Origin of the sequence: Thiohalorhabdus sp. (genome assembly GCF_036628635.1) — a bacterium.
Taxonomy (GTDB): domain Bacteria; phylum Pseudomonadota; class Gammaproteobacteria; order Thiohalorhabdales; family Thiohalorhabdaceae; genus Thiohalorhabdus.
The window spans coordinates 1-47280 of the sequence record NZ_JAZKRM010000020.1; the positions used below are offsets into that span (position 1 = coordinate 1).

The following is a 47280-nucleotide window of genomic DNA, read 5'->3' on the forward strand; positions in this document are numbered from 1 at the left end:
TTGAACACCTCTACTACCTACTGAAAGCTGGTCCGGACTGATGGTCCGATCCCAACTAAAAAAACCGCCCTCGGAGCCCGGGGCGGTTGCGTTGCCGGCGAGCGGCAGCGGCTTACTGCTGACGGGGCATGGACTGGCCACCGCCTTGCTGCTGGCTGCCCTGACCCTTGAAGCGGTCCTGAAGTTTGGTCTGGAACTCCTTCTGGGCCTGTTCCAGGTCCTGGATGAGCTGCTCCGCCTGAGGATCCTCTTGCTTCATAGCGGCTCTCAGGTCCTGCTGGAACTGCTTCCGGTTTCCCTGGATCTCGGGATCCTGCATAGCCTGCTGCTGAGCCTTTTGGAAGCCCTGCGCCGTCTGCTGGAACTCCTGCATCATCTTTTGGCGCTTTTCCTTGGGCATGTCCTTGTTGCCCTGGAGCTTTTGACGGAGCTCCTTGAGCCGCTCCATCTTCTGGTCGGCGTTTTCCACCCGGCCCTTAACCTTTTTCTCCATCATGGCCTGCAGATCATCCCGCTGCTGCTTGAGCTCGGGATTGTTCTTCAGGGTCTTCTCCTGGAGGTTGCCGAGCTCTTGGCGCAGGTCGCGGACCTTCTGCTGGGCCTGGCGCAGCTCGGGATTCGCCTTCTGCTGGGCCATGCCCTGGCCTTGGCCGCCGCCCTGCGCGGGCTGAGCAGCGACGGGCATGGTCACCAGTGCGGATAGCGCCACGCCTGCCACAAGGACGTTTTTCAAGTAATTCGTTTTCAATCGCACTGCCATGAAGCTTCCCTCTTCAGCGGCAGGCCGTCGGAGCCTGCGGTCAAAGATAAGATCGCACCCTACCAGGGTTCGATGCGCGTCTGTCAATCAAAACGGTTCAATCGGGAACCGGTGAGGGCTGTGGGGGAATGTAATCCCCCGCATGATAGGAAGACCGCACAAGTGGCCCTGCGTTCACCGATAAAAAGCCCAGGGTCAGTGCCTCCTCCCGAAGGGCGTTGAAGGTGTCCGGGTGGATGTAGGCCCGTACCGGGTGGTGGTGGCCGCTGGGGGCCAGATACTGGCCCAGCGTTAGGATATCCACACCGTGGTCGCGCAGGTCGCGCATGACCCGCCGGACCTGGTCCAGCTCCTCGCCCAGGCCGAGCATGAGACCGGACTTGGTGGGCACATCGGGGACCACGTCCCGGAAGCGCCGCAGCAGGCCCAGGGAACGGTCGTAATCGGCACTCGGCCGGACCGAGTGGTAGAGCTCGGGGACCGTCTCCACATTGTGGTTGAACACGTCCGGAGGGTCGTTCGCCAACGTCGTCAGAGCGTACTGCTCGCAGCCCCGAAAATCGGGAGTGAGGATCTCGATGCCGGTTTCCGGGCGCCGGGCGCGCAGCTCTCGGATGGCCTCGGCGAACTGGCCAGCGCCGCCGTCGGCGAGGTCATCGCGGTCCACGGAGGTGATCACCGTGAAGACCAGGCCCATTTCGGCCACCGCCGTGGCCAGATGGGCGGGCTCCAGCGGGTCCGGGGGGGCCGGGCGGCCGGTGGCCACGTCGCAGAAGGAGCAGCGGCGGGTGCAGGTGTCGCCCAGGATCATGAAGGTGGCCGTGCCGCCGCCGAAGCACTCACCCAGATTGGGGCAGGAGGCCTCCTCGCAGACCGTGTTCAGGCTGTGCTGGCGCAGGATGCCCTTGATCTCGTTGACGCGCGGCCCCGACGGCGATTTCACCCGCAGCCACTGCGGCTTGCGCCCGGCGGCGTCCTCTGGGCGGCGGTCGAAGCGGGCCTTGCGCATCTTGTAGACGGCACGGTCGGTGTGGCCGCCCGTGGCGGTGGGATCGGCATCAGACATGGGAGAGCTCCTCGCCTCCGGGCAAGGCCCGGGCCAGGGCGGCGGTGAAGGACCCCTTGACAGCCGCCAGGTCGGCTTCGGGAATGCGGTCGGCCAGCCGGGCCACCGGCATTCCGGCATAGCCGCAGGGGTTGATCATGGCGTAGGGGGCCAGATTGTTGCTGACGTTCAGGCTCACCCCGTGATAGGCGCGGCCCGCGCGCACGCGCAAGCCGATGGCGGCGATCTTGGGCTGGCCCGGCTCGTCCAGGTAGACCCCGGGGGCGTCCGCCTTGCGCGCGCCGGACAAGCCGTAGCCGGCGAGCAGATCGATTACCGACTGCTCCAGGGCGTGGACGTGGTGGCGCACTCCCCGTCCCGCCCGCCGCAGGTCCACCAGGGGATAGGCCACCAGCTGGCCCGGGCCATGATAGGTAACCTGCCCGCCGCGGTCGGTCTCTACCACCGGGACGCCGGAGATGTTGACCAGGTGTTCAGGCCGGCCGTTGCGGCCCTGGGTGAATACCGGTGGGTGCTCCACCAGCCACAGCTCGTCCGGGGTGGTGGTCTTCCGGGACTCGGTGAACGACCGCATGGCCGCCCAGACCTCCTGATACGGCCGCAAGCCGAGATCGTGGACGGTCAACCCGGATTGATCCCCAGCAGTCTCAGAGGGCGGCGAGGACGTCGGGGTCGGCCTGGAGATCGGCGTATATGGCATCCAGCTGCTCGCGGCTGTCGGCTTGAAAGGTGCAGGAGACGCTCAGGTAACGGCCGTTGCGGCTTTTGCGGGTATGCACCGCGTGCTCGGACAGGGCGGTATGGCGCTCCACCATCTGGCGCACCCGTTCGGTGAACTCGGGCCGATTGGGCCCGAAGGCCTTGACGGTGTAGGGGATGGGATATTCGACCTGGAGTCCCCCAAAGGGCCCTTGCTCGCTCAAGACGGCCCCTCCTCGCCGTGCTCACGGATGGCCTGGATGCGGGCCCGGTAGGCGTCCAGGACGGTGCGGAACAGGGGACCCGGACGACCGCTGCCCACGGGCTGCTGGTCCAGTCGGGTCACCGGCAGGATCTCCTTGGTGGAGGAGGTTACCCAGACCTCCTCGGCCGCGGCCAGCTCATCGGCCGTGATCTCCCCGGTGCGAACCGGCAGGGCCTCGTCGGCGGCCAGCTCCAATACCACATCGCGGGTGATGCCGGGCAGGACGCGGGGACCGTCCGGAGGCGTACGGGCCTCGCCGTCGAAAACCGCGAACAGGTTGGAGGCGGCCCCTTCGACGGCCCGGCCCTCGTGCATCCAGATGGCTTCGTAGGCCCCCTGCTCCGCGGCTTTCTGACGCATCATGACATTGGGTAGCAGGGAGATGGCCTTGATGTCGCATCGGGCCCAGCGGATGTCCTCGACACTGATGGCGGCGACCCCGTCGCGCACCCATTCCCCCGGTACGGGGGTAACCGGGGTGCAGGTCATCACCACAGTCGGATGGACAGCCTCGGGAAAGGAATGGTTCCGGGGAGCCTCGCCGCGGGTGACCTGGATGTAGGCCTGGCAATCGCCCCCCTCATTGCGCTTGATCAGCTCGTACACGGCTTCGGCGAATGCCGCGGTGGCCATGGGCAGATCCATCCCGATATCGCCCAGTGAGCGTGCCAGACGCCGAATATGGGCTCCCAGCCGGAAGGGAGATCCGGCATAGACCGGAATCACCTCGTAAACGCCGTCGGCGAACTGGAAGCCCCGGTCCAGGATGGACACCTTGGCCTCGGAGAGAGGCAAAAAGGTGCCGTTAACATAGGCAAGGGGCTCGCCTTCGGCCAAGGCCTTACTCCGTAAGCCAGATGCGGATGGAGTCGATCATCCGCCCCAGGAAGCCGCCTTCCGGAACCTGGTTGAGGGTGGTCAGCGGCCGGGTCGCCAGCGCCCGGTCGCCCAGTTTGGCAGTTAGATGCCCTACCTCGGCGCCCTCGGCTACCGGGGCGGTAAGCGGTTCGCTAAAGTCCAGGGTAACCTCCACCTGGTCCCGCTCACCTCGAGGAATGGTCATATAGAGGTCGTTTTGCAAGCTCACGGCCACTTGATCCTGGGCGCCTTTCCAAACCTGGACCTGGTGCAGGGACTCGCCGGCCTCGTACAGCTTGTAGGTGCGGTAGAAGCGGAAGCCGTGGTTGAGGAGGCTCTGGGATTCCTCGGCGCGGGCCCGCTCGCTGTTGGTGCCCATGACCACGGAGACCAGCCGCATGCCGTCGCGCTCGGCGGAGGCCGCCAAGTGGTAGCCGGCTTCCTCGGTATGGCCGGTCTTGAGCCCGTCGACGCTGTCGTCCCACCACATCAGCCGGTTGCGGTTGTACTGGGTGATATCGTTGTACGTCATCTCGCGGATGGCAAACATGCCGTAGCGCTCCGGGAATTCCCGGATCAGTCCGGCCGACAGGCGGGCCATATCGCGCGCTGTAGTCTTCTGCCCATCGGCGGGCAGCCCGGTGGCGTTGGCGAAGTGGCTATTCTCAAGCCCCAGCTCGCGGGCATGGTTGTTCATGAGCTGAACGAAGGCCTTTTCGGTGCCGGCGACATGCTCGGCCAAGGCGACGCAGGCGTCGTTGCCGCTTTCCACCACCACGCCCTTGATAATGCGCTCGAGGGGGACCTCGTCACCCACCTCCAGGAACATGCGTGAGCCCTTGGTCTGCCAGGCCTTCTCGCTCACCTTCACGGTGTCGTCCATGGCCACACTGCCGTCAGCGACGGCCCGGAAGGCGGTGTAGAGGGTCATCATCTTGGCGAGACTGGCGGGGGGACGGGGCTCGGTCGCATCCTGGGCGGCCAAGACGCGTTTTGAGTGGTAATCCATGAGGAAGGCGGAGTCAGCGCTTACCTCGGGCGGGGAAGGGACTTTCTCGGCCTGGGCGGTAGCGATCAGGAAGACGGCAAGGGTTAGACCGGTCAGGCGCTGCCAGACAGGGATGTTGGTTTCGCGCACCGTGGACTCCACTCCTTGAGCATAAGGGCTCGGGCCGATTCGGCACCGATCCCGGATTAGTCGCGCACCAGTTGACCGCTAGGCAGGCCAGCTCCGCGCAATTGCTGGGCCAGGCTGTCGGCGCGTGCCACGTCGGCAAGGGGGCCGATGCGCACGCGGTAAACGGGGTCTCCCCCGAGATAGCCCGTGGTCACTACCACTCGCTTCATGTCCAGGCCTCGCAGGCGCCGCCTTAGTCGGGCGGCGTTGCCTTCCTCATGGAACGCACCCACCTGCAGGTAGAGTGTGGCATCTTCCCCGTTTGCCGCTGCCGGAACCTGGTTGCGGGGCTTATCCGCACCCGCGCCATCCCCCGTGGCCTGTGGCCCTTTTACGGCCACCACTCGAACCCTCGCGAGCCCAGTCTCGTCGATGCCCAGGCGTTTGGCGGCACCGTAGGAGAGGTCGATAATGCGCTCGTGGGTGTCCACGAACGGGCCGCGATCGTTGATCCGGACGCGGGTGTTGCGACCGTTATCCAGGTTGGTGACCCGGGCTACCGTGGGAAGAGGGAGCGTCCGGTGAGCAGCGGTGGGGAGATGCATGTTGTAGGTCTCCCCCGAGGCCGTCTTGCGGCCGTGGAACTTGCGCCCGTACCAGGAGGCTTTGCCCACTTCCCGGTAGCCGAGGGCGGTAGCCCTGGGATGATACCATTCCCCAGCCACCTGGTAGGCTTGGCCCTTACGGGCCGCCGTGCCGGAGCGGCCCGGGCTATCAGGAAGCGAAGTGGCGCAGGCGCTTACCAGCAGGGGCAGAGCCAGGTAAGCTGCCCCCTTAAGCTGTTGACCGAGCGACGACAGGAATCCAGGACGGAGTGGATCGGGGCTGTACATGCCGTTCGCTGGGCTCCTGCGCACTGATTGAAACAGGGCAAGCATGGTACCACGCCGGACGAGGCGCACCATGGTCGTTTCACCGGAAACGCGATCTGGGCCGGGACACTCCCTTCAACGGCCACGACGCATGGCGATGCCCATGACAAATCCCAGGCCCGTGAGCAGGGCCATCAGGGAAGAGCCGCCGAAGCTCACCAGAGGTAAGGGAACACCCACAACCGGCAATAGGCCAGTGGTCATACTGATATTGATCACCACGTAGAAGAAAAACACCGACGAAAGCCCGCCAGCCACCAGCCGCGGGTACATTTCTCGGCTGCGCGAGGCGATGGTCATGCCGCGAAACACCAGGATCAGGTACAGCCCCAGAAGGACCATGGCCCCGAGCAGGCCGAATTCCTCTGACATCACGGCGAAGATGAAGTCCGTATGGCGCTCGGGCAGGAACTCCAGCTGGGATTGAGTACCTTCCAGCCAGCCTTTTCCGGTGAATCCTCCGGAGCCGATGGCGATCTGACTCTGGGTAATGTGGTAGCCGGCTCCCTGGGGGTCCGCGGAGGGATTGAAGAAGCCTATTAACCGCCGCCGCTGATAGTCGTGGAGCATGAACCAGAGGGTCGGCAGGGAGGCTGCGGCGAGGGTGCCCAGGGTAACGAAGAGCCGCATGGGGGCACCCGCCAGGAAAAGGATGATCCCCCCTGAAGCGCCTATCAGGACGGCGGTACCCAGGTCCGGTTGGTTAGCGACCAGCGCCATGGGGACGGCGATCAGTATTAGGGCCGTGATTTGGACGGTCGCTCTGGGGGGATAGTCCTGATGGCTCAGGAAAGCCGCCAGGGTCAGGGGCAGGACCAGCTTCATGATCTCCGAGGGCTGGATGCTCCATGGACCGAGCTCCAGCCAGCGCTGAGCCCCCATGCTTTCTGAGCCTACTAGGGGCACCAAGCCGAGCATGCCGAGGGTGACGGCGTAAGCGTAGGGTGCCAACAAGCCCAGCACCCGGGGGGGGATGGCCGCCGCCATGAAGAAGGCCCCTAGACCGATGCCGAAGCGGGCGGCCTGCCCCAGGACCAATCCGGGGTCTTGTTCTCCCGCGCTGTAGAGCACGATGAAGCTGACGGCCGCCAGGCCCAAGATGGGCAGGAAGAAAGGCCAGTCGAAGCGCCGCCAAGGGCTGTCGGGATGAAGCATGCGGTCAATCCCTGCCGTGGAAGTAGCCGTCGATTATCTGCCGGGCCGCCTGGCCGCCGGCCCGGCCGCCGCTAATACCGTGCTCCACCACCACAGCGACCGCGATGCGGGGTTTTGCCACGGGCGCAAAAGCCACGAACAGCGCGTGGTCCCGCAAACGCCTCTCCTTTTCCTTTGGATCGAGCTGCTCCTCCCGGTCGCGGTCGATTCGCACCACCTGCGCCGTCCCTGTCTTCCCGGCCATGGGGATAGCGCCCGCCGAAGCCCCGTGGGCCGTCCCGTGGATGGAGCTGACCACCCGCCGCATGGCGTCTTGGACCAGGTCCAGGTTCTCTGTTTGGCTTATGGTGACCTCGTTACGCTCATGCTTGCGGTAGTGCAGATCCCCGGATACGGGGTCCTGGAAGGCTCGGACCAGGTGGGGTTTGACCCGGAAACCGCCGTTGGCCAGGGCTGCCGCCATTACCCCCAGCTGTAGGGGGGTGGCTTCCATGTACCCCTGGCCGATAGCGGTCATGACGGTTTCCCCGGGATACCAGATGTCGTCGTGGGTACGTCGCTTCCAATCCGGTCCCGGGTTAAGGCCCCCGCGCTCGCCGGGCAAGTCGATTCCGGTGGGCCGGCCCAGCCCGAATTGCTGGTAGGCATCGTGGATGGTCTCGATGCCCAGGCGCTCGGCCAGCTTGTAGAAAAACACGTCGCAAGACTCCACCACCGCCTGGTCCAGCGCAAGGGATCCGTGGCCCTCGTCCCGCCAGCAATGGAAGGTATGGCGGTCCTTGCCGACACGGTAGGAGCCGTTACAGGTAAGCTCCGTTTTGGGATCCACTTCGTCTTCCGCTAGGCCGGCTAACGCCAGGGCCGGTTTGACGGTAGAAGCGGGCGGGTAGAGGCCCTGGATGGCGCGGTTAACCAATGGCTCATCGGGATCGTCGAGTAGATCGGACCAGGTCTGGCTGGTCAGCCGCCCGATGAAATCGTTGGGGTCGAAAGTGGGCCGGCTCGCCATGGCCAGGACGCCACCGGTCTGAGGATTGAGGGCCACCGCGGAGGCCTCCGGGTAAGGTGCCAGGGCCTCGTGGGTAATCTCCTGGAGGTGCTCGTCCAGGGTCAGAACCAGGTTGCGCCCCGGCTCGGGCTGATCTTTGGAGATTTCGCGAACAACCCGACCGAAGGCGTCGGTTTCCACTTCGCGCTGCCCGGGAGTGCCGTGAAGGGCCTGCTCGTATTCCCGTTCCAGGCCCATCTTGCCGATCCGGCTGCCGGGTGGGTAAAGATCGGGATCGAACCGGCGAAAATCGCTTTTGTCCGGCTGGGCCAGGTAGCCCAGCACATGCGAGGTGATCGGGCCTTGACGGTAATGGCGCCTTGAACGTGCCCGGATCCGGATACTAGGGAACTGATGCTGCCGCGCTGCGAAAAGCGCCACCTGCTGCGTATTTAGCCCTTGGATAAGGGTAGCCGGCAGATAGGGTGGGGTTTCCCGGATCCGCCTTTGCATGGCCGAGCGCTTTCCCTTAGCGGCCGGTAACAGGGCCACTAGCCGGTCCAGGAGCCGGTCGGTGCTCTCCACCTTGTCGGGATAGAGCTGGAGAGTGAACGAGGGCTCGTTCTCGACCAGCAGCTTCCCCCGCCGGTCGTAGATGAGCCCCCGCGGCGGCGCGATCGGCCGTACCGCGATGCGGTTCTGGTCCGACAGGGTGCGGTAATGAAGGAACTGCTCGATTTGCAGGTAGAACAGGCGTCCCGCCAGGATTACCGAAAGGACCGCAAGGCCCAGTCCCACCATGCGAAGACGGGATTCATAATGGCTGACTTGGTTGCGCCGGGAGGAAAGGCTCCCGGAGGCGGGATCGGTCTTGCCCAGGCTTTGCTTGCGGCGGCGTCGAGCCATGATTCAGGCGATGGCGAAGTGCTGACGCAGACTGCGTAGCAGAAGGAATACTGGGGACCAGAACAAAGCCGTGGTCATGGCCGGAACCAGTGCCCACAGGTTGACCATCAGATCCTGATTGGGCCCCTCTACCCACAGCTGCAGGAGGAGGCTAACCAAGGCCAGAACCAGAATTACCAGGGTCTGGGCGCCGAGATGGAGCATGCGGATGCGCAGGTGATTGGCGATCAGGACGTACACGATCAGGACATAGATTAGGGCGTGCAGTCCGAGCAGGGTACCGATGGCAACATCCTGTAGGATTCCGGTGAGGAAAGCGACTCCCACCCCGTAGCGCTGGGGCGCCGCGAGGCTCCAGTAGGCAAGGGTGAGCAGTACCCAATCAGGCCAGAGGTAACTAGCCGGTTCCGCTAGCGGTATGCTTCCCAGGCCCAGGGCGATGAGCACACTGAGGGCGACCACGACATGCCCGGTCCAACTCACGGCGCGCTCCTGCCGGCTTGGCGGGCCTGTTCGCCGGGTTCCGTTTTATCTTCGCGTTCCAGGAGCAGCACATCCTCTAGGCGGGACAGGGGTACGGCTGGCCGGGCCTTGACCTTGGCGAAAGGCGAACGGGGATCACGCACCACTTCCACCACCCGGGCGGCCTTCAGGCCCTTGGGAAAGACACCGCCCAGCCCGGAGGTGACCAGCTGATCGCCCGACTCGACGTTGGCGCTGGTGGGCACGTAGCGCAACTCGAGGAGGTCCTTGTTGCCGGTTCCGGCCAGAATGCCGCGAACCCGGGAGCTGCTGACCAGAACCGGGGTGGCGCTATTAGGGTCGGTTAGCAAGATGATCTGGGCGGTAAGGGGAGCGATGGTACTGACCTGGCCCACCGCGCCCTGGGAACTAATGACCGGCTGGCCCGCAAAGGCGCCATGACGCTCGCCGCGGCTGATGGTCAGGGTATGATGGAAGGGGTCGGGGCTTTCGGCCACGATCTGGGCAGCGGATACCTGGCGTTCCAGCCGCTGGGCTTCGTTGAGCAGCCGCCGCAGGCGGTCGTTTTCCCGCCGCATCGCCTCCAGCTCTTGCTTGGCCACCCGCAGCTGACGGATCTCGCGCTCCAAATCCTCATTGCGCTCATGGACCTGGAAGTACTCCCAGGCCTCCTGACCAAAGGTGTGGGTAAGCAGCACCGGGGCGCTCACCGCCCGTTGCACCGGGTAGAGGGCGGTCAGGAGGGCGCTGCGGATGTGCTGGGTCCAGCCGAAGTGACTATCCGCCCCCATAAGCAGGAGCGCACAAACCGCCAGAACCAGGGTGCTTATTCCGGTCCGCGATTGGCGGGTGGCGGCATGGAAGCCCATCGGCTGGGAGCCCTAAGCCGTGTGTCGAAAGCTGTGGCGGGCCGCTGACCGCGGCAGCCCCGGTATCATTCGCGGGCGAACATATCGCGGAAGCTATCGATCTCCTCAAGGGCTCGGCCCCCACCCAGGGCAACGCAGTTAAGCGGGTTTTCGGCCACCACTACGGGCAGGTCGGCTTCATCTATGAGCCGCTTGTCGAGAGCATGGATGAGGCCGCCACCACCGGTTAGGACCAGGCCGCGTTCCGCGATATCGCCGGCGAGCTCTGGCGGTGCCTGTTCCAGGGCAACCTTGACCCCCTCGACGATGGTATTGAGGGGTTCTTCCAACGCCTCGAGGATCTCGTTGGTGGTTAGGCTTAGGGTGGTCGGGATGCCCCGGGCGAGATCCCGGCCCTTGATATCCATGGCCTGGTTCTCGGACTCGGCCAACCGAGCCCCCGAGCCGATCTGGATCTTGATGCGCTCGGCGGTGCTGTCACCGATGATGACGTTGTACTTGCGGCGAATGTAGCCGACGATCGCTTCATCCATCTTGTCGCCGCCCATGCGCACGCTTTCCGAATAGACAATGCCGCCTAGGGAGATGATGGCCACCTCGGTGGTGCCGCCGCCGATGTCCACCACCATGGAGCCGCGTGCCTCGCCGATGGCCAGGCCCGCGCCGATGGCCGCAGCCATGGGCTCTTCGATCAGGAAGACCTGGCGGGCCCCTGCGCTCTCCGCCGATTCCCGGATGGCGCGGCGCTCCACCGGCGTGGAGCCGTAGGGCACCGACACGATGATGCGCGGGCTCGGGCGGAGAATCTTGTTGTTGTGGGCTTTGCGGATGAAATGCTTGAGCATCGCCTCGGTGATCTGAAAGTCGGCGATGACGCCGTCCCGCATGGGCCGAATGGCCGTGATGTTGCCGGGAGTGCGCCCTAGCATCTCCTTGGCCTCTTCGCCCACGGCCTGAATGCGCTTCATGCCCCGTTCGCCCTCGCGGATGGCTACTACGGAAGGCTCCGACAGGGCGATGCCCTTGCCGCGCACGAAGATCAAGGTATTGGCCGTGCCCAGGTCCACGGCGAGGTCGCTGGAGAAGGCCCCCATCAAGCGGTCGAGAAACATCCGCGTCCTGTCCTCCCGGTGCGCGGTCCCCCCCAATAAGGAACCGGTAGGTGGCGAAAGTGAAGACTTACTTAGGTTAGCATCGGCCGAAGGGGGCGACAATTTCCTCCGGCCCTCCGATTGGTGTTTATCCTATCACCCCCTGTGGGCGGGTTCGAGGTTACGTCGAGTTCCTTGCTCGGTGGAGAGAGGGGCCCTGCGTGCTGTTATCGAGGGAGACCGAAGGCCATCACCCTGGCCCGTTGAGGGTGGTTAGGGGCTATGGTAGCTTCAACTCCTTTCATTCGGACCCAATTCCGCGGAGGAGGCGTCCCATGGCCCTGGATCGGGAAACCGCCGAGCAGGTCGCCCACCTTGCCCGCCTTCGCCTTGAGCCGGGGCAGGCGGCGGATGTTGCCGAAGACCTTTCAAGGGTCCTGGACCTGATCGACCAGATCGAGCAGGTGGACACGGCCGGAGTGACGCCGCTAGCGCACCCGCTCGACCTGTCCCAGGCCCTGCGGGCGGACGAAGTGACCAACCAACCGGACCGGGAGCGCCTGCAGGGCAGCGCCCCCGACGTCATGGAGGGCTACTACCGGGTGCCGCGCTCGGTGGAATAAGCCGGTATCCGCCGCTGCCCGCCCCGACTACCCAAGCCGAACAGACAGCCGAGGACGTAAAGTGGTTCGCGATCTGTCCCTGAGCCGCATCCGGCAGGGCCTGCGGGACAAGGAGTTCTCCAGCCGGGAGATCACCCAGGCCTACCTCGACCGTATCGAGCAGCTGGATCCGGGCCTTAACAGCTTCACCCAGGCCTTTCGGGAGGCCGCCCTGGCTGCCGCCGATGCCGCCGACCAGCGCCTGGCCTCGGGCGACGCCCGGCCCCTCGAGGGCGTTCCCATCGCCCATAAGGACATCCTGGCCACCACCGAGGGCCAGACCACGTGTGGCTCCAAAATGCTGGCGGGGTACCGCTCGCCCTTCGATGCCACGGTGGTGGATCGGCTGGCCGACGCCGGTGCCGTGGTGGTGGGCAAGACCAACATGGACGAGTTCGCCATGGGCTCGTCCAACGAGACCAGCTATTTCGGGCCGGTGACCAACCCCTGGGGCACCAATGCCGTCCCCGGCGGCTCCAGCGGCGGCTCGGCGGCGGCGGTGGCGGCGCGGTTGGCGGCCGGTGCCACCGGCACCGATACCGGCGGCTCCATCCGCCAGCCCGCCGCCCTTTGCGGCATAACCGGCCTCAAGCCCACTTACGGCCGCTGTTCCCGCTACGGCCTGGTTGCCTTCGCCTCCAGCCTCGACCAGCCCGGGCCCATGGCCCAGACCGCCGAGGACTGCGCCCACATGCTGGGCGCCATGGCCGGTCACGACGAGCGCGACTCCACCAGCGTCGCCCGGCCGGTGGACGACTATACCGGCGGGCTGGAGGGCAAGCTTGCCGGCAAGGTCATCGGCGTCCCCGCCGAGTTCTTTACCCAGGGTCTGGCCCCGGACGTCCAACGCGCCGTAGAGGCGGCCCTGGACCAGTACCGCGATCTGGGCGCCGAGGTCCGTGAGATCCAGCTTCCGCACTACCCCTACGCCATTCCCACCTACCAAGTAATTGCGGCGGCCGAGGCCTCCAGCAATCTGGCCCGGTTCGACGGCGTGCGCTATACCCACCGCGCCGAGAATCCGGAGAGCCTGATCGACATGTACGAATCCACCCGCGCCGAGGGCTTCGGGTCGGAAGTGCAGCGCCGCGTCATGGTGGGCACCTTTGTGCTGTCGGCGGGCTATTACGACGCCTATTACCTCAAGGCCCAAAAGGTGCGCACCCGCATCCGCGACGACTTCGCCGCCGCCTTCGAGGAGGTGGACCTGATCGCCGGGCCCACCAGCCCCACCGCCGCCTTCGGCATCGGCGAGAAGGCGACCGATCCGGTGGCCATGTACCTGTCCGACCTGTACACCACCGCCGCCAACCTGGCCGGGGTGCCGGGCATCTCGTTCCCGTGCGGGTTCTCCGAGAACGGGCTTCCGGTGGGGATGCATCTGATGGCCAACTTCTTCCGGGAAGACCTGCTGCTGAACGCCGCGCATCGGTACCAGCAGGTCACCGACTGGCACGCGCGGGTTCCGGAAGGCGTTTAGGGCGGTTTTGAGCGGGAGTCGGGGCGGAGCCAGGGGGCTCCGGGGAACCCTGCCCTGCGGGCATCCCCCAGTCTCCCCTGACCCCACCCCGACTCCTTCGGCCAATTTCGGCCAGGGATTTCCATTCGGCAGCCCCGCCCAGCCAGGCTGCCGGGTCCAGCGGAGACGGCAGAATTATGGAATTCGAACCGGTCATCGGACTCGAGGTCCACGCCCAGCTTTCCACCCGGTCCAAGCTGTTCTGCGGGTGCCCCGCCGAGTACGGGGCCGAGGCCAACACCCACACCTGTCCCGTCTGCCTGGGGCTGCCCGGCTCACTGCCGGTGCTCAACCGCGAGGCGGTGCGCATGGCGGTGATGATGGGGCTGGCGGTGGAGGCCGAGGTGCGGCCGCGCTCGGTGTTCGCCCGCAAGAACTACTTCTACCCGGACCTTCCCAAGGGCTATCAGACCTCGCAGTACGAGCTGCCCATCATCGAGCATGGCCGCCTACGCACCGAGCCCGAGGACGGCGACCCCAAGACGGTGGGCATTACCCGCATCCACATGGAGGAGGACGCCGGCAAGTCCCTGCACGAAGGCTTCGGCGAGGGTATCACCGCCATCGACCTCAACCGCACCGGCACCCCCCTGATCGAGCTCGTCTCCGAGCCCGACATGCGTACCCCGGCCGAGGCCGTGGCCTACCTCAAGAAGCTGCACTCCATCGTGCGCTACCTGGATATCTGCGACGGCAACATGCAGGAGGGTTCCTTCCGCTGCGACGCCAACGTCTCCCTGCGGCCCAAGGGCACCGAGGCCTTCGGCACCCGCGCCGAGCTGAAGAACCTCAACTCCTTCCGCAACGTGGAGCGGGCCATCAGTTACGAGATGGCCCGCCAGCAGGAAATGATCGAGGACGGCGGCCACGTGGTGCAGGAGACCCGGCTGTGGGATGCCGATGCCGGCCAGAGCCGGTCCATGCGTTCCAAGGAGGAGGCCAACGACTACCGCTACTTCCCGTGCCCGGACCTGCTCCCCCTCGACGTCCCCCAGATCCTGGTGGAGGAGGCCCGTGACTCGCTGCCGGAGCTGCCCGACGCCAAGCGCGAGCGCTTCATGAGCGAGTACGGGCTCAAGGATTACGACGCCTCGGTGCTGACCACCAGCCGCGAGCTGGCCGACTACTACGAGCGGGTGGCGGCCACCGGGGCCGACCCCAAGCTGGCCGCCAACTGGACCATGGTGGAGCTGCTCGGGGCGCTGAATAAGGAAGGTGCCGACATCACCGAATCGCCCATACCGGCCGAGAACCTGGGACTGCTCGTCCAGCGCATCGAGGACGAGACCATCTCCGGCAAGATCGCCAAGCAGGTCTTCGAGCCCATGTACGCCGAGGGCCTCGACCCCGACACCGTGATCGAGCGCGAGGGCCTCAAGCAGATCACCGACACCTCCGCCATCGAGGCCACGGTGGACGAGGTCATCGCCGAGAACGCCGATCAGGTCCAGCAGTACCTCGACGGCAAGGACAAGCTGCTCGGCTTCTTCGTCGGCCAGGTCATGAAGAAGACCGGCGGCAAGGCCAATCCCCAGCAGGTTAACCAGATCGTCAAGGACAAGCTAAACGCCAAAAAGGGGTGAATGGACCGGCAGGCCATGGTTTAGCGAACCCCTGGCTAGAAGCCGGGGGTTTCTTTTGGGGGAGGGGGGATCCCTTCGGTTAGACCGATGGCTCCACTCGGTCCGGATCACGCAGTCAGCGGATCTCCTTGCTCCAGACGGCCTCGCCGTCAGGGGTCTACAGGAACTTGGGGCGGCCGTGGTGCGGGGGTCGAAAACCAGGCGCCGGAAGCCCTCGAGGCTAATATTGCTCTCGCCGAGGTTGGCGTGGCGGTCCTTGCGCGACCGGAAGGGGTCGGCGGAGTCTTTAAAGTGCCAGGCGGCTAGCCTTCCACCCCCAGCTACCCCGTCGAACGGCGCCCCGGTGGCCTTCTGGGAGTGGGCGACGTGGAATGGCGGGGTTCCTGCTGACTTGGCTGGGATTCTGCTATCCTTGCCCGTTTCAGGAAATTCCAGGGGGCGCCCTCGCGGCCCCTGACCGCGCTTCAACCGGGTACAGGAGGCCGCCGTGCGTATCGCCCACACCATGCTGCGGGTAACGTCCATGGATGAGTCCATCGATTTCTACACCAACAAGCTGGGCCTGGAGCTGCGCTCCCACCAGGACCTACCCGGGGCCGACGCCACCCTGGCCTTCATCCGCGACCCCAAATCCGGCCACGAGATCGAGCTGACCTACAACCACGACGGCCGCGACTACGATCTGGGCGACGCCTTCGGGCACATCGCCTTCTACGTGGACAGTGTCGATGACGCCGCCGAAGCTTGGAAGGCCCGGGGGGTGGAGTTCAGCCTGGAGCCCAAACCATGGCCAACGGCACCCGCATCGCCTTCGCCGTGGATCCTACCGGCTACAAGCTCGAGTTGATCGAGGCGCCGGACAAGGCTTGAATTGGGGTAACCGCCAAGGTCGCCAAGGGCGCCAAGAAGGCGAAAACCATTGTTAATGATTGGCTTGTAAGGTGCATGGCTTTCTTGGCGGGCTTGGCGTCCTTGGCGGTTTCACCCAGACGGAGATAGGACTTTGAGCGACAAGCCCTGGAGCGGGCGCTTCAGCGAGCCCACCGACGCCTTCGTGGAGGCGTTCACCGCCTCCATCGACTTCGACCAGCGCCTGGCCCAACAGGACATCGCCGGGTCCAAGGCGCACGCACGCATGCTGGGGCGTCAGGGCATCCTGTCCGACGACGACGTGAGCGCCATCCTGTCGGGCCTGGACGCCGTCGCCGCCGAGATCGAGGCCGGCAAGTTCCCGTACTCGGTGGCCCTCGAGGACATCCACATGAACATCGAGGCCCGACTCACCGAGCGCATCGGCGACGCCGGCAAGCGGCTGCACACCGGCCGCTCGCGCAACGATCAGGTGGCCACCGATCTGCGCCTGTTCGTGCGCGAGCAGATCGACGCCATCCTGGGCGAGCTTGCCCGTTTCCGGGAAGGCCTGGCAAACGCCGCCGAGCACGAGGCGGACACCGTCATGCCCGGGTTCACCCACCTGCAGGCGGCGCAGCCGGTGACCCTGGGCCACCACCTGCTGGCCTATTTCGAGATGGCCGACCGCGACGCCGAGCGCCTGCGTGACGCCCGCAAGCGGGTCAATAAGCTGCCCCTGGGCAGCGGCGCCCTCGCCGGCACCACCTATGCCATCGACCGCGAGTGGGTGGCCGCCGAGCTGGGCTTCGACGGCGTCACCGAGAACTCGCTGGACGCCGTCTCCGACCGGGACTTCGCGGTGGAGACGGTGTTGGCCTGCGCCCTGGTCATGGCCCATCTGTCGCGGCTGTCCGAGGAGCTGGTGCTGTGGGCCTCGCCGCAGTTCGGCTTCGTCACCCTTCCCGAGGCCTTCTGCACCGGCAGCTCCATCATGCCGCAGAAGATGAACCCGGACGTGCCGGAGCTGGTGCGGGGCAAGACCGGCCGGGTCAACGGCGGCCTGATCCAGCTGCTGACCCTGATCAAGGCCCAGCCGTTGGCCTACAACAAGGACATGCAGGAGGACAAGGAGCCCCTGTTCGATGCCCTGGATACGGTGCGCGGCTCGCTGAAGGTCATGGCCGACATGGTCCCGGGCATCACCTTCCACCGCGAGGCCATGCGCACCGCCGCGGCCGCCGGCTTTGCCACCGCCACCGACCTTGCCGACTACCTGGTGCGCCAGGGCGTGCCCTTCCGCGAGGCCCATGAGGTGGTGGGCGGGGCGGTCCAGGCGGCCATTGACCGCGGCTGCGACCTGGCGGATCTGGATCTGGTTACCCTCCAGGGCTTCTCCGGGGCCATCGGCGAGGATGTCTACGACGTGCTGACCCTGGACGGCTCGGTGGCCGCCCGCGACCATGTCGGCGGTACCGCCCCGGATCAGGTTCGCGGCGCCGCCAGGCGCGCCCGCAAGCGCCTCGGGGGGGGGAGCTGATGGCTGGCGGCCGGGTGATGCCACCTGTGGCAGTGGGCATGGGGGAGGGGCCATTGGCCCCGACGCCTTTGCTGGCCAGATCGGGGCGGATGGCCCCGCCCACAGCCATCGCGGCTGGTAGCTGCTGCCACAAGGGGGTTCTTCTTGCCGCCTGTGCCCTGTTGCTGGCCCTGAGCGGTTGCGGCCAGAAGGGCCCCCTCTACCGCCCCGATGAAGCCCCGGAGGTGGAGTCGGGGCTGAGCGCTGAGCGGGCCTCGGGAGCGATCCCCGAGGCGGCCGCCAGTCACGACCGATCCTTCGGATAAGTGCCCGTGCATCATTTCCACTACCGCGACGGCATCCTCCACGCCGAGGAGGTCCCCCTGCCGGCCATCGCCGAGGCGGTGGGCACGCCCTTCTACTGCTATTCGGCGGCCACCCTGCGCCACCACTACCGGGTGTTCGCTCGGCCCTTCGCTCACCGCGACCACCTGATCGCCTTCTCCGCCAAGGCCAACTCCAATTTGGCCGTGCTCAACCTGCTGGGCCGCGAGGGCTCGGGCCTGGACATCGTCTCCGCGGGTGAGCTGAGGCGTGGCCTGCGGGCCGGCATTCCCGCCGGGCGCATGGTGTTCTCCGGCGTGGGCAAGCGCCGCGACGAGCTGGAGGCGGCCCTGGACGCCGGGGTTCTGGTGATCAACGTGGAGTCGGCGGCAGAGCTAGAGGCCCTGGACGCCGTGGCCCGGGAGCGCGGCCAGCAGGCCCCGGTGAGCCTGCGCGTGAACCCGGACGTGGACCCCGACACCCACCCCTACATCGCCACGGGCATGCGCGCCACCAAGTTTGGCGTGCCCATCGGCGAGGCGCGCTACCTCTACGCCCGCGCCGCCGCCATGGACGGCATCGAGGTGGTGGGCCTGGACTGCCACATCGGCTCCCAGCTCACCTCGGTGGCCCCCTTCGTGGAGGCCCTGGGCCGCCTGCAGGCCCTGATGACGGACCTGGCCGCCGACGGCCATGCCATCCGCCACCTGGACCTGGGCGGCGGCCTGGGCATCGCTTACCTGGACGAGGCGCCGCCCCATCCCGAGGATTTCGGCCGGGCCATCAACGAGCAGCTCGGCGCCTGGTCGGGCACCCTGATCTTCGAGCCGGGGCGGGTCATCGCCGGCAACGCCGGGGTCTTCGTCACCGAGGTGATCTACACCAAGGAGCAGCCGGACAAGCGCTTCGTCGTCGTCGATGGCGCCATGAACGACATGATGCGCCCCGCGCTATACGGCGCCGAGCAGGAGATCCGTCCGATTCGGGAAAGCGCCGACGGCGGCGGCGAGGTAGTGGACGTGGTCGGCCCCATCTGCGAATCCGGCGACTTTTTGGCCAAGGAACGCTTTCTGCCGCGGCTCGCCTCTGGCGACCGTATGGCGGTGATGAGCGCCGGTGCCTACGGCGCCACCATGGCCTCCAACTACAACACCCGCCCGCGGGCCCCGGAAATCCTGGTCAGCGGCGACCGCTTCGAGGTGGTGCGGCAGCGTGAGACCATCGATCAGCTGCTGGAAGGTGAGTCGGTCCCCGACAAGGCGTGGTTCGAACGGGAGTGAGACACTCCGCCATGGACCTCGAATTCGCCAAGATGCACGGCCTGGGCAACGACTTCGTGGTCTTCGACGGTGTGCGCCAGGAAATCGGTTTAACCCCGGAGCGCATCCGCGCCATCAGTGACCGGCGCTTCGGGGTGGGCTGCGACCAGGTGTTGGTGGTGGAGCCCGCAGAGCGGGCGGGGGTGGACTTCCGTTACCGCATCCATAACGCCGACGGCGGCGAGGTGGAGCAGTGCGGCAACGGCGCCCGCTGCGTAGCGGCGTTCATCCACGCCACGGGACTGTCCGATGCCCGCGAGCTGCGCGTGGTTACCCTTGGCGGCGACATTGACCTGACCCGCGAGGCCGACGGCCGGGTCACGGTGGCCATGGGCGAGCCCCGCCTGGCAGGAGAGTTCATCCCTCTGCGCGAGCCTGGCGAGCATCTAAGCCACGGTGTCGATCTCTCCGGCCGGCGCTGGACCTTCACGGCTGTTTCAGTAGGCAACCCGCACGCGGTGATCGAAGTCGCCGATGCCGTGACGGCGCCTGTGGCGGAGGTGGGTCCGTTGCTGGAGCACGACGAGCTGTTCCCGTACGGGGCCAACGTGGAATTCGTCGAGATCCGGGGCTTGGACCGCCTCCGGGTACGGGTATGGGAGCGCGGCGCCGGCGAGACCTTGGCCTGCGGCACCGGGGCCATGGCCGCCCAGGTGGCGTCCCGGCTGTGGGGCCGCACCGGGCCCACAGCGGCTGTGGAGCTGGACGGCGGCACCCTCACCATCCATTGGCCCGGCAGGGGGGAGGCTGTGACCATGACCGGCCCCGCGGAGCTGGTCTACTGGGGTCGGTTATCGGGCTGGCCCAACCCGCGGCCGGCCAGTGCTGCCCATGGACGCCGCTCGCCCGAACCGGATTTTTGACGGTGCCTGTCGGTTGCGGCTATAATTTCTTGCTTTCCGAATGAGCTTACCGAAGCGGAGATACAGGCATGTTCGCGGTCATCGAGACGGGTGGAAAACAGTACAAGGTGCGCGAGGGGGATACCCTGCGCGTCGAGAAGCTGGACGGCGAGCCGGGCAGCGACCTCACGATCGACCGCGTGCTGATGGTGGGTGAGGGCAGTGACGTCAGGGTCGGCAAGCCCACAGTCGACGGCGGCAGCGTCAAGGCCACCATCAGGGATCAGGGCAAGGGCCCCAAGGTGCGCATCTTCAAGAAGAAGCGCCGCAAGGGCTACACCAAGCGCCAGGGCCACCGCCAGCCCTATACCGAGATCGAGATTACCGGGGTCCAGGGCTAAGCCGAACACGCTCAGGCCCGCAGGACGCCAAGCGGAGTAGAACCATGGCACACAAGAAGGCAGGCGGGAGTACCCGTAACGGTCGCGATTCCGAGTCAAAGCGACTTGGCGTCAAGCGCTTCAGCGGCCAGGCCGTCAACGCCGGCAGCATCCTCGTCCGGCAGCGCGGCACGCGCCTGCACCCCGGCGCCAACGTCGGCCGGGGTGGTGATGACACCCTGTTCGCCAAGGCCGACGGGCGCGTGGTGTTCGAGCGCAAGGGCCCCAAGCAGCGCAAATTTGTAAGCGTCGTCCGCGACTAGACGGCGCCCGGTCTCCGACGCCGGAGACCCACGGCCCCGCCACCGAATCCAGGCCTCGCGCCGATTGGGTGGCGGGGCCGTTTGATTCAAAGGGTGTTGAACAGCGTTGTGAGGAAGGACGTATGCAAGCGGCACACCGCAACCCTGTCACGCCTATCTAAGAAGCTATGCGGCGGCGCTTTAGCGGCGACCGCGCAGCGACTGAGGCATATCATCTAGATAGGTGAAGGAGCGAGCAGTGCGCAACGCAGCAGACCTTCTCCGCAGCAGCTTTTCAGCGGCCTTTTAGGGGCCGGTGGGAGAGCAGTCCCGGCTAGGGAGCGCGCATCCATGCAGTTCGTCGACGAAGCCCATATCCACGTCGCCGCTGGGGCCGGCGGCGACGGCGTCGTCCATTTCCGGCGGGAAAAATATGTCCCCAAGGGCGGCCCGGACGGTGGCGACGGTGGCCGCGGCGGCAATGTGGTGCTCGTCGGCGACGAATCGCTCACTACTTTGGTGGATTTCCAGTACCAGAGCCGCTATCGGGCCGAATCCGGGGCCGCAGGAGCGGGAGGGCAGCGGACCGGGAAATCCGGGCGGGATTGCGAGCTGCCCGTGCCCGTGGGGACCCAGGTCTACAACGCCGAGACCGACGAGCTTATCGGCGACATCGTTGCCGACGGTCAGCGGCTGCGGGTGGCCAAGGGTGGTGGCGGTGGTCTGGGCAATGTCCACTTCAAGTCCAGCACCAACCGCACCCCGCGCCAGCAGACAGACGGCAGCCCGGGGGAGCGCTTCGATCTGCGCCTGGAGCTGCGGCTGCTGGCCGATGTGGGCCTGGTGGGGCTGCCCAACGCCGGCAAGTCGTCGCTGGTGCGGGCCCTGTCGGCGGCTAAGCCGCGCGTGGCCGACTATCCCTTCACCACGCTCCAGCCCGCCCTGGGCGTGGTGCGCGTGGATCCCGAGCGCAGCTTCGTCATGGCCGATATCCCCGGCCTGATCGCCGGGGCCGCCGAGGGCGCCGGGTTGGGGACGCAGTTCCTGCGCCACCTGGCCCGCAACCACCTGTTACTCCACGTGGTCGATATCGCCCCGGTGGACGGCTCCGACCCGGCCGACAACGTGCGCACGGTGGAGGCGGAGCTGGCCAAGTACAATGAGGATCTGGTCGGCCGGAAGCGTTGGCTGGTAGCCAACAAGATGGATCTGGTCCCCGAGTCCGAGCGCGACGACTGGCTGGCGCTGCTGGGCGAGGAGCTGGGCTGGGATGGGGTTATCTATGGCGTCTCCTGCCAGGCCGGGACCGGTTTGAGGCGTCTTGCCGAGGACATCATGACGGTGCTGGAAGAAGAGCGTGAGCCCGAATCGGAGTGACAGGCAGCGGGCCGCCCGGCGCTGGGTGATCAAGGTGGGCTCCACCCTGCTTACCCGGCCCGGCGGGGGGCTGGCGCTGGAGGCCATCGGGGACTGGGTGCGTCAGATGAGCGAGCTGGCCGGGCGGGGCATCGAGCCCATTCTGGTGAGCTCGGGCGCGGTGGCGGCCGGCATGGGCCGCCTGGGCTGGGCGCAGCGGCCCTCCGCCATCCACGACCTCCAGGCGGCCGCCGCCGTGGGCCAGAGCGGCCTGGTGGAGGCCTACGAGCACCGCTTCAACGCCCACGGCCGGCTCGCCGCCCAGGTGCTGCTCACCCACGACGACCTCTCCGACCGCCGGCGCTATATCAATGCCCGCAACACCCTGCGCACCCTGATCGGCCTGCGGGTCATCCCCGTGGTCAACGAGAACGACACGGTGATCACCGAGGAGATCCGCTTCGGCGACAACGACACCCTGGCGGCGCTGGTGGCCAACCTGGTGGAGGCCGACATGCTGGTCATCCTCACCGACTCCCCGGGACTGTTCGAGGCCGATCCGCGCTTGGATCCCCATGCCGGTCTGGTGAGTGAGGGCGAGGCCGGCGACCCGTCGCTGCTGGCCGCCGCCGGTGGGGCGGGCAGCAAGGTGGGTACTGGCGGCATGCGCACCAAGGTCCTGGCGGCCCAGCGGGCGGCGCGCTCGGGCACGGGAACGGCGATCGCCGCCGGCACCGAGGCGGATATCCTGCCCCGGCTGGGCCAGGGCGAGACCGTGGGCACCTTCCTGCATCCGGGCCGGGATGCCCTGGTGGCCCGCAAGCAATGGCTGGCCAACCAGCTCCAGGTGAAGGGGCGCATCTACGTGGATGACGGTGCCGCACGCGTAATCCGCGAGGAGGGGCGGTCCCTGCTGCCAGTGGGGGTGGTGGACGTGGCCGGCAACTTCCAGCGGGGGGAGGTGGTGGCCTGCATCGATCCCGACGGCCGCGAGATCTGCCGGGGCCTGGTCAGCTACGCCGCCCCCGAGGTCCGGCGCCTCGCCGGCCAGCTCACCGACCGCATCGGCGAGGTCCTGGGCTACGTGGATACCGAGGAGATCATCCACCGCGACGATCTGGCGGTTTTGTAGGGAGCCGGTGTTCGCAGGCAACGGGGATTCCGGGAGTCACCGCCAGTCCACTCGGTGAGTGGCCTGGCACCCCCCCAGTCACCCCGTTACCCGCGCACCCCGACGTTTGTTTGGAGGGGCGGACGGGGCCAGGGGTGAGAAGCTCCGGGGGCCCCGACTGGCCGCTTGGGAAGCGGCCAGTCACCCCCTAGTCGCAGCTCGTCCCTGCCCCGATCCTGGGTGGGGGAGGGGATTGATGGACGCAAGAGCGCTGCCCCGGACGCATTGTCCGGGGCAGCCAAGGAGGCCTCAATGTCCCTCGCCTGCGCGGGTCTTGGCCCTAGAGCTGTTGGACCTTGCGGGTCAGGCGGCTGACGGTGCGGGCGGCTGTGTTCCTGTGGATGGCGCCCTTGCTGGCCGTATGGTCGATCAGCTGGACGGTGGGCTTCAGTGCCTGCTGGGCGGTCTGCTTGTCGCCGTCGGCAATGGCCTTTTCCAGCTTCTTGATAGCGGTGCGCATGCGGCCCTTGTGATGCTTGTTCTGCAGGCGCCGCTTCTCGTTCTGCTGAACGCGCTTCCGGGCTTGAGGCGTATTCGCCACCTCGGTACCTCCTTGGACAATCGGGCTTGGACGACCGGGATCACTGGTTTTCCCCGGCTTGGGGAAAACGCGTATTATCTCCCGCTTTGGTGGAAACTGTCAAAGCCCGAGCTTCGGGCCTCTTCGGGAGACCGCCTTGGCCGCCGGCCTGTTTCGCTCTACAGCCACCATCGGCGCCATGACCCTGATCTCGCGCATCCTGGGATTCATCCGGGACGTGGTGCTGGCCCGGGTGTTCGGCGCGGGCATGGCCACCGACGCGTTCTTCGTGGCCTTCAAGCTGCCCAACTTTTTCCGCCGGCTGTTCGCCGAGGGCGCCTTCACCCCGGCCTTCGTCCCCGTCTTTACCGAGTACAAGGATCAGCGCGCGCCCTCCGAGCTGCGCGAGCTGCTGGCGGCGGTCAGCGGCGTCCTGTTGGCGGTGGTGGCTGGCGTCACCGTGCTGGGGGTGGTGGGGGCGCCGGTGCTGGTGGCGATCTTCGGCGCCGGCTGGACCGACGAGCCGGCCAAGGTGGCCCTGACCACCGACCTGCTGCGGATCACCTTCCCCTATCTGCTGTTCATCGCGCTGGTGGCCATGGCCGGGGCGGCCCTGAACACCTTCGGCCGCTTCGCCGTCCCCGCCTTCACCCCGGTGATGCTGAACCTGGCCATGATCGGCGCGGCCGTGGCGGCGGCGCCCTATTTCGAGCGGCCCATCGACGCCCTGGCCTGGGGGGTGTTCGTCGGCGGCGCGGTGCAGCTCGTCTTCCAGTGGCCTTTTCTCAAACGCCTGGGGCTGGCCGTGCGTCCCCGATTCCGCCCGGGCCATCCCGGTGTGAGGCGGATCGTCCACCTCATGGGACCCAGCGTGCTGGCGGTGAGCGTGGTTCAGGTGTCCATCCTCATCGATACCATCCTGGCCACCTTCCTGGCCGAGGGCAGCGTCTCCTTCCTGTACTACGCTGACCGCCTGGCCCAGTTCCCCCTGGGGGTGTTCGGCATCGCCCTGGGCACGGCCATCCTGCCCACCCTGTCCAGCCTGGCCGGGGCCGGCGAGGATGCCGACTTCAGCCGCACCCTGGACCGCGCCCTGCGCCTGATCGTCACCATCGGGCTGCCGGCGACGGTGGCCCTGATCCTGCTGGGCCGGCCCATCCTGGCCGCCCTGTTCCAGTACGGCGCCTTCAGCGCCGACAAGGCCGCCCTGACCCAGCAGGCCCTGGCGGCGTACGCCGTGGGCCTGATCGGCATGATCGGGGTCAAGGTCCTGGCGCCGGCCTTCTATGCCCGGCAGGATACCCGCACCCCGTTCCGGGCGGCGGCCTGGGCCCTGCTGGGCAACATCGTGCTCAACCTGGCGCTGATCGTGCCCCTGGCCCACGCCGGCTTGGCCCTGGCCACCGCCCTGGCGGCCTTCCTGAACGCCGGCCTGCTCCTGCGGCGCCTGGTGGCGGCCGGCATGTTCCGGCCGGAACCGGGGTGGTGGGGCCACCTGGGCCGGGTGACGGCGGCGGTGGCCGTCATGGCTGTGGTGGCATGGGGCCTGTCGCCGCCCGCCGCGGCCTGGAACGCCGCCGATGTGTGGCTGCGGGTGGGCTGGCTCGCCGGCCTGGTGGTAGCGGCCGGCGGCGCCTACGGGGCGGCCTCCTGGGTCCTGGGGGTGGCGGAGGCGCGCCAGGCCCCCCGCTGGCTGCGCCGTCGGCTTTTTGACGGCCGATCGGGCGGTGACTAGGCTAAAGCCTCCGGCCGGCGCCGGCCTCTCCCTCGCTCCGCTCACAGGCGGGGCCTCGTTTCGCTACCGGGCCAGATCATGCAGCTGATTCGCGGTATCCATAACCTACGCCCCGAGCACCGGGGCTGCGTGGCCACCATCGGCAATTTCGATGGGGTCCACCGCGGCCACGCCTGCCTGCTGCAGCGGGCCCAGGCCCGGGCGGCGGAGCTGGGCGCGCCTACCTGCGTGGTGACTTTCGAGCCCCACTCCAAGGAGTTCTTCGCTCCGGACAAGGCCCCGGCGCGGCTCACCGATCTGCGCGGCAAGGTGGCGGCGCTCAGTGACTTCGGCGTCGACCGCATCGTGGTGCTGCGCTTCGACCGCCAGCTGGCCTCCCTGGAGCCCGATGCGTTTATCGATCGGGTCTTGGTCCGGGGCATGGGCGTGCACCACGTGGTGGTGGGCCACGACTTCGCCTTCGGCAAGGGCGCCCAGGGCGGCATCGAGGACCTGCGCCGCGCCGGTGAGCCGGCCGGCTTCGGGGCGGAGGAGGTGGCCGAGCTGCGCGGGCCCGATGGCGAGGTGGTGGGCTCCACCGCTATCCGCGAGGCGCTGGCCGCCGGCGACATGGCCGCCGCCGAGCGCCTGCTGGGCCGGCCCTACAGCCTGTGCGGGCGGGTGGTGCAGGGCGACCGCATCGGCACCGACCTGGGCTTCCCCACCGCCAACATCCATACCCGCCACCACCGGCTGCCCTTGAGCGGGGTGTTCGCCGGCCGGCTTTACGGACCCGGCCTGGACGGCCGTCCGGCGGCGGTGAACGTCGGCCACCGGCCCACCTTCGCCGGCGCCGACGTGCGGGTGGAGGCCCACCTTCTGGACTTCGCCGGCGATCTCTACGGTCGGCGCGTGGAGCTGACCTTCGAGCGCCGGCTGCGCCCGGAGGAGCACTTCGCCGATGTGGAGTCCTTGAAGGCGCGCATCGCGGCGGATATCCGCGAGGCCCGGGCCCATTTCGGTCTGGCCGGGCCAAGCGGCTGAGGCCCCGCCGGCGGCCTTAATCGGTGCTACCTGTTACCATGCGCGGCTTTCCTGTTCATCCAATCAGGCATTCCTGACCGCCACGGCAAGGGCCCATGAGCTACAAGGACACCCTCAACCTCCCCAAGACCGACTTCCCCATGCGGGCCGGGCTGCCCAAGCGGGAGCCGGACCAGCTCGCCCGCTGGGAGGCCGACGATACCTACCGCAAGGTGCGTGAGGCGGCGCGCGGCCGGCCCAAGTTCGTCCTCCACGACGGCCCGCCCTACGCCAACGGCCACATCCACATCGGCCACGCGGTGAACAAGGTGCTCAAGGACGTCATCTGCAAGTCCAAGCACCTGGCCGGGTTCGACGCCCCCTACGTGCCGGGCTGGGACTGCCACGGCTTGCCCATCGAGCAGAAGGTGGAGGAGCAGCTGGCCGAGGCCGGCGAGCAGGTGTCGGCCGCCGAGTTCCGGCGCCGCTGCCGCGACTACGCCCAGACCTATATCGACGTCCAGCGCGACGAGTTCAAGCGCCTCGGCGTAGCCGGCGAGTGGCAGGCCCCCTACGTCACCATGGACTTCGCCTATGAGGCCCGTATCGTGCGTGAGCTGGGCCGGGTCCTGGAGGCGGGCAATATCTACCGCGGCGCCAAGCCGGTGCACTGGTGCGTGGCTTGCGGCTCGGCGCTGGCCGAGGCCGAGGTGGAGTACGTTGATCGCACCGATCCGGCCATCGACGTGGCCTTCCCGGTGGTCGAGGGCCTGGAGGCCGCCTGCCCCGGCGCCGGCAGTGTGGTGGCCGCGGTGATCTGGACCACCACGCCCTGGACCCTGCCGGCCAACCACGCGGTGGCCGTTCACCCGGACCTGGAGTACGCGGTGATCGAGGGCTACGGCGGCACCGGTTATCTGGTGGCCCAGGAGCTGGTCAATGAGGTCGCCGAGCGCTGGGGCCTGGGCGAGCCGGTGGTGCGCGCCCGCTGCCGCGGCCGCGACCTGGAGGGCGTGCGGCTGCAGCACCCGTTCATCGATGAGCGCCAAGTGTCGGTGATCCTGGGCGAGCACGTCACCATCGAGGCCGGCACCGGCTGCGTCCACACCGCGCCCGGCCATGGCCAGGACGACTACGAGGTGGGCAAGGCCTACGGCCTGCCGGTGGATACCCGCGTCGACGAGGTGGGCCGGTTCAAGCCAGATACCCAGCACTTTGCCGGCGAAGACGCCCTGGCCGCCAACGATCTGGTGGTGGACCTGCTGCGTGAGCACGGCGCCCTGGTCCACGGCGAGGCCCTGCCGCACAGCTATCCCCACTGCTGGCGCCACAAGACGCCGGTGCTGTTCCGGGCCACGCCGCAGTGGTTCATCAGCCTGAGCGAGAACGACCTGCGCGATAAGGCCATCGCCGCCATCGGCGAGACCCGCTGGATCCCGGCGAGCGGCCAGCATCGCATCGAGGGCATGGTGGCCAATCGCCCCGACTGGTGCATCTCGCGCCAGCGCCACTGGGGCGTGCCGCTGACCCTGGTGGCCTGCGACGACTGCGGCGAGCCCCTGCGCGACCCCGAGGTAATGGCGTCGGTAGCCGACAAGGTGGAGGCGCGGGGGGTGGACGCCTGGTTCGACATGGGCCTGGACGAGGTGCTGCCCGCCGGCGAGAGCTGCGTCCACTGCGGCGGCACGAGCTTTTCCAAGGTAGAAGACATCCTGGATGTGTGGTTCGACTCCGGGGTGTCCCACGCCGCTGTGCTGGAGCAGCGCGAGGACCTGCAATCTCCGGCCGACCTCTACCTGGAGGGCTCCGATCAGCACCGCGGCTGGTTCCAGTCGTCGCTGCTGGAGTCGGTGCTCACCCGCGGCCGTGCGCCCTACAAGGGGGTGCTGACCCACGGCTTCACCGTGGACGCCGAGGGCCGGAAGATGTCCAAGTCGGCGGGCAATGTGGTGGCGCCCCAGGACGTCATGCAGCGCCTGGGCGCCGACATCCTGCGGCTGTGGGTGTCGGCCCAGGACTACAGCGGCGACATCCGCATCTCCGACGAGATCCTGGATCAGCTGGCGGGCGCCTATCGCCGTATTCGCAACACCGCCCGCTACATCCTGGGCAACCTGGCCGGCTTCGAGCCGCAGCACCACCTGATGGCCCCGGCCGAAATGCTGGAGATGGACCGCTGGATCCTGGCTGAGACCGCCGCGGTCCAGGCCGACGTGGCGCGGGCCTTTGATGACTACGCCTTCCACAAGGTCTACACCCGGGTCCATCAGTTCTGCGGCGAGACCCTGTCCAGCTTCTATCTGGACATCCTCAAGGATCGCCTCTACACCATGCCGGCGGACTCCGCGGGGCGGCGCTCGGCGCAGACGGCCATGCACCACGTGCTCGAGGCCCTGGTGCGCTGGCTGGCGCCGGTGGTGTCGTTCACCGCCGAGGAGGTCTGGGGCCACATGCCCGGCGAGCGGGCCGAGAGCGTGCTGCTCGAGACCTACTACGAGCTGCCGGAGATGACCGGGGCCGAGGGACTGCGCGAGCGCTGGGCCGAGATGCAAGCGGTGCGCGAGGCGGTGGATGCGGTGCTTGAGCCCATGCGCGCCGACAAGACCATCGGCTCACCCCTGGACGCGCGCGTCACCCTCTACGCCGACGATTCCCTGCGGCAGCGTCTGGCCCCCTACGCCGACGAGCTGCGGTTCATGCTGCTGACCTCGGAGGCCGCGCTGGCGCCCCTGGCGCAGGCCCCGGAGGGCGCCGCGGAGACCGAGGTGGCCGGGTTGAAGGTGGCGGCGGCCGTGGCCGATGATCTCAAGTGCGCCCGGTGCTGGCACCGCCGCCCCACGGTGGGCGCCAATCCGGACCATCCGGAGCTTTGCGACCGGTGCGTGACCAACATCGAGGGCGCCGGGGAAGCCCGGACCGCCATCTGATGAAATGGCCCTGGCTGCTGGCTGCCGCCTGGGTAGCCCTGGACCAGGCCAGCAAGCTGGCGGTGACGGCGGCCATCCCGCCCCACCGCACCGTGGAGCTGGTCCCGGGGCTTCTCAATCTGGTCCATGTCCACAATCGGGGGGCCGCCTTCGGCCTGCTGAATGACGGATCCGGGTGGCAGGTGGCCCTGCTGGCGGCGGTGGCGGTGGCGGTGATCGCCGTCCTGGCCGTCTGGCTGTACCGCCTGGGCCGGACCGAGCCGGGCACACGGGTGGCCCTGGCGCTGATCCTGGGCGGCGCCGTGGGCAACCTCATCGACCGGGTGCGCCTGGGCCATGTCATCGACTTCGTCGACGTCCACTGGTATCAGGCCTACCACTATCCCGCCTTTAATGTTGCCGATAGTGGCATTACCCTGGGTGCCATACTGCTCATCGTGGTGCTGATCCGCGAGGAGTTCGCGGCGCGCTCCGACTCCTGAGAACGTCCGAAAATCGGGTCCGCCCGACGCCCCCAAGGGGATAGATCATGGAAATCCTGCTCGCCAACCCACGCGGCTTCTGCGCCGGCGTCGACCGCGCCATCGAGATCGTGGAGCGCTCCCTGGAGAGCTTCGGCGCCCCCATCTACGTCCGCCACGAGGTGGTCCACAACCGCCAGGTCGTCGAAGAGCTGCGCGACAAGGGCGCAGTGTTCGTGGAGGAGGTGGACGAGATCCCGGAAGGGGCCACCGCCATCTTCAGCGCCCACGGTGTCTCCCAGGCGGTTCGGGAAAAGGCAAAAAACCGCGGTCTCCAGGTGTTCGACGCCACCTGCCCGCTGGTAACCAAGGTCCATATCGAGGTGGTGCGCCACCACAAGGAAGGCCGCGAGGTGGTGCTCATCGGCCACGCCAACCACCCCGAGGTGGAGGGCACCATGGGCCAGGTGGATGGCGGCATCCATCTCCTCGCTACCGCCGAGGAGGTGTGGAACCTGGAGGTGGCCGATCCCGAGCGGCTGGCCTACGTCACCCAGACCACCCTGTCGGTGGACGACACCGCCGAGGTGGTGCGGGCGCTTAAGGAGCGCTTCCCCGCTATCGCCGGCCCCAAGGGCGACGACATCTGCTATGCCACCCAGAACCGCCAGGACGCGGTCAAGGACCTGGCCGATCAGGCCGATGTGGTGCTGGTGGTGGGGGCCCCCAACAGCTCCAACTCCAACCGCCTGGTGGAGGTGGCCCGCCGCCTGGGCGTCGAGGGCCACTTGGTGCAGGGCGCCGATGACCTCGACCCCGCTTGGCTCGAAGGTTGCAGCAAGATCGGTGTGACCGCCGGCGCCTCCGCGCCCGAGATGCTCGTCCAGGGCGTGATCGAGCGGCTCAAGGCCGAGGGCGCGGGTCCGGTGCGGGACCTGGACGGGCCCGAGGAAGGGGTGAACTTCGGGATTCCGGTGGCCCTGCGCCGGGCGGGCGAGACGGCCTAGGCCGGTTGGGTGGCAAAGCCCCCGGATTTGTCATACGAATTGCGTCCTGGATGACGAAATGCGTCACTGGGATGGCCCGTTTCTCCCCTCGGGCACCCTTTTCCCCTTCTGGCGCAATTTTTGCTAAAGCTTTTGCCAGGGTAATGAGTGGTTGAACGGAGTCCGTCTACCGCTACCGTCTCTACCCGCTTGGGAGGCAGGCACTCACGCCTCAGATCGAGCCAGTCAAGAAGGGGCCCGTATGCTTCCGTGCTGCGTTAAGTCGAATCTTTTTGCCCTACTGGGAACCCTCGTGCTGGCGGCTCCTGCTCCGGCGCAGATGGCCGAAGGCCGGCTGGGAGAAGTGGGGAAGGACTTCGTGGTTGTGGACGGCACCCGCTATAGCGTGGACGAAGGTACCCTGGTCCGCCTGCTCCCGGTTCAGGATCCCGATGACTATGGCGTGCCCCCCGCGTCCCCGCCGGAAGGAGCGCAGGCGGGGGCCGGGGCGTGGGTCCGCTATGCCCCGGCCGTACTCGATGATGTGGGCTGGGCCAGCATCACCGGCACCGGTCGGCTGGCCGAGCAGATCCGGCTGCAACCGCACAGGCCGGGGGGGGGAGAATGATCATGAGCAAGCGTATTATGGCGGTGGTGGTTGCCCTGGGGCTGTTCGCCCCGCTGGCCGCGCTAGCGCAGAGCAAGAGCGACTACTGCTACCAGAACCCCGCTATCGGTTCCGCGGTCAAGCCCAACATTGTGCTGATGCTCGACAGCTCGGGGAGTATGGGCTGGCGCGCCTACGGCGGGGGCTATGACTCCACCAGGTCGTATTACGGCTACGCCAAGCCCGATCACTGGTACGATTACAATGGTGGAAATATCCAACCAGTGTCGGCGTGCGGTTCCTGCACGGCCACCAATTTCCCGCAACAAGACGGGAGCGGAAATTACAGCGGCAATTACCTGAATTATGTCCTGATGGACCGCATCGACGTCGCCCGCAAGGCCCTCATGGGCGGCAAGACCTCGCCGCGGATCTCCAACAGTCCGAGTTCGGTGAACCAATACAACTTCGAGGACGGGGAAACGGTCGATGCTGTAGCGGGAGTCCCCGCCCAGGAACAGCCCTCGGGGGTGATACAGGACGTCAAGGACGACGCCCGCTGGGGCCTGGCTACCTTCGGTAACGGCGCCGACGGCGCCACCGTGGATGTGGACGTTACCAACACCAACCTGACCAACACCTACACCGCCATCGAGAACTGGGCCCCGAATGGCAATACCCCCCTTGCCGAGGCGCTGTGGTCCCTGACCGGTTACTTCGCCCAGTTTAAGAGCGCCAGCGACATGCCCGACGGCATCAGCGGCGACGGCCCGGCCTACAGCGGGGGCGATTACTCTACCAACAGCAACTCGGATCCGCTCAACTATGGCACCGGGGGATCGACCCAGTTCGCCTCGTGCGCCGACAGCTTCGTGCTCTACGTGTCGGATGGCGCGCCGACGGCCGACGACAAGGTTCCCTCCGACCTGCAGGGCTACAACGATAACCCGGACACCGGAAACACCCACGACAATGCCTTCAACCACGGCGACCACCTAGAGGACGTTGCCTTCTACGGTCGCACCAACGACCTGCGCCCGGCCGCCGCAGGGGCCAATGAAATCGACGGTAAGCAGAATCTCATCCTTTACCCCCTCTACGCCTTTGGCTCGAACTCGACAGCCCGGGAGCTCCTTAAACGGTCAGCGGTGACCGGCGGCTTCGAGGACCAGGATGGCGACGGCGTGCCCTATCACAGCAGCGATTGCACCATCGGCACCCCTAACTCCGACCCCAAGTGCGCCGAATGGGATGAGGACGGCGATGGCCAGCCGGACACCTACTTCGAGTCCCAGGACGGCTCGCAATTGGAGGCCAAGATCCGGGCAGCCGTCACCAGCATCCTGGACCGCGTGCAAAGCGGTACAGCGGTGGCGACCATCCCCACCCAGAAGCGCACCGGCGGCAGCCTGCTGCAGGCCTTCTACCGCCCGACTTCCACCGAGTCCGGCGCCGCAGGCACCGTGGAAGTGCCCTGGAAGGGATTCGTGCGCTCGCTATGGACCGATCCCCTCGACAATTTCCGCTCGGACCACAATTCCAATGACGAGCTGATCCTCGATGAGGACATGATTGTGGATTTCTTCTTCGATCCGGCCGGCCCCGCCGTGCGTGCCCGGATGTTCCCGGACGACGGCAGCGCCGGCGGCACCGCCAAGGACAACATCCCCGACACCTGTGACGTGAGCGCCGGGTCCGTTCAGACCGTCGCCAATACCGATGTGCCTCCCTTGTGGGAGGTCGGCAAGCTGCTGGCTGCGCGGAATCCCGGCACGAGTAACAGCTCGGTGGCTTCCTCGGAGCGCCAGATCTGGTTCAACGACGGCTCGGATTCCCTCGTGGATTTCGATGCCACGGCGGGGGTGGCGTCGACCCTGGCCCCCTACTGGGAGCTGGGCAACGCGGGGACGCCCTCCAGCGAGGAGGAATTGATCAAATACCTCCGTGGATATGACAACCCGGGCGGAAACACCTCCGAATACCGGCTGCGCCAGGCGGACAACGATTCCTCCGAGACCTATCAAGGGGTTTGGAAGCTAGGCGCGGTGATCAATTCCAGCCCCAAGGTGATCCGCGACAAGGGGGTTTCGGACCCGGCGGATCCCAACGGGACCTATGCGCCTTTTACCAGCTCCGCCACGGTGGATAACCGGGATTCCATGCTGTTCGTAGGAGGCAATGACGGCATGCTCCACGCCTTCCGCCCCGGGGATGTCCAATCAGGAGGCGGGAGTCCCACCGCCGAACTGCAAGGCTCCAATCCCGGCAAGGAAGCCTGGGCCTTCATCCCCGAGAATGCCCTTCCCTATCTTAGGTGGTACGGCACCCTCGATAAGACCTGCCTAATGCCCACCGTGGACTACCGCGTCACCCTGGAGGCGGCCTCCATCGGGGCCAACGGCGCAGCGGGTGCGGGATCCTCGCAGGATGCCAGCGATTGGCGGTCCCTTTTGATCGGCACCATGGGCTTCGGGGGCAAAGAGCTCCAATGCGGTGACATTGATGGCGGTGGCGGCGACGACTGGGTGAGCTCCTCGGTGTTCGTCCTGGACGTCACCGACCCCGAAAGCCCCGACTTGCTGTGGGAGCGCCAGCTGCCCGATCGCTCCCTGGCCCTTACCAAGCCGGTGGTGGCCCGGAAGGCCAGCACCAACAGCAACAACGGCGACTGGTATGTGGTTCTGGGTAGCGGTCCCATGGATCCCGCGGGGACCCAATTCAGCCCCAATCCCGGAGTCCATGTCTTCAACCTGCGCAACGGCACTCGGGTGCGGACGCTGGAGCTGACCAACAGCAGTCATTTCCGGGATGGAAACAATCTGAGCTCGGCCGATGTGGCGGTGGGCGAGCCCTACGCCCTCGATCCCGACCAGGATGACCTGACCGATTCCATCTTCCTCGGGACCTATGGCGCCGCGGGGCAGGAGCGGGGCAAGCTTTATCGCCTGCACACCGACGATACCAACGTCGCCAACTGGGGCCTCAGCGAGGCCGCCTCGGTCTCGGCCAGCATGAACAACGGCCGCCCCTTCTTTGCGGCGCCATCCCCCAGTAAGGATCCATTCGGTAAGGTCTGGCTCTATGCCGGGACCGGGCGCTTCCTGGGCCAGGCCGACAAAAGCCAGACCTCGAGTCCGCATGTGGCCTTCGGGTATCAGGAGCCCTGCTGGGGCGACGGCACCAACGATAACGCGGACTGCGCCTCGCCCTCGTCCGTTACGGTGGATAATGATCTGGCCCGGATGGACGGCGTCACCGTGACGGTCGGCGGTACCGCAGATAAAGTCTGCAAATGCGCCGGCGTGCAAATCGAGGAGTTCACCGGCACCTGCCCCACGGGTGCGGACGTAGTGGTCCAAACCACTACCGGCGAGGATTACAGCGGTGGCGAATGCGGCAACCAGTACAGTTGCACCCCCCAAACCGGGGCTACCGGGCAGCAGGCGTTCAATAACATCAAGGACGACATCCGGGCGAACTTCGACGGCTGGTATGTGCAGCTACCGGGCGACGAGCGCATAACCAGCCGCGCCGAGGTTTCCGGCGGTCTGGTGAACTTCCTCGGCTTCGTCCCGAGCAATGATTTGTGCAAGGCGGGCGGCTCCACCACCTTCCACGCCCTCCATTACCTGACGGGAACCTTGCCGCCCAATCCGGTATTTCTGAACGCCCAGGGTTATGACTCAGGGACCCAGGAACTGTCCAGCATCATGGACCTCGGCCAGGGGGTGCCACCGGCAGGATCCAGTCTCAAGATCAAGCAGGGGCCCGGCGGTGGCGGTGCCGGCGCCGGCGGTGGAACAGCCGATCAGCCCGATGCGACCTCCAACATCCAGCTCTGCGGTGGAGGCGCCGGCGGTAATCACCAGGCGATCGGCGGCCCGGGCGCCAACATTGGGCGGACCAACCTGCAGGGTACCAAGAACGGGTGCGGGATTCTGTTCACCCGCGAGCCCTAGTCAGGAGATGCCTTGAACCAGCGCGGCTTCACCCTGATCGAGCTCATGGTCGCCCTCGCTATCATCGCGATCCTGGGGGCGATCGCTTGGCCCAGCTATCAAAAGTGGCGGGAGACGAGTGGCCTAAGCTCGGCTTCCCAGCAGCTCCAGGCGGCCCTGGAGGGGGCGCGGGCCCGTTCGATTAACCAAGGCGGGTTCTGGGGCAGCTTCCGGGAGCCCAATCCCGCCACGGTTACCGGCGGCGGCAATTGCAACCGGCTACGGTTCGGTGTCCGGGTCAACCCGGGTCCACCGCCGTCGTTGGACCAGATCTACTATTGCGAGGTTAACCCCAATCCCGGGGTCCAGGCCGCCGAGATCGTGGCTACCCGAAACATTCCCATGGGGGCGGACGGTGTGCCGGGGGTGGCGACCACGATTTCCACCGACCCTCCTCTAGCCAACAACAATAACTGGGTGCTCTTTGACAAAGGCGGCGGTATCGTTGGCCCGCCTTCCGGAGCGATAGACATCAATGTGGGCCCCCATCAAGACACCGTAACCATTTCCGCCAGTGGCCGCATCAGCGAAACGAGGGCCCAATAATGAGGCGGGGGACTCCCGGAAAAGGCCCGGAAGGAGGCTTTACCCTGATTGAGGCGATGGTAGCCATGGCCGTCTTCGCCATTGGCGCCCTGATGCTCGTTCCCACCGTGGCTACTTGGATGGAGAGCAATACCGGTCGCATGCAGCAGGCCGAGGCCGCTCGGCTGCTGAACGCCTACGAAGCGGATATCAGCCTGCGGCAATGGGGAGACCCCGTCTGGGGCACCACTGTGGGTGCCACGGCCAACAACGAGTCCCAAGCCCGGAATCTGCTCCAAGGGGCGGTCTTGCAGGACATCAACGGGGTCGGTGGCAATTACAGCTCGCCGAGGCAAATCAACGATCTGGGAATGACCGCCAGCATTAATTACGGCGTGGTCCAGGTCAATCAGGGGGGCAGCCCGGTCAACCGGCTCATGCGTCTCCGGGTCCAGTGGCAGGGGCCCAATGGGGACACCTTGACCCAGCAACGTTGGCTCCGGCATTGAGGCGAGCTATGGGGGGACTCCCAGAAAACCACCCGGTAGCAAGGGACAGCTCCACCGGCTTTTCGCTCGTGGAACTTATGGTGGCCATGGTAATCGTGGCCATCTTTGCCGGGGGAGTGTACGTTTTCTTCATCAACTTCATGAGCCAGAGCAGCGAGCAGGCGGCCCTTAGCAAGCGAACCTTCGCGGCTAGTACTGCCCTCCAGCAGTTCCGCCGGGACCTGCGCATGGCGGGTTTCGGTATCCCTACCCAGGATATGGACCCCGGTTTGCCGGGAGCGGATAGCAATAGTGCGGTCACGAGCGGGCCCGGGACCGTTACCATCCTGTCTACCGCCGTCCACAGCCGTGCCCAAAACCAGTTGGGCGCCCACGGGGTGGTCCGAAATGGCAACGCCACCAACGATTTGGACCAGAACATCGGAAATAATGTTTCAGGGATCGCCATGAACGCCAAGCGGGACAACGCCCAGGTGGGGACGCTGGGTGGGATTGACTTGGCTGATGGCCACCTGTTCTTCGCCGGACCCGGGGGAAACCCGGGCAATTATTACTATCGCCGGCAGTATTTGGTGACCAATACCACCCCCCAGGGCTGTGCCCCCGGCTCGGGAGCGCTGGCTTACAACGACCAACCCCCTAACCAGCAGGTGGTGACTCAGCCCATATTGGACTGCGTTTTGGCCTTGCGGGTGGTCTTCGGTTATCAGCTGAACGGGGGTGACATAGGCTGGCTGGGTGCCACGGGCGCGGGTGGGCCTGCGGGCGCGGTGGACAACCGCCCGGACGTGCTGAAGGTCGGCATGGCGGTCCAGATCGGGCACGAGTACCGGAACCAGATCCAGACACCGGGACCCATCACCTTTAACGATCCGGTTTTGGCCAATAACGTCGGGTCGGTACCTTTGGCCAATCAAGCCCAGCAAAGCTACCGTTGGCAGACCTTGGAATGGACCGTCCCGCTGGTGAACATGCCATGAGCCCTTATCCGCAAACCCGAAATCCGGAGGCCGGCGTCGCCTTGGCCATGGTCCTGGTGGTGCTAGCCTCAATCGCCCTGCTGGTGACCGGGGTCCACGTCCTGGTCCGGGAGGGGAGCCGGACCGCCGGGGACCAGATGGCCTTTGAATCGGCGCGGACCAGCGCCGAGGCCGGTTTGGGCCAGCTTGCCTCCCTGGTGCTCCAGAGCTCCCAGGGAGCCGTTCCTACCGGCGGCTATGGCCTAAATACGAGTAACTGGACCCGGGATGACTTCCAGGCCTTCGTTAGGGGTGATGAAGACGCCCGGACCGCTGCCGCCACGCCCTGCAATGCAGGCAATCCGGACGTTCGCTACAACATCCAGGGGACCCAGGGACCCATGCAGGTCGCCGCCTGCGTAACCCTTGCCGGGGAGGATGTTGCCGGGGAAGGCGGGGGGGTGGGCATGTTGGCCACGGACGCCGGTGGCGGCACGGCAGCCCAGATGTTCGAAACCACCATCTGGGTCACCAATACCCAAACCCAGGCCCAATCCCAGATGCGTGCCTCGATGCGGGTACCCTAGCAGGTATCGGCCCGCTAGAAGACAAACTCCTTCTTCTTTTCCACCCCCCGCAGGTGGGGCACCGCCTCCACCTCGAAGAGGCTGTCCTCGCGGAAGGCGTCGGCGCCCAGTCGCGTGATCCGCATGGCCTCCTGGACCGGGGGCTGGCCGTCCAGGATGCAAACCAGGCGGCCGCCCTCGTTGAGCTGCTCCTTGAATGCCTCGGGCAGCTCGGGCATGGCGCCGGTGACCAGGATGGCGTCATAGGGGGCCTGACGCTCCCAGCCGTGGGAGCCATCGCCCACCTCAACCCGGACGTTGTCGTAGCCCATCCGCGCCAGCCGCTGCTCCGCCTCCACCTTGAACCCCGGTGTTACATCCACGCTCCACACCTCGCCGGCCAGCTTGGCCAGCAAGGCGGTGACGTAGCCGCTGCCCGTGCCAACCTCCAGCACCTTGTCGTCGGGCTCCAGACGCAGGGCCTGGATCAGGCGCGCCTCTACCGTGGGCGAGAGCATGTACTCGCCGATGCCCAGCGGCACCTGGTAATCGATGTAGGCCCAGTCGATGGCATCGGCGGGCACGAACTCGTGACGGGGGACGCGGTCAAGGGCCTGCAGGATCCGGTCGTCCAGCACCTCCCAGGTGCGAATCTGGGACTCGATCATGTTGCGGCGTGCCTGCTCGAAGTCCATGAAGTCCCCTTCCCGGTTCGAGGGATGTCGGCGCAAGCTGCGCGATTTAACCACCCCCCCAAAGAGGGTGTCAACGCGGTTTCCCGCACATGAAAAGGCCCGAACTGGGGGTCCGGGCCTGGGGTCCGAGGAGGCTGCCTCGGTCGGCGATGGTGGTGCCCGGGGGCGGACTTGAACCACCGACACGCGACTTTTCAGGCCGCTGCTCTACCTGCTGAGCTACCCGGGCGGTAAAGCTCCCAAATTCAAACGCGAACCCGGTGCGAAGTCAAGGCCCAGCTCCTTGTCCGCATGCGGCAGCCGCGGGCTCAGGCGAACCAGGGCGCCACGGCGGCGGGAAGGCCGAGGCGGTCGCGGTCCTCGGGACGGGCCCACATCCAATCCCCCTCGGCGGGCCCGCCGGAGCGCCAGGCCAGCCGCACGGGCACCAAGTCCAGGTGGAAATGGGAAAAGGTGTGACGGAACGCCGGTTGGCACTCGATGACCGAGAAAGTACCGCCGAATTTTCGGGATAGAGCCCGGCCGGCCTCCTCGGGCTCTTCGGTCTCGCGCTCCACCAGTGGCGGGCACCACAGACCTCCCCAGAACCCGGTGGGGGGGCGGCGCTCCAGGAGTAGGCCCCTGGGCGATTCCACCAGCGCGAGCCAGGCGGCCCGGACTCGCTTGGCCTTGGCCGGCTTGCGCACCGGCAGGTCCTCGGCGATGCCCTTGGCATGGGCCTGGCAGTGGCCACGAATGGGGCAAATGCCACATCGGGGGTTATTTCGAGTGCACAGGGTGGCGCCGAGGTCCATGATGGCCTGGTTGTAGTCCGCTGCCCGGCCGGGGGGCGTTAGCTCCTGGGCCCGCCGCCAGAGCTGGCGTGCCACCGGGGTTCGGCCCGGATACTCCAGCACGGCGTCGATGCGGGTGAGCACTCGCTTCACGTTGCCGTCCAGAATGGCATGGTCCTGATTGAAGGCGGCGGAGAGGATGGCCCCGGCGGTGGAGGGGCCGATGCCGGGTAGGGCTACAACGGCCTCGTAGTCATCGGGAAAGACCCCGCCGTGGTCGTCGCGGATGCGCCGGGCGGCGGCGTGCAGGTTGCGCGCCCGGCTGTAATAGCCCAGCCCGGACCACAGGGCCAGCACCTCGTCCTCGTCGGCATCCGCGAGGGACCGGATAGTGGGGAGGCGCTCCAGGAAGCGGTGGTAGTAGGGGCGGACCGTGGCTACCTGGGTCTGCTGGAGCATGATCTCCGAGACCCAGACGGGATAGGGGTCGCTCAAGCCGCGCCAGGGTAGGCTGCGGCCCATCTCCCGGTACCAGTCGAGCAGGTCTTGCGCGAAGGGATGCATGGGTCTCCTTTTGCCGCCGGGGGTTCACGCCGGGTATCTGCGTACCCAAAAGGCTTCCGGACTACCCCAAGCGTTCAGCCAGCCTGCCCGATTTCGGCTGTAGGAGCCCGGCTTTGCCGGGCGAGGTTCTGGGGGGATCGAGCCGGAGGCTAGCGGCTCGCCCAATGAATTGGGCTCCTACAGCAGAAAATCGGGTCCGGGCAGGTCCGGCTGAGCCATCCGGGTAATCTGGACGGGCCCTTGCTGCCGCCGTGGTCGACCCTAAGGCATCACCGGCGCGGGCCTGAAGGGCGGACTGGGGATCTGGTACCATGGGCCGCCTGCCGTCGGAGCGCGCCCCGGCGCTGCCATCCACCCGGAAGGGGACACGCTATGCAGATCTGGGTCAACGGCGAGGCCCGGGAGCTCCCGGAGGGACGCACCCTCCGGGAGCTCGTGGAAGAGATGGGCTTGAGCCCGCAAGGCGTGGCCGTGGAGGTCAACCAGGAGGTGGTGCCGCGCGGCAGCCACGCCGACTATCGCCTCCAGGAGGGCGACCGCGTCGAGGTGGTGCGCGCCATCGGCGGCGGCTGATTCCGATTCCCCGGCCCGGGGTAAGCTCGGGCCCCTTTTGCCTTTATGAGTGAGCCATCCATGACGCAGGCCAATGATCCCCTGGTGATTGCCGGTCGGGAATTCCAGTCTCGGCTGCTGGTGGGCACCGGCAAGTACACCGACCTCGAGCAGACGCGCGCGGCCGTTGAGGCCAGCGGCGCCGAGATCATCACCGTGGCGGTGCGCCGCGCTAACCTGGGCCAGCAGCCCGATGAGCCCGGGCTGCTGGATTACCTTGACCCTGCCGAATACACCATCCTGCCCAACACCGCCGGCTGCTTCACCGCCGAGGAGGCGGTGCGCACCTGCCGGCTGGCCCGAGAGCTGGGTGGCTGGGATTTGGTCAAGCTGGAGGTGCTGGGCGACGAGCGCACCCTCTATCCGGATCTGTGGGAGACCGCCAAGGCCGCGGAGACGCTGATCGCCGAGGGCTTCCAGGTCATGGTGTACACCATGGACGACCCCATCGCCTGCCGCCGCTTCGAGGAGATGGGCTGCGCCGCGGTCATGCCCCTGGCGGCGCCCATCGGCTCGGGGCTGGGCATCCAGAACAAATACAATCTGGCCCTCATCCTGGAGCAGGCCAATGTGCCCGTGCTGGTGGACGCCGGCGTGGGCACCGCCTCGGACGTCGCGGTGGCCCTGGAGCAGGGTTGTGACGGCGTGCTGCTCAATACGGCCATCGCCGAGGCGGCGGAGCCGGTGCGCATGGCGACGGCCATGAGCCAGGGCGTGGCGGCGGGGCGCAACGCCTTCCTCGCCGGCCGCATGCCGAAGCGCCTGTACGCCTCGGCGTCGTCGCCGCTGGACGGCACCTTCTTCTAGGCGGCCCAGGGATGGACGGCGGGACCTAGTGGGTCAGGCCGTTGCCGCCGGAGTCCGCCCCCGAGTCCTCGCCGCGCTGGAGCTCGGCCTGGAGGTGTTCCCAGATGCCGCCGATCTCGGCGGCGATGTTGCCGGACCGGCCCAGACGACCGGCGGCCTCGTAGATGACCCGGGCGTCCTCGTCCCATTGCCGTTGGCTCTGGCTCTGGACGAGGGGCTCCAGGATCTCCTCGACCACGAAGCGCAGGTCATCGGTTAGGCTGGCGAGGTCCTCCTCGGCGCGTCGCGCCCACTCGGCGGCACTGGGGCGATCGTTGTCCGACATAGGGTGCGGAGCTCCTTTGGCTGGGCCTCTGTGGCACAGGGGCGGGTTGAGCGCTTTCAGCTTGGTCGCCGTGGCCCGCTTCCGGGGGCCACGCCGGTTCGGGGCCGATAGGGCCCCCCATTGTACCCTAAATCGCGCCTCTGCCCGTGGCAGGGCGCCCATCGTTCAGGAGGCCGGTTTGAGTCCACAGCGCCAGCAGCGCACCGAGCAGGTCCAGGCCTACATGCGTGACCTCCAGGACCGCATATGCGCCGGCCTGGAGGCCCTGGACGGCGGCGCCACCTTCCGCGAGGACAGCTGGGACCGCCCCGACGGCGGCGGCGGTCGCACCCGGGTGATGGAGGAGGGCGCCCTGATCGAGCGCGGCGGCGTCAACTTCTCCGCCGTTCACGGCGAGGAGCTGCCCGAATCGGCCAGCGCTCGCCGGCCCGACCTGGCGGGCCAGCCCTTCACCGCCACCGGGGTGTCGCTGGTGCTGCACCCGCGCAGCCCGTATGTGCCCACGGTGCACATGAACGTGCGCTACTTCGATGCCGAGACCGCCTGGTGGTTCGGCGGCGGCGCCGACCTGACGCCCTACTACGGCTTCACCGAGGACGCCGTCCATTTCCACCGTACCCTGAAAGATGCCTGCGACCGCTTCGATCCGGGCTATTATCCCCGGTTCAAGGCATGGTGCGACGACTACTTCACCATCAAGCACCGCGGCGAGATGCGCGGTGTGGGCGGCATCTTCTTCGACGACCTGGCCGATGGCTGGGACCAGACCTTCGGCTTCACCCAGGCCGTTGGCGACGCCTTCCTGGAGGCCTACCAGCCTATCGTCGAGCGCCGCCGTGACACCGCCTTCGGCGAGCGCGAGCGCGACTGGCAGCTGGTCCGGCGGGGACGCTACGTAGAGTTCAATCTGGTCTACGACCGGGGCACCCTGTTCGGGCTGCAGAGCGGCGGCCGCACCGAGAGTATCCTGATGTCCATGCCGCCGCTGGCCTCCTGGCGCTACGACCACCATCCCCAGCCGGGCAGCGCGGAGGCCGACCTGGTGGCGAACTTCCTGCAGCCGCGGGACTGGGTGGGGCAGGGCGACCGGTAGGCCGGCGTAGGTTCGCCTTTAGGCGGACACGAAGGTCCCGATGGCCTTACGTTTGCCCGAAGGTAGGTAAAGGTGTCCGGCTGAAGCCGGACCTATCGCCGGATCTACTCCTCGGGCGGGACATAGCCCTCCGGCGTCTCGGCCCCTTCGCCGAAGAAGAATGCCTCCATCTGCTGCTGGAGGTACTTCTGGGCCTGGGGGTCCATCATGTTTAGGCGCATCTCGTTGACCAGCATGGTCTGATGGGCAAGCCACTGCTGCCACGCCTCCTTGGAGACGTTGTTGTAGATACGCTGGCCCAGCTCGGAGGGGAAGGGCGGGGCATCGAGGCCCTCGGCCTCCTTGCCCAGCTTCACGCAATAGACCGTCCGTGCCATTATCCGCCTCCTTTTGGTGGATCACTTCCCCGTTCGTCCGCATTAAATCGCCGCGGGGCCGGCAGCCGGCCCCGGCGGCGCAACCCTACTCGGATTCCTCGCGCTCCCGCAACCGGATGGGCCCGCCTCCTCGGCGGCTCCCGCGTGAGCCCGGCCCCGGGAAAGCCCAAACGTCGCACAAGGGAATGCCCGCATGAACCGCGCTGCATCCGATACCACCGGCACCGCCCAGCCGGCGCTGGACATACAGGGCATCCGCAAGAGCTACGGCAAGCTCGAGGCCCTCAAGGGCATCGATCTTACCATCCAGCAGGGCGAGTTCTTCGGCCTGCTCGGGCCCAACGGCGCCGGCAAGTCCACCCTGATCAATACCATCGCCGGCCTGACCCGCCCAGACAGCGGCCGGGTCCAGGTGCTGGGCCACGATACGGTGGCCGATTACCGCCATGCCCGTCGCAACATCGGCGTGGTGCCCCAGGAGCTGGTGTACGACCCCTTCTTCACCGTAGAGGAGGTGGTGGGCAACCAGGCGGGCTACTTCGGGGTCCGCGGCAACGACGCCTGGATCAGCGAGCTGCTCAAGGCCCTGGACCTCGACGACAAGCGCGATTCCAACCTGCGCCAGCTCTCCGGCGGCATGAAGCGCCGGGTCCTGATCGCCCAGGCGCTGGCCCACAAGCCGCCCATCGCCATCCTCGACGAGCCCACCGCCGGGGTGGACGTGGAGCTGCGCCAGGGCCTGTGGCGGTTCGCCCAGCGCCTCAACCGCGAGGGCATGACGGTGGTGCTGACCACCCACTACCTGGAGGAGGCCGAGGAGCTCTGCGATCGCATCGCCATCATCCACCACGGCCAGGTCCAGGCCCTGGATTCCAAGGAGGCCCTGCTCCATCGCGACACCCGCCGCTCCATGGAGGTGGAGCTCGCCGATCCCGAGGCTGAGATTCCGGCCAGCGTCACCCCGTTCCTGATGGAGCGCGATGGCGGCTGGATGCGGCTTCAGTTCAACCGCGAGGAACAGTCCCCCGTGGCCCTGCTCAACCAGCTTCAGGAGGCGGGGCTGACCATCAGCGACCTCCAGACCCGCAGCCCCTCCCTGGAGGACATTTTCCTGGATCTCACCGGGGAGCAGCTGGCCCCCGAAGAGGTGACGTAATGGAATTCAACGTCATCGGCTTCTACACCCTCTTCAAGAAGGAGATCATGCGCTTCTGGAAGGTGGGGGTGCAGACGGTGTTCTCGCCCATGGTCACCACCCTGCTGTACCTGCTCATCTTCAGCTACGTCCTGGAGGACCGGGTCAACGTCTACCCCGGGGTGAGCTACACCGAGTTCCTGGTCCCGGGGCTGATGATGATGGCCATCATCCAGAACGCCTTCGCCAACAGCTCGTCGAGCCTGATCCAGTCCAAGGTCACCGGCAACATCATCTTCATCCTGATGCCGCCGCTGTCGAGCCTGGAGTTCTACCTCGCCTTCGTTCTGGCCGCCGCCATCCGCGGCGTGCTGGTGGGCATCAGCGTCTACATCGTGGCCATCTTCTTCGTGGACCTGAACCTGAACAACATCGGGGCGATCCTGGGCTTTGCCTTCCTGGCCAGCTCGGTGATGGCCGCCTTCGGCCTGATCGCCGGTATCTGGGCTGAGAAGTTCGATCAGATCGCCGCCTTCACCAACTTCTTCGTGGTGCCGCTATCGTTTTTGTCCGGGGTGTTCTACTCCATCAACGACCTGCCCGCGTTCTGGCGCGGGGTCTCCCACCTCAACCCCTTCTTCTACATGATCGACGGCTTCCGCGCCGGATTCATCGGCCACTCCGATGTCTCCCTCACCTACAGCTTCGGCTTCGTGATCGGCTTTCTGGTACTATTTTCGGCGGCCTGTCTGCGCCTGCTGCACACCGGGTACAAGCTGCGGAGCTGAGGAAGGGCAAGGAAGGGGGTGGTTGAGTTTTATATGGCTATCCGGTTCGGTCAGGAAGGGTGCCGGAAATCGGGATCGAATCCTGTGGGAGCGGCCATTGGCCGCGACAGGAAGGGGCTCCGAACCCAAGTCGGGGCTGCTAGCCCCTCCCCCAAGCACCCTCCCTGTATGAGGCGGATAGCCAATTATTTAAAAGCTTAACTACTTAATACTCCCCGTGGGAGGGGCTAGCAGCCCCGACTTAGCTAGCAAAGGCGTCGGGGCCAGTGGCCCCTCCCACATGGTTGCTTCTACAGTCGGCTCCCCTCCAGTTCTCTGCTGCCTTCTCTGTGCCTTCCGCGCCTCTGCGGTCAGCCAGTCGCCGGCCCCCTAACCCCCGTTGGAAGTGGAGATCCGGTAGCCGCCCCGCTGCTGGGTGATCATGGACCACAGGGTTACCCCCATGACCCACAGCAGGCTTAGCTCCAGGCCGATGAAGGTGACCAGCTTGAGGTAGGCGAACCCTTCGGCCGCGAAGCGCACCAGCCAGCCGGCGGCTTCGTTGGCCACGGCGAAGGCGAACGGCGTCCAGACGCCGAGCTGCTTGGCGCGGTCCGACAGGGGCGCGAACAGCATGAGGTGGACCAGGGTCAGTACCAGGATGCCCATGGCGAACAGGTGGAAGTGGGCGACCTCGAGCATGCCGGCGTAGCTGCGCGGCTCCCGGAATTCCTCGGGATTGCCCAGGTAGTAGTGCACCACCGAATCGTAGGTCAGCGTCATGTCGAGGAAGAACATGGCGCCGTTGCTGATCCAGTGCAGGAAGATGTAGGCCAGGAACAGGTAGATGACCGTGCGCAGGAAGGGGTTCTTGCGCTGCTCGCCGGTTACCGTGAAGCGCATGGATCAGCCCTTTTCCGCCAGCTTGACCCGGTGGATGGCCAGCACCCGCCGCAGGCCGTCGGTGAGGGTGCGCGAGGTGAGCGAGGCGCCGCTCATGGCCTGGATGGTGCCGCCCAGTCGGGTGCTGCGCTCGAGCTCGCGGCCCTCGAACTGGGCCAGCCAGCGCTCGGGGGGCTGGTATTCGGGCGGCTCCTGCCAGGCCAGGATGCGGGCCGAGCGCACGCTGCCGTCGGGGTCCAGGACCACCAGGAAGGTGGCCGGCTTGGAGCGGATGGTGCGCGTGTCGATGAAGCCGTAACCGGAAACCTCCCCCCCTTGGTAGGCCTCGTAGACCGTGAACAGGCGGCTATCCATGGGCGCGTCGGCCCGCTCCTCGACGCGCTCCGCTTCGGCCTCGGAGAAGTACAGCACCTCCTTGCTCACCCGGTCGGCCTCCGGGAAGCCCCAATCCAGGGCCTCTTCCTTGCTCATGAGCGTCTTGGCCCCGGCGACCCCGGTCACGAGCAATGCCGCGGCGAGGCCGAGCCAGAACCGGCCGGATGCGTTGGTTCCGGAAATCATGGTGTCTCCCCAAACAAGGCGCACGCCCGGGGAAGTTCCCCGGGCGTGCGATGATTACCCGTACTCTAGAGGGCGGTGCGGGTCAGAAATTGTAACCGATTCCGACCAGGTACTCCTCCTGGTTGTTGTCGGCCTCGGCATCGGCCTCGCTGCTCCAGTCCTTGTACTCGGCCTTGACCACCACGTTGGGGTGAGGCATGTAGTGCAGGCCCACCTCGGTGACGGTGCGATCCTGTGCCGGATCTTCGGTGTAGCCGGAAGGCACGTCGGAGTTGGTGTCCAGGGCACTGTAGCGGGCCCAGGGGTACAGGGACTGCTCGGGGCGGTCGGCGACGAACGGCATGATGTCGTAGCCGGCCTCCACGTACCAGCCGGTCATGGTGTCGCTCACCCCGTTTTGACCGCTGTTACCAAGGGACTGGGACAGCTTCTCATTATCGTCGATCTGGGCCTGGGCGAACATGCCGCGCAGCCACAGGCCGTGGCGCTTGTACTGGGCGCGCACCTCGTAGAGGTTCATGTGCACGTCCGGCTTGCCCAGCGAGGTGCCGTTAGTGTCGAACAGCTCCTTGTCCTGGCCCAGGTCGCCGCTGAAGACGGAGCCGCCGAGCTGCACGCCGTTCATCGGGTTCCAGTCCAGCCGGCCGATGAGCGCGATGTCGTCGGCCTCGGCCTTGGCGCCCTTCTGGCGGACGTCGCGCACGTTGGCGCCACCAATTTTGGACTTGCTCTCATCGGCTGTTCCATCTCCGTCTTGGTCAATACCAGTTTGAATCCCATCGAAGCTGTTCACCGCGTACAGCCGGTACTCCAGGGTGTCGGTCAGGTTGCCGTACAGCCCCACGCCGTTCTCGCGGC

Annotated in this window: 47 protein-coding genes, 1 tRNA gene and 1 pseudogene; 28 read left to right on the forward strand and 21 right to left on the reverse strand. The window is 66.7% G+C overall.

What is annotated here, in order from left to right; translation table 11 throughout:
* Window positions 1-112: 112 nt before the first annotated feature.
* The 12 genes from V5A19_RS08185 to V5A19_RS08240 all read right to left on the reverse strand — a co-directional run bounded on the left by V5A19_RS08185 (window position 113) and on the right by V5A19_RS08240 (window position 11210).
* Window positions 113-760 carry a hypothetical protein gene (locus V5A19_RS08185; protein WP_332318811.1) on the reverse strand — a complete coding sequence of 216 codons (648 nt, stop codon included), beginning with the start codon at window positions 758-760 and terminating at the stop codon, window positions 113-115.
* Between the two features lie 97 nt (window positions 761-857).
* Entirely contained in the window at window positions 858-1769 is a 912-nt protein-coding gene (lipA, locus tag V5A19_RS08190; RefSeq protein ID WP_443081435.1) for a lipoyl synthase, read from the reverse strand.
* A gap of 49 nt (window positions 1770-1818) precedes the next feature.
* Window positions 1819-2451 (reverse strand): lipoyl(octanoyl) transferase LipB, encoded by a 633-nt coding sequence (gene lipB, locus V5A19_RS08195; protein ID WP_332327752.1) that lies wholly within the window; start codon window positions 2449-2451, stop codon window positions 1819-1821.
* 22 nt (window positions 2452-2473) lie between these two features.
* Complete coding sequence (locus tag V5A19_RS08200; protein ID WP_332318808.1) at window positions 2474-2749, reverse strand: YbeD family protein; 276 nt, start codon at window positions 2747-2749, stop codon at window positions 2474-2476.
* Complete coding sequence (locus V5A19_RS08205; RefSeq protein ID WP_332318807.1) at window positions 2746-3627, reverse strand: D-amino acid aminotransferase; 882 nt, start codon at window positions 3625-3627, stop codon at window positions 2746-2748. The genes V5A19_RS08200 and V5A19_RS08205 overlap by 4 nt, the downstream gene beginning before the upstream one ends.
* A 4-nt stretch (window positions 3628-3631) precedes the next feature.
* Window positions 3632-4786 (reverse strand): D-alanyl-D-alanine carboxypeptidase family protein, encoded by a 1155-nt coding sequence (locus tag V5A19_RS08210; RefSeq protein WP_332318806.1) that lies wholly within the window; start codon window positions 4784-4786, stop codon window positions 3632-3634.
* A gap of 56 nt (window positions 4787-4842) precedes the next feature.
* Window positions 4843-5658, reverse strand: a complete 816-nt coding sequence (locus tag V5A19_RS08215) for a septal ring lytic transglycosylase RlpA family protein (RefSeq protein WP_332318805.1) — start codon at window positions 5656-5658, stop codon at window positions 4843-4845.
* 114 nt (window positions 5659-5772) lie between these two features.
* A complete protein-coding gene (rodA, locus tag V5A19_RS08220) occupies window positions 5773-6852 on the reverse strand; it encodes a rod shape-determining protein RodA (protein WP_332318804.1) in 1080 nt (359 codons plus the stop codon).
* A 4-nt stretch (window positions 6853-6856) separates the two neighbouring features.
* A complete protein-coding gene (mrdA, locus tag V5A19_RS08225; RefSeq protein WP_332327753.1) occupies window positions 6857-8746 on the reverse strand; it encodes a penicillin-binding protein 2 in 1890 nt (629 codons plus the stop codon).
* A 3-nt stretch (window positions 8747-8749) separates the two neighbouring features.
* A complete protein-coding gene (gene mreD, locus V5A19_RS08230) occupies window positions 8750-9229 on the reverse strand; it encodes a rod shape-determining protein MreD (protein WP_332318802.1) in 480 nt (159 codons plus the stop codon).
* A complete protein-coding gene (gene mreC, locus V5A19_RS08235) occupies window positions 9226-10098 on the reverse strand; it encodes a rod shape-determining protein MreC (RefSeq protein ID WP_332318801.1) in 873 nt (290 codons plus the stop codon). The genes mreD and mreC overlap by 4 nt, the downstream gene beginning before the upstream one ends.
* Window positions 10099-10163: 65 nt before the next feature.
* Window positions 10164-11210, reverse strand: a complete 1047-nt coding sequence (locus V5A19_RS08240) for a rod shape-determining protein (RefSeq protein ID WP_332318800.1) — start codon at window positions 11208-11210, stop codon at window positions 10164-10166.
* A 314-nt stretch (window positions 11211-11524) separates the two neighbouring features.
* On the opposite strand from V5A19_RS08240, the gene gatC reads away from it, so the two are divergent.
* From gatC to proB, 12 genes are all read left to right on the forward strand, one after another.
* The gene (gene gatC, locus V5A19_RS08245; RefSeq protein WP_332318799.1) at window positions 11525-11812 is read left to right on the forward strand and encodes an Asp-tRNA(Asn)/Glu-tRNA(Gln) amidotransferase subunit GatC; all 288 of its coding nucleotides are present in this window, start codon (window positions 11525-11527) and stop codon (window positions 11810-11812) included.
* Window positions 11813-11873: 61 nt separating this feature from the next.
* Window positions 11874-13331, forward strand: coding sequence for an Asp-tRNA(Asn)/Glu-tRNA(Gln) amidotransferase subunit GatA (gatA, locus tag V5A19_RS08250; RefSeq protein WP_332318798.1), 1458 nt, complete (start codon window positions 11874-11876; stop codon window positions 13329-13331).
* A 176-nt stretch (window positions 13332-13507) separates the two neighbouring features.
* Window positions 13508-14953 (forward strand): Asp-tRNA(Asn)/Glu-tRNA(Gln) amidotransferase subunit GatB, encoded by a 1446-nt coding sequence (gatB, locus tag V5A19_RS08255; protein ID WP_332318797.1) that lies wholly within the window; start codon window positions 13508-13510, stop codon window positions 14951-14953.
* A gap of 487 nt (window positions 14954-15440) precedes the next feature.
* Complete coding sequence (locus V5A19_RS08260; RefSeq protein ID WP_332318796.1) at window positions 15441-15800, forward strand: VOC family protein; 360 nt, start codon at window positions 15441-15443, stop codon at window positions 15798-15800.
* Window positions 15801-15956: 156 nt separating this feature from the next.
* Window positions 15957-17342, forward strand: a complete 1386-nt coding sequence (gene argH / locus V5A19_RS08265) for an argininosuccinate lyase (protein WP_332318795.1) — start codon at window positions 15957-15959, stop codon at window positions 17340-17342.
* Entirely contained in the window at window positions 17342-17647 is a 306-nt protein-coding gene (lptM, locus tag V5A19_RS08270; protein WP_332318794.1) for an LPS translocon maturation chaperone LptM, read from the forward strand. Before argH ends, lptM begins: the two co-directional genes overlap by 1 nt.
* A gap of 6 nt (window positions 17648-17653) precedes the next feature.
* Window positions 17654-18925, forward strand: a complete 1272-nt coding sequence (gene lysA, locus V5A19_RS08275) for a diaminopimelate decarboxylase (RefSeq protein ID WP_332318793.1) — start codon at window positions 17654-17656, stop codon at window positions 18923-18925.
* Between the two features lie 11 nt (window positions 18926-18936).
* On the forward strand, window positions 18937-19827 hold the full coding sequence (gene dapF / locus V5A19_RS08280) for a diaminopimelate epimerase (protein WP_332318792.1): 891 nt from the start codon (window positions 18937-18939) through the stop codon (window positions 19825-19827).
* Between the two features lie 68 nt (window positions 19828-19895).
* Window positions 19896-20207: a 50S ribosomal protein L21 gene (gene rplU, locus V5A19_RS08285; protein WP_332318791.1), complete on the forward strand. Its 312-nt coding sequence runs from the start codon at window positions 19896-19898 to the stop codon at window positions 20205-20207.
* Window positions 20208-20251: 44 nt separating this feature from the next.
* Window positions 20252-20509, forward strand: a complete 258-nt coding sequence (gene rpmA / locus V5A19_RS08290; protein ID WP_332318790.1) for a 50S ribosomal protein L27 — start codon at window positions 20252-20254, stop codon at window positions 20507-20509.
* Between the two features lie 330 nt (window positions 20510-20839).
* Entirely contained in the window at window positions 20840-21865 is a 1026-nt protein-coding gene (gene cgtA / locus V5A19_RS08295) for an Obg family GTPase CgtA (RefSeq protein WP_332318789.1), read from the forward strand.
* Window positions 21846-22976: a glutamate 5-kinase gene (proB, locus tag V5A19_RS08300; RefSeq protein ID WP_332318788.1), complete on the forward strand. Its 1131-nt coding sequence runs from the start codon at window positions 21846-21848 to the stop codon at window positions 22974-22976. The genes cgtA and proB overlap by 20 nt, the downstream gene beginning before the upstream one ends.
* Window positions 22977-23295: 319 nt before the next feature.
* Here proB and rpsT read toward each other — a convergent pair whose 3' ends face one another.
* Window positions 23296-23556, reverse strand: a complete 261-nt coding sequence (gene rpsT / locus V5A19_RS08305) for a 30S ribosomal protein S20 (protein ID WP_332318787.1) — start codon at window positions 23554-23556, stop codon at window positions 23296-23298.
* Window positions 23557-23692: 136 nt separating this feature from the next.
* Here rpsT and murJ point away from each other — a divergent pair, with 136 nt between their 5' ends.
* The 11 genes from murJ to V5A19_RS08360 all read left to right on the forward strand — a co-directional run bounded on the left by murJ (window position 23693) and on the right by V5A19_RS08360 (window position 37831).
* Window positions 23693-25270: a murein biosynthesis integral membrane protein MurJ gene (murJ, locus tag V5A19_RS08310; protein ID WP_332318786.1), complete on the forward strand. Its 1578-nt coding sequence runs from the start codon at window positions 23693-23695 to the stop codon at window positions 25268-25270.
* A gap of 78 nt (window positions 25271-25348) precedes the next feature.
* Window positions 25349-26293, forward strand: coding sequence for a bifunctional riboflavin kinase/FAD synthetase (ribF, locus tag V5A19_RS08315; RefSeq protein ID WP_332318785.1), 945 nt, complete (start codon window positions 25349-25351; stop codon window positions 26291-26293).
* Window positions 26294-26388: 95 nt separating this feature from the next.
* Window positions 26389-29199, forward strand: coding sequence for an isoleucine--tRNA ligase (ileS, locus tag V5A19_RS08320; RefSeq protein ID WP_332318784.1), 2811 nt, complete (start codon window positions 26389-26391; stop codon window positions 29197-29199).
* Window positions 29199-29681, forward strand: a complete 483-nt coding sequence (gene lspA, locus V5A19_RS08325) for a signal peptidase II (protein ID WP_332318783.1) — start codon at window positions 29199-29201, stop codon at window positions 29679-29681. Before ileS ends, lspA begins: the two co-directional genes overlap by 1 nt.
* 47 nt (window positions 29682-29728) lie before the next feature.
* Window positions 29729-30667 (forward strand): 4-hydroxy-3-methylbut-2-enyl diphosphate reductase, encoded by a 939-nt coding sequence (ispH, locus tag V5A19_RS08330; protein ID WP_332318781.1) that lies wholly within the window; start codon window positions 29729-29731, stop codon window positions 30665-30667.
* A 292-nt stretch (window positions 30668-30959) separates the two neighbouring features.
* Window positions 30960-31274 carry a hypothetical protein gene (locus V5A19_RS08335; RefSeq protein ID WP_332318780.1) on the forward strand — a complete coding sequence of 105 codons (315 nt, stop codon included), beginning with the start codon at window positions 30960-30962 and terminating at the stop codon, window positions 31272-31274.
* Window positions 31275-31276: 2 nt separating this feature from the next.
* Entirely contained in the window at window positions 31277-35212 is a 3936-nt protein-coding gene (locus V5A19_RS08340) for a pilus assembly protein (protein ID WP_332318779.1), read from the forward strand.
* A 12-nt stretch (window positions 35213-35224) separates the two neighbouring features.
* Window positions 35225-35797: a prepilin-type N-terminal cleavage/methylation domain-containing protein gene (locus V5A19_RS08345; protein ID WP_332318778.1), complete on the forward strand. Its 573-nt coding sequence runs from the start codon at window positions 35225-35227 to the stop codon at window positions 35795-35797.
* Complete coding sequence (locus V5A19_RS08350; protein WP_332318777.1) at window positions 35797-36285, forward strand: type II secretion system protein; 489 nt, start codon at window positions 35797-35799, stop codon at window positions 36283-36285. The genes V5A19_RS08345 and V5A19_RS08350 overlap by 1 nt, the downstream gene beginning before the upstream one ends.
* A gap of 8 nt (window positions 36286-36293) precedes the next feature.
* The gene (locus tag V5A19_RS08355) at window positions 36294-37265 is read left to right on the forward strand and encodes a PilW family protein (protein WP_332327754.1); all 972 of its coding nucleotides are present in this window, start codon (window positions 36294-36296) and stop codon (window positions 37263-37265) included.
* Window positions 37262-37831 carry a hypothetical protein gene (locus tag V5A19_RS08360; protein WP_332318775.1) on the forward strand — a complete coding sequence of 190 codons (570 nt, stop codon included), beginning with the start codon at window positions 37262-37264 and terminating at the stop codon, window positions 37829-37831. Before V5A19_RS08355 ends, V5A19_RS08360 begins: the two co-directional genes overlap by 4 nt.
* A gap of 14 nt (window positions 37832-37845) precedes the next feature.
* Here the strand turns inward: V5A19_RS08360 and pcm are convergent, their stop codons facing one another.
* The 3 genes from pcm to mutY form a co-directional block, all read right to left on the reverse strand.
* The gene (gene pcm / locus V5A19_RS08365) at window positions 37846-38505 is read right to left on the reverse strand and encodes a protein-L-isoaspartate O-methyltransferase (protein ID WP_332318774.1); all 660 of its coding nucleotides are present in this window, start codon (window positions 38503-38505) and stop codon (window positions 37846-37848) included.
* Window positions 38506-38658: 153 nt separating this feature from the next.
* Window positions 38659-38734 (reverse strand) — tRNA-Phe (locus V5A19_RS08370).
* Window positions 38735-38813: 79 nt separating this feature from the next.
* Complete coding sequence (mutY, locus tag V5A19_RS08375) at window positions 38814-39842, reverse strand: A/G-specific adenine glycosylase (RefSeq protein WP_332318773.1); 1029 nt, start codon at window positions 39840-39842, stop codon at window positions 38814-38816.
* Window positions 39843-40214: 372 nt separating this feature from the next.
* On the opposite strand from mutY, the gene thiS reads away from it, so the two are divergent.
* Window positions 40215-40415, forward strand: coding sequence for a sulfur carrier protein ThiS (gene thiS / locus V5A19_RS08380; RefSeq protein ID WP_332318772.1), 201 nt, complete (start codon window positions 40215-40217; stop codon window positions 40413-40415).
* Window positions 40416-40460: 45 nt separating this feature from the next.
* On the forward strand, window positions 40461-41261 hold the full coding sequence (locus tag V5A19_RS08385) for a thiazole synthase (RefSeq protein WP_332318771.1): 801 nt from the start codon (window positions 40461-40463) through the stop codon (window positions 41259-41261).
* A gap of 25 nt (window positions 41262-41286) precedes the next feature.
* Here the strand turns inward: V5A19_RS08385 and V5A19_RS08390 are convergent, their stop codons facing one another.
* Window positions 41287-41586, reverse strand: coding sequence for a hypothetical protein (locus V5A19_RS08390; protein WP_332318770.1), 300 nt, complete (start codon window positions 41584-41586; stop codon window positions 41287-41289).
* Between the two features lie 178 nt (window positions 41587-41764).
* Here V5A19_RS08390 and hemF point away from each other — a divergent pair, with 178 nt between their 5' ends.
* Complete coding sequence (gene hemF, locus V5A19_RS08395; protein ID WP_332318769.1) at window positions 41765-42679, forward strand: oxygen-dependent coproporphyrinogen oxidase; 915 nt, start codon at window positions 41765-41767, stop codon at window positions 42677-42679.
* 104 nt (window positions 42680-42783) lie between these two features.
* Here the strand turns inward: hemF and V5A19_RS08400 are convergent, their stop codons facing one another.
* Window positions 42784-43056: an oxidative damage protection protein gene (locus V5A19_RS08400; protein WP_332318768.1), complete on the reverse strand. Its 273-nt coding sequence runs from the start codon at window positions 43054-43056 to the stop codon at window positions 42784-42786.
* A gap of 193 nt (window positions 43057-43249) precedes the next feature.
* On the opposite strand from V5A19_RS08400, the gene V5A19_RS08405 reads away from it, so the two are divergent.
* Entirely contained in the window at window positions 43250-44212 is a 963-nt protein-coding gene (locus tag V5A19_RS08405; protein WP_332318767.1) for an ABC transporter ATP-binding protein, read from the forward strand.
* Window positions 44212-44979, forward strand: coding sequence for an ABC transporter permease (locus tag V5A19_RS08410; protein ID WP_332318766.1), 768 nt, complete (start codon window positions 44212-44214; stop codon window positions 44977-44979). The genes V5A19_RS08405 and V5A19_RS08410 overlap by 1 nt, the downstream gene beginning before the upstream one ends.
* Before the next feature lie 369 nt (window positions 44980-45348).
* Here V5A19_RS08410 and V5A19_RS08415 read toward each other — a convergent pair whose 3' ends face one another.
* The 3 genes and pseudogenes from V5A19_RS08415 to V5A19_RS08425 all read right to left on the reverse strand — a co-directional run.
* A complete protein-coding gene (locus V5A19_RS08415) occupies window positions 45349-45861 on the reverse strand; it encodes a hypothetical protein (RefSeq protein ID WP_332318765.1) in 513 nt (170 codons plus the stop codon).
* 3 nt (window positions 45862-45864) lie between these two features.
* On the reverse strand, window positions 45865-46422 hold the full coding sequence (locus V5A19_RS08420; protein WP_332318764.1) for an FMN-binding protein: 558 nt from the start codon (window positions 46420-46422) through the stop codon (window positions 45865-45867).
* 82 nt (window positions 46423-46504) lie between these two features.
* Window positions 46505-47280, reverse strand: a pseudogene (locus V5A19_RS08425) (hypothetical protein); the annotation flags it as partial.

Bases quoted from the DNA above. Each gene is read 5' to 3' on its own strand.
- V5A19_RS08340 (WP_332318779.1), top strand. From the start codon at position 31,277: ATGAGCAAGCGTATTATGGCGGTGGTGGTTGCCCTGGGGCTGTTCGCC.
- lipA (WP_443081435.1), bottom strand. From the start codon at position 1,769: ATGCGCAAGGCCCGCTTCGACCGCCGCCCAGAGGACGCCGCCGGGCGC.
- V5A19_RS08360 (WP_332318775.1), top strand. From the start codon at position 37,262: ATGAGCCCTTATCCGCAAACCCGAAATCCGGAGGCCGGCGTCGCCTTG.
- dapF (WP_332318792.1), top strand. From the start codon at position 18,937: ATGGACCTCGAATTCGCCAAGATGCACGGCCTGGGCAACGACTTCGTG.
- gatC (WP_332318799.1), top strand. From the start codon at position 11,525: ATGGCCCTGGATCGGGAAACCGCCGAGCAGGTCGCCCACCTTGCCCGC.
- V5A19_RS08400 (WP_332318768.1), bottom strand. From the start codon at position 43,056: ATGGCACGGACGGTCTATTGCGTGAAGCTGGGCAAGGAGGCCGAGGGC.
- V5A19_RS08350 (WP_332318777.1), top strand. From the start codon at position 35,797: ATGAGGCGGGGGACTCCCGGAAAAGGCCCGGAAGGAGGCTTTACCCTG.
- mrdA (WP_332327753.1), bottom strand. From the start codon at position 8,746: ATGGCTCGACGCCGCCGCAAGCAAAGCCTGGGCAAGACCGATCCCGCC.
- rodA (WP_332318804.1), bottom strand. From the start codon at position 6,852: ATGCTTCATCCCGACAGCCCTTGGCGGCGCTTCGACTGGCCTTTCTTC.
- V5A19_RS08215 (WP_332318805.1), bottom strand. From the start codon at position 5,658: ATGTACAGCCCCGATCCACTCCGTCCTGGATTCCTGTCGTCGCTCGGT.
- rplU (WP_332318791.1), top strand. From the start codon at position 19,896: ATGTTCGCGGTCATCGAGACGGGTGGAAAACAGTACAAGGTGCGCGAG.
- V5A19_RS08355 (WP_332327754.1), top strand. From the start codon at position 36,294: ATGGGGGGACTCCCAGAAAACCACCCGGTAGCAAGGGACAGCTCCACC.
- mutY (WP_332318773.1), bottom strand. From the start codon at position 39,842: ATGCATCCCTTCGCGCAAGACCTGCTCGACTGGTACCGGGAGATGGGC.
- V5A19_RS08405 (WP_332318767.1), top strand. From the start codon at position 43,250: ATGAACCGCGCTGCATCCGATACCACCGGCACCGCCCAGCCGGCGCTG.
- cgtA (WP_332318789.1), top strand. From the start codon at position 20,840: ATGCAGTTCGTCGACGAAGCCCATATCCACGTCGCCGCTGGGGCCGGC.
- V5A19_RS08390 (WP_332318770.1), bottom strand. From the start codon at position 41,586: ATGTCGGACAACGATCGCCCCAGTGCCGCCGAGTGGGCGCGACGCGCC.
- gatB (WP_332318797.1), top strand. From the start codon at position 13,508: ATGGAATTCGAACCGGTCATCGGACTCGAGGTCCACGCCCAGCTTTCC.
- V5A19_RS08240 (WP_332318800.1), bottom strand. From the start codon at position 11,210: ATGTTTCTCGACCGCTTGATGGGGGCCTTCTCCAGCGACCTCGCCGTG.
- pcm (WP_332318774.1), bottom strand. From the start codon at position 38,505: ATGGACTTCGAGCAGGCACGCCGCAACATGATCGAGTCCCAGATTCGC.
- rpmA (WP_332318790.1), top strand. From the start codon at position 20,252: ATGGCACACAAGAAGGCAGGCGGGAGTACCCGTAACGGTCGCGATTCC.
- V5A19_RS08415 (WP_332318765.1), bottom strand. From the start codon at position 45,861: ATGCGCTTCACGGTAACCGGCGAGCAGCGCAAGAACCCCTTCCTGCGC.
- V5A19_RS08185 (WP_332318811.1), bottom strand. From the start codon at position 760: ATGGCAGTGCGATTGAAAACGAATTACTTGAAAAACGTCCTTGTGGCA.
- V5A19_RS08420 (WP_332318764.1), bottom strand. From the start codon at position 46,422: ATGATTTCCGGAACCAACGCATCCGGCCGGTTCTGGCTCGGCCTCGCC.
- V5A19_RS08385 (WP_332318771.1), top strand. From the start codon at position 40,461: ATGAGTGAGCCATCCATGACGCAGGCCAATGATCCCCTGGTGATTGCC.
- ribF (WP_332318785.1), top strand. From the start codon at position 25,349: ATGCAGCTGATTCGCGGTATCCATAACCTACGCCCCGAGCACCGGGGC.
- mreC (WP_332318801.1), bottom strand. From the start codon at position 10,098: ATGGGCTTCCATGCCGCCACCCGCCAATCGCGGACCGGAATAAGCACC.
- V5A19_RS08410 (WP_332318766.1), top strand. From the start codon at position 44,212: ATGGAATTCAACGTCATCGGCTTCTACACCCTCTTCAAGAAGGAGATC.
- ileS (WP_332318784.1), top strand. From the start codon at position 26,389: ATGAGCTACAAGGACACCCTCAACCTCCCCAAGACCGACTTCCCCATG.
- lspA (WP_332318783.1), top strand. From the start codon at position 29,199: ATGAAATGGCCCTGGCTGCTGGCTGCCGCCTGGGTAGCCCTGGACCAG.
- thiS (WP_332318772.1), top strand. From the start codon at position 40,215: ATGCAGATCTGGGTCAACGGCGAGGCCCGGGAGCTCCCGGAGGGACGC.
- ispH (WP_332318781.1), top strand. From the start codon at position 29,729: ATGGAAATCCTGCTCGCCAACCCACGCGGCTTCTGCGCCGGCGTCGAC.
- lptM (WP_332318794.1), top strand. From the start codon at position 17,342: ATGGCTGGCGGCCGGGTGATGCCACCTGTGGCAGTGGGCATGGGGGAG.